Source organism: Streptomyces sp. A1136 (assembly GCF_004795055.1).
Lineage (GTDB): Bacteria > Actinomycetota > Actinomycetes > Streptomycetales > Streptomycetaceae > Streptomyces.
The window spans coordinates 224,958-280,332 of the sequence record NZ_SSBJ01000003.1 but is presented as its reverse complement, the minus strand read 5'-3'; the positions used below and the strand labels follow the sequence as shown (position 1 = coordinate 280,332).

The window sequence follows — 55,375 nt, the reverse complement described above, 5'->3', positions numbered from 1 at the left end:
GCGGCGGCGCACGCGCGGGAGGCGGCGCGCGTCTGGGGGGCCTGACAATGGTGGGGTGAACGACGAGCAGATCCCGGTGATCCGGGACGTGGGCCAGGGAACCGCCAAGCTGATGCCGGACGTGGACCGGGAGCGGGCCTGGCTGCTGACCGTCGACGGGGCGCCGCAGTCGTACGTCGACCTCGACGAGCCGGAGCACCTGGAATTCGAGTACGTACGTCGCCTCGCCCACGTACTGGACTGCGCGGCGGAGCCGGGTGCGCCGCTGGATCTGCTGCACCTGGGCGGGGGCGCGCTGACGCTCCCGCGGTACGCCGCCGCGACCCGGCCGGGGTCCCGCCAGCAGGTGGTGGAGTTCGACGCGGGGCTGGTGGAGCTGGTGGCCGAGCACCTGCCGTGGGGCCGGGACCGCGGGATCACGGTGCACGCCGCCGACGCCCGGGCCTGGCTGGAGGGCGCGCCCGGGGCGAGCGCCGATGTGCTGGTGGCGGACGTCTTCGGGGGCTCCCGGGTCCCGGCGCAGCTGACCTCGTCGGAGTACGCGCGGGAGGCGGCGCGGGTGCTGCGGCCCGGCGGCCTGTACGTGGCGAACCTGGCGGACGGGGCGCCCTTCGCGTTCCTGCGGGGGCAGTTGGCGAACTTCGGGGCGTCGTTCGCGGAGCTGGCGCTGATCGCGGAGCCGGGGGTGCTGCGGGGGCGGAGGTTCGGAAACGCGGTGCTCGTGGCCTCGGACCGGGAGATCCCGGTGGCCGCCCTGGCCCGGCGGTGCGCGGCCGACGCGTTCCCGGCGCGGGTGGAGGCGGGGGCGCCCCTCGCCCGGTTCGTACGGGGCGCGGACGTGGTGCGGGACGCCCAGGCGGTGGCCTCGCCGGAGCCTCCGGCGGGCGCGTTCAGCCTGGGGTAGCCACCGGCCGCACCCGCCCGGGGTTCAGCGGGCGACGGGCTCTGACGACGGGGCCGGCTCCGACGACGGGACGGGCTCCGGTGACGGGGCGGGTTCGGATGACGGGGCGGGTTCGGACGACGCGGACGGGGCCGGGACCCGGCCAGGGGCCGGGCGGCGGGCGAGGCGGCGGACGTCCGGGACGGCGAGGACCAGGGCGGTGGCCACGACCACGAGCGCCGCGCAGCCCCACAGCGCCCGCGTCCGCCCGAAGAGCGTCTCGGCCGGACCGGCCAGGGCGGTGGCCAGGGGGAGCATCGAAACGGAGCCGAACCAGTCGTAGGCCGATACGCGGGAGAACTTCTCCTCCGGTATCTCCTGGTGCAGGGTCGTCATCCAGCTCACGCCGAACACCTCGATGGCCACCCCGCTGACCAGCATGACCGCGCACAGCCCCCAGACCGGCAGCGGCACCGCGAGCGCCGCCGAGGGCAGGGCCATGGGGAAGACGCAGAGCGTGCCGACCAGCAGCAGCCGGCGCGGCTTCCACACCGTCATCAGGAGCGCCCCGCCGATCGTGCCCAGGCCGAAGAAGGCCAGGGCCGCGCCCCAGGGGGCGGGCCCGCCCAGCCGGTCCCGGGCGACGAGGGGCCCGTACACCGCCTCGGCCGCGCCCACGACGGCGACGACGACGGAGAACTGGAGCACGATCCCCCAGAGCCAGGAGCGGCTCCTGAACTCGTCCCAGCCCTCGCGCAGATCGGCCCGCAGGCCGCCGCCGGGTGCCCGGTCGGCGATGTGGTCGACCCGCAGGAAGGCCCGTAGCGCGCCGGCGAGGGCGAAGGCCGCGGCGTCCACCGCCAGGACCCAGCCGGGGCCGATCGCGGCGATCATGGCCCCGCCCAGGGCCGCTCCGCCGATGCCCGCGCCGTTCATCGCCATCCGGAACAGGGCGAAGGCGCGGTTGGCGTGCTCGCCCGAGACGCTCGACAGCAGCATGCCCTCGGCCGCGGGGTTGAAGAAGGCGGTGCCCGTGCCGCAGAGCGCGGTCAGCAGCATCATCTGCCACAGCTTCGGGTCACCGGCGAGGACGAGTGCGGCGAAGGCGGCCTGGGAGAGGCAGTTGAGGGCGTTGGCCGCCACCATCACCCGGTGTCGCGGCAGCCGGTCGGCCAGCGCACCGCCGATCAGCAGGAAGAGGACGAGGGGCAGGGTGCGGGCCGCCGCCACCAGGCCGACGTCCCCCGTGCTCCCGCCCGCGTCGAGGACGGCGAAGGCGGCGGCGATCAGCGCTCCGTGGCTGCCGAGGTTGGTGACGACGGCGGCGCCCGTCAGGAGGCTGTAGTTGCGGCCGGCCCACGCGGGCCGGCGGTGGGAGGGCGTGCGGGAAGGGGCGGCGGGAGGAGGACTCACCACGGGACTATCACCCGCCCGGGCCGGAGAATCCAAACGGATTGTCGGCCCGGGGGCGGTAGGCGGCAGATCAGCTTCCGGTGAGGCGGACCGAGCTCATGATCTTCTCGTAGGTCTCCTTGGAGACCTCGCCGGGGACGCCCGCGGCCGCGTAGAGCACCCAGACGGCGAAGTCACCGTTCGCGATCTTGTAGGCGAAGGCGATGCTCTTGCCGTCCGAGGAGCACTTGTTCTTCTTCGGCAGGCCGGTGGCGGTGGCGGTGGAGAAGCTGCCCTTGAGGCCGGAGAGGGTCGTGAAGTCCTTGGAGTCCGTGGACTTGACCGTCTCCTTCGGGTTCGGCGAGTCCTGGGCGTAGGCGGCGTACACCCAGTTCTCGGCGGCGATGCGCGCGGCCTCGGCGGTGTCCTTCGCGCCCTGGGCGCCCTTGGCGCCGGTTCCGGCCAGCTCGGTGGTCTCCTCCTTGCCGTCCTTGTTGGAGTCGACCTTGCACCAGTCCTGCTTGTAGAAGGCCGGCGCCGTCATCATGACGAGCGCGGAGCCGTCGCCCTTCTTGGAGTCCTCGAAGCCGCTGCTCAGGCCGGAACTGGCGACGGTCCAGTCCGCCGGTACGTCGAAGGCGGTGCCGTGCAACGGGTTGATGACGACCTTCCAGCCGGGGATCACCGGCTTGACCTCGCCGCCCGCGCGCGGGTTGGCGCCCGGGGAGGCCGGGGTCGCCGGGGAGGCCGGACCGGCGGCGGGGCTCGACGAGGCGGCGGCCGGCTTGTTGTCGGCCCGGTCGGTCTTCTTGTCCCGGGTCAGGACGAACGTCCCGGTGAGGGCCGCGGTGACGACCACCGCGGAGGCGGCGACGATGGCCACCGCCTTCGTGGAGTACGGGCTCCGGCCGCCGGCCGACGGCTGCGGCGGCGACTGGGGCACGCCCCAGGGCTGTGCGGGCGGGGGCGTCTGGTAGCCCGCCTGCGGGTATCCGTAGCCGGGCTGCGGCTCACCGAATCCCGGTTGCGGCTGCTGCTGGTACGGGTTCGGCTGTCCCGGCTGCTGCTGGTACGGGTTCTGTCGCGCGTCCTGGGGGTCGGGCTGTCCCCCGGGCGGCTGCTGCTGTCCTGGCCACATGGCCGGTAACGATAGTGGGAGGGGGGGACAGTGGCCACGGCCGCCCCCTGGTCCGGTCTGGTCAACCGGTCTTACTCGTGGGTAACATCGCGTGTCATGAGCGCAGAACAGATGAACGTGGGCGAACTGCTCGCCGCGACCGTGCCGATGGCCCGCACCCTCAACCTCCAGTTCCTGGAGACGACCCCCGAGCGCGCCGTCGTCCGGCTGCCCGACCAGCCCGACTTCCACAACCACGTCGGCGGTCCGCACGCCGGCGCCATGTTCACCCTCGCCGAGTCCGCGAGCGGCGCCATCGTCCTCGCCGCGTTCGGAGACCAGCTCTCGCGCGCCGTACCGCTCGCCGTCAAGGCCGAGATCGGCTACAAGAAGCTGGCCAAGGGAGTCGTCACCGCCACCGCCACCCTGGGCCGCCCGGCCGCCGAGGTGGTCGCGGAACTCGACGCGGGCGGGCGCCCCGAGTTCCCCGTGACCGTCGCCATCCGGCGCGAGGACGAGGCCGTGACCGGGGAGATGACCGTCGTCTGGACCCTGCGTCCCAACGCGTAGTCCCCTCCGCGCGCCCCGCGCGGGCATGGGCGCGCGGTACGGCGGCCGGCCGCCGCAGGGCTGAACCTGGCGTACCCGGTGGCGCGTCCGGGCACGGGCCGGCGGGGCGCGGGCCGACAGTGGGCGGGGGAGCGGTCCGGCGCGGGCCGCTCCCGTCCGCGCCGACGCCGCAGGGAGCCCCATGAGCGAGCCCGTGTCCAGACGCTCCGCGATGCGGATGTTGGGGGCGGCGGGCGCCGTCCTGGGCGTGGCCGGATGCGCGGGTGCGGCGCCGACCGGCGCCGCACCCCGTACCACGGCACCCTCGCCGGCCGCCGGGAAGACGGTGGGCGCGGCCGGGATCGACGCCCTCCTCGCCGCACTCACCCTCGACGAGAAGACCGCCCTCCTGCACGGCGCCCCGGACCCCGCCCCGCTCGGACAGGCCGGTTACCTGCCCGGCGTACCCCGCCTAGGGATTCCCGCACTGCGCCTCGCGGACGGACCGGCCGGCATCAGGGTCGCCCGGCCCGCCACCGCGCTGCCCGCCCCCGTCCTCCTGGCCTGTGCCTTCGACCCGGAACTGGCCCGCGAGTACGGCCGCGTCATCGGCCGCGAGGGGCGGGCGCTCGGCCAGGACGTGCTGCTCTCGCCCATGGCCAACCTGATCCGCACGCCCTACGCCGGGCGGAACTTCGAGACGTTCGCCGAGGACCCGCGGTTGACGGCCGACCTCGTGGCCGCGGTCGTACGCGGCATCCAGGACGAGGGGCTCATCGCCACCGTCAAGCACTTCGCCCTCAACAACCAGGAACAGGGACGGGAAACCGTCGACGCCATCGCGGGCGAACAGACCATGCACGAGACGGAGCTACGGGGTTTCGAGGCCGCCGTCGCCGCCGGAGCGGGCGCCGTCATGGGCGCGTACAACAAGGTCAACGGCGTCCACGCCTGCGAGAGCAAGGCGCTGCTCGACGAACTGCTGCGCGGCCGCTGGGGATTCGACGGCTGGGTGATGTCCGACTGGGATGCCACCCACAACGCCGTCGCCTCCCTCACGGCCGGCCTCGACATGGAGATGCCCGGCGGCACCCACTTCGGCCCGCCCCTGCGCGAGGCCGTACGCGCCGGCGCCGTCCCCCGCAGCGCCGTCGACCTCGCCGTACGCCGCGTCCTGACCACGATGGACCGCTTCGGGCTGTTGTCCCCGCACCCACCGGCCCGACCGGCGCGCGACCCCTTCGCCGGCGCCCGGACCGCGCGCAAGGTGGCCGCCGCGGGAGCGGTGCTGCTGCGCAACGAGCACGACACCCTGCCGCTGGCCGGCGCCTCGGCCCGCTCCCTCGCGGTGATCGGGCCGACCGGCCGGGTGCCCTTCGTCGGCGGCGGCGGCAGCGCGCACGTCCTCCCGGAGCGGGCACCCTCCCCGCTGACCGCGATCACACGGCGCGCCGGCAACGGAGCCGCCGTCCGCTACGCCCTCGGCGAGGACCTGTACGGCCGGGCCCTCCCGCCGACGCTGCTGACCCCGCCGGCGGACCTGGACGATCGGGGCGTGGACGCCGGCCGCGCCTGGAGCCACGAGGGGGAGTTCACCCTGGACGCCGACGACGAGTGGACCCTGCTCGTCCACTACACCGGCAAGCGGCCCTCCGTACGTCTGGACGGGCGGGAACTGTTCCCGGTGCGGCAGGGCGTGGCCGAGTACTTCGCGGGCGGACTGCTCGCCGCCGCTCCGGACGGACTCACCGTCCGTCGCCACACCCTGCCCCTGAAGGCCGGCCCCCACCGGCTCGCGGTGACCGCCGAGGGCGGGGAGCGGGGGCAGCGGTTCCGCCTCCGGCACACCACGCGCGCGAGCCGGGCCGCGGACGTCGCCGAAGCGGTGAAGCCGGCCAAGGAAGCCGCCGCCGTGGTGCTGTTCGCCTACGAGGACGCCACCGAGGGCAGCGACCGCCGCTCCCTCGCGCTGCCCGGCGGCCAGGAGGCCCTCATCGAGGCCGTCACCGCCGTCAACCCGCGCACCACGGTGGTGCTGAACACCTCCTCCGGTACGACCATGCCCTGGCTCGCCCGCACCGGGGCCGTGCTCCAGATGTTCTACCCGGGGCAGGAGGGCGCCGCGGCCACGGCCGACGTCCTCTTCGGCGACGTCGACCCGGGCGGCCGCCTCACCCAGACGTTCCCGGCCGACGAGCGGGCGACCCCGGTCGGCGGGGACCCGCTGCGCTACCCGGGGGTGGGCGGGCGCCAGGAGTACTCCGAGGGCGTCCACGTCGGGCACCGCTGGTACGACGCGCAGCGCGTGGAGCCGCTGTTCCCGTTCGGGCACGGGCTCTCGTACACGACGTGGGAGTACACGAAACCGGCGGTGCGGCCCCTGCGCGGCGGACTGCGCGTGGAGTTCACCGTCCGCAACACCGGCCGCCGCAAGGGCACCGACGTGGCGCAGGTGTACGTCGGCCCGTCGGGTGAGCTGAAACAGGACCAGCCCGTGCGCGCGCTCGTCGGCTACCGGAGGCTGGCCCTGGGCGCGGGGGAGGAGCGGCGGGTCACCGTGGACGTGGACGCGCGGGCGCTCTCGTCCTGGGACCCGGAGCGGCACGCCTGGGTGCGCGGCACCGGCCCCCGTGAGGTGTACATCGGCCGTTCGTCCCGCGAACTGCCGCTGCGAGGGAAGGCTGTCGTGGCGAGCGGATAGGCTGCCTGTTCGGCGTGTCACAGGGGGCGCGCCGGGGACGACTCTGGAGGACGTACCGGTGCACATCCAGGAATGGCTGGAGACGATCCCGGCGATCAGCGTCTATCTCCTGGTGGGGCTGGTCATCGGTCTGGAGAGCCTGGGCGTTCCGCTGCCCGGCGAGATCATCCTGGTCAGCGCGGCCCTGCTGGCCTCACAGCAGGGGCACATCGATCCGGTGGTGCTGGGACTGTGCGCCATCGCGGGCGCCATCGTCGGCGACTCCATCGGCTACGCGATCGGGCGCCGGGGCGGCAAGCCGCTGCTGGAGCGGCTGGGCCGGCGCTTCCCCAAGCACTTCGGGCCGCGGCACGTGGCCCTGGCGGAACGCTCCTTCGAGAAGTGGGGCATGTGGGCCGTCTTCTTCGGGCGGTTCGTGGCCCTGCTGCGGATCTTCGCCGGACCGCTGGCGGGCGTGCTGCGCATGCCGTACTGGAAGTTCCTCATCGCGAACGTGCTCGGCGGGATCATCTGGGCGGGCGGTACCACCGCCGTCATCTACACCGTCGGCATCGTCGCCGAGCCGTGGCTCAAGCGGTTCTCGTGGCTGGCGCTGGTGGCGGCTCTGCTGATCGGGCTCGCGGTGACCTTGGTGCTGCGTTACCGGATGCGCAAGGCGGCGGCCGCGGAGCGCCTCGGCGAGGACGAGCCCGCCGCCCCGGCGCCGGCGTCGATCTCGGACTGAGCGCGACGCCGGACACCGGCCGGTCCCCGGGGTCCGGTCAGTCGCGCGGGCCGACGGAGGCGCGGTGCTGCTCGGCCAGCCCCGTGTACATCAGGGCGTTGACGCGGATGCCCTCGCGCTCCTCCTCCGTGAGCTCACGCCGCACCTTGGCGGGAACGCCGGCGACCAGTGAGCCGGGCGGCACCACCATGCCCTGGGGGACCAGCGCCTGCGCCGCGACGAGCGAACCGGCGCCGATCACCGCGCCGTTGAGGACGGTGGCGCCCATGCCGATCAGGCAGTCGTCCTCGACGGTGCAGCCGTGCACGACGGCGTTGTGGCCGATGGAGACGCGCTCCCCGATGCTGACCGGGAACCCGGGGTCCACGTGGACGGTGCAGTTGTCCTGCACGTTGCTGTCGGCGCCCAGGGTGATCGGCCCGCAGTCGGCGCGCAGCACCGCCGAGTACCAGATGCTGGAGCCGGCGCCGAGCGTGACGTCGCCGACCACCACGGAGGTGGGCGCCGTGAAGGCGGACGGGTCGATGACGGGCTGCTTCCCGCCCACGGCCGCCACGAGTGCCTGGGCCGCCTGCTGTGTCATGTTCTCTTCCCTCGGTTCTCTGTGCTCCGCCGGTGCCGCGCTCACAGCACGGTAGGACACGGGGACGCGGCCGTGGGCGATGGGGTGAAGATCACGGCGCGGTACCGGCACCCGGCACGCTACGGTGGCCCGGTGCCGAAGAACCAGAACACGTTCTCATCCCTGCGCCGTCGCGTGGCCAACCGCGCCGTCCAGGCCGGGTGGCGTTGGATGCAGCGGGCCGGGGCCGTGACCGCCGAGACGCCCGGGCCGCTGCGCTTCGGCGCCATCGGCGAAGGCACGCGCCTGGCCTTCCCGCAGGGGACCGTCTTCGGCGAACAGTGGATCCGGCTCGGCGACCACTGCATCATCGCCGAGCAGGTCACCCTGACGGCCGGGATGATGCCCGATCTGGACCTCGGCCCGGACCCCGTGCTCGTGCTGGGCAACGGGGTGGTCCTCGGTCGCGGCAGCCACGTCATAGCCGACACCCGGATCAGCATCGGGGACGACACCTTCTGCGGGCCGGGCGTCTACATCACCTCCACCAACCACAGCTATGACGACCCGCACGAGCCGGTCGGCAGGCAGTGGCCGCGCAGTGAGCCGGTGGAGATCGGCCCGGGCTGCTGGCTGGGCACCGGGGCGGTGATCCTGCCGGGGGCGCGGCTGGGCCGCAACGTTGTCGTGGCGGCGGGGGCCGTCGTACGGGGCGAGGTGCCTGATCACGCGGTGGTGGCGGGGGCCCCGGCGCGCGTCGTGCGGCGCTGGGAACCCGAGACGGGCTGGCAACCGCCGCTGCGCACCCCGGCGCCGATCCCGATCGCCGACGGCATCACGTCGGAGCAACTGCGCGGGCTGGCCGCCCTGGCGGAGGCGGAGGCCGCGGCGGAGGCCCGGGAGCAGGCCGAGGGACAGGCCCGTGGGCGCGGCCCGGGCGCGGGCGAGGTCGTGTCGCCCGGCGTGGGGTAGGCCCGGGAGGCGGCCCGGCCCCGAGGAGGCCGACTAACCGGCGGCGAGCAGGACGGTGCCGGCCAGGGCGAGGCCCGCCCCGGCCGCCTGGACCGGACGCAGGCGTTCCTTGAGGACGGCGAAGGCGGCGAACGCGGTGATCACCGGGTAGAGCGAGGAGAGCACGGCGGCCACCGTGACCGGGCCGCTCTGGGCGGCGACGGAGTACGTGCCGTTCGCCGCGACGTCCGCGAGGCCGACGAAGGCCAGCGCCGGCAGGAGTCGCCACAGCAGGCGCGGGCCGTCGGCCGTCGGGAGGGCGGGCGTGCCCCGCCGCACCTGTACCGCCAGGGCCGCGCCGCCCGCGGCGACATTGGTCACGCGTTGCACGAACAGGGCCAGGAAGAGACCTGTGACGGTGTGGGAGGCCTCCGAGATGAGGGCCATCACCGCGCCGAAGCCGAACGCGGCGAGCAGGGTGAGCAGGACGGCCCGACGCTGTACCGGCGCTCCGCGCAGCTGCGGGCCGCCGGCCAGGACGATGCCGACGACGGCCACCGCGATCCCGGCGAACTGCCCCGGCCCGGGGCGCTCGCCCAGTGCCAGTCCGGCTCCGACGGGCACGACCACGCCGAGCGACCCGAGCGGGGAGACCACGCCCATGGGGCCCAGGGCCAGCGCCTTGTAGAAGCTGAGCATCGCGACCGGCCCGACGAGTCCGGCCGCGACCGCGAACCACAGGTGCGGTCCCGCCTCCCGCCAGGCGCCGGTGGCGAGCACCACGGCGCCGAGCACGGCGACGGCGACCACCTGCGAGACCACCACCACCGTGAGCGCCGGGACGCGGCGCGTCAGCAACCCGCCGCCGAAGTCGGCGAGTCCCCAGAGCAGGGCGGTCGCCAGGGCGAAGAGGACGGTCATCCGGGGGCCTCGCAGTACAGTGTGGTGAACGGTGGGGTGCAACGTCGAGTACACCACACCGTAGTTCAGTCTGCTGGACTGTGTCATCCAAAATATTGGACGCGAAGCTGGGGGAACGGTGTCGGACCTGGAACAGCTCACTCAAGCGCTCGGGCGCAACCTCAGGCGCTGGCGCGGTGAGCGCGGCTTCACCCTGGAAGCGCTGGCGGCGCGGGCGGGCGTGAGTCGCGGGATGATCATCCAGATCGAGCAGGCCCGGACGAACCCCAGCGTCGGCACCACGGTGAAGCTGGCCGACGCCCTCGGCGTCAGCATCACCACCCTGCTGGACCGCGACCGCGGCCCGCGGGTCCACCTCGTGCCGCCCGGCCAGGGAGTACGGATGTGGTCCACGGCCGGGGGCAGCGGTGCGACCATGCTGCTCGGTGACGACCGGCGCGGGCCGCTGGAGGTGTGGGCGTACCGGCTGGAGCCGGGCGAGGGCACGGCGTCGGACCCGCACCCGGCGGGAACCCTGGAGATGCTGCACGTCACGGCCGGGCGGCTCACCCTCACCGTCGACGGCGAACCGTACGAGGTGCCGCAGGGCGGGGCGGTCTCCTTCGAGGCGAACGTCCCGCACGAATACCGCAACGACGGCCCGGAGCCGATGGAGATGACCATGGCCGTCTCCATCCCGCCGGTCAGCGGGTACGAGCCGGCTCCCGCGCCCTGACGGGCCGCGTCACAGGGCGGGGATCTCGATCGCGGGGCAACGGTCCATGACCATCAGCAGGCCCGCCTCGCGCGTCCGCTCGCAGGCGGCCTCGTCGATCACACCGAGCTGGAACCAGACGGCGCGCGCGCCGATCGCCACCGCCTCGTCGGCGACCGGGCCGGCGAGGTCGCTGTTGACGAAGACGTCGACCACGTCCACCCCGAACGGGATGTCAGCCAGCGTCGCGTAGCCGGGCTCCCCGTGGACCGTCTCCGCCTTGGGGTGTACGGGAACCACCCGCTTCCCGAACCTCTGCAGCACGCGCGCCACCCCGTAGGCCGCCCGCCGCTCGTTGTTCGACAGGCCCACCACGGCCCAGGTGTCCCCGACTTCGGTGAGGATCCTGCGGATGGTCTCCTGGTCGCCGTACACGCGCACCGCCTCCTGCTCGCCCGCCGGACCGGTCCCGCCGGCCCGCACGGGGGGATCAACGGAAAGGGCGCGTATCGAATTCCCCGCCGGGGCCTAGGGGACCGGAACTCCCGTCCGCAGGAAGAAGAGGCCCACGATCTGTCCGTGCGTATTGAAGGTGACGCGGAAATCGCCGGGCCGCTTCGCCATGTGCAGCGGGACGTCGACCACATTCCCATTACCGGACGCGACCTGTTTCGGGTCCCCGTGCGACTCGAAGGGACCGAACGCCTTTTCGTAGTCGTTCCAGGACTTCGCGAGGAACTCCGCACTGGCCTGTCCGCGCAGGGCCTCGTCGAAGCGGGCGGAGACGGCGGCGAAGTCGCCCCGTGTCACCTCGTCGAGCGTGGCGACGGCGAGCCGCTCGTAATCGGGCCGAGCCGGTAGCGTCACGGCGGCGGGGACCGCGAGCCCCTCGGCGGCACGGGCCGGTGTCGCACTCGTGACGAAACCGCCTATCGGCAATACCGCCTGGGAGGCCAGTAGCGCCGCGGGCGCGACCATGAGGAGCAGCCGCATTCCGCCGCGCGCCATGTTCTTGCCGGGCAGCGAAAACATGGATTTCCCCTTCCCGCGTTCGAGAGGGCCGGATGCGTTCACCGTAGGTCGCCCCCATGGCGGGCGCATTTCGACCGGCGGGCCGGGCGCCCGCGGCGCCCGGGCGACCGGACCGTTCTCGACCACCGCTTAGGGTGGAGCGGTGAAGGCAGACCAGTACGTGACGGTGGCCCGGGAGGGCGTGCACGAGGCGGAGATCAACCGCTCGCGGTTCCTGTGCTCGCTCGCGCCCGCCGCGACGGAGCAGGAGGCGCAGGAGTTCATCGCGCGCGTCCGCAAGGAGCACCCCACCGCCACCCACAACTGCTTCGCCTACGTGATCGGCGCCGACGCCTCCGTCCAGAAGGCCAGTGACGACGGCGAGCCCGGGGGCACCGCCGGGGTGCCGATGCTGCAGATGCTGACCCGGCGCGACATCCGGTACGCGGTCGCCGTCGTCACCCGGTACTACGGCGGCGTCAAGCTCGGCGCCGGCGGGCTGATCAGGGCCTACGGAGGGGTCGTCGGAGAAGCGCTCGACGCCCTCGGCACCGTCACCCGCCGCCGGTACCGGCTGGCCACCGTCACCGTCGACCACCAGCGGGCCGGCAAGACCCAGAACGACCTGCGCTCCACCGGCCGTACCGTCGTCGACCTGCGCTACGGCTCCGCCGTGGAGATCGAGGTCGCCCTTCCCGAAGCCGACCTCCCCGCCTTCGAGGCCTGGTTGGCCGACAACACCGCGGGCAGCGCCACCCTCACCCTGGGCGGGGAGACGTACGCGTCCTGAGCGCGAGGGTCCCGAGGTGCCGAAGCGGGCCGTGGCGCCCCCGGCGACGGGTTAGCGTAGTGGGGGCAAAGGGCCGGAGGACGAGCAGGGGGACGGGCATGCGCGGCGAGGCCGGCGAGTGAAGTTTCTGCACACCTCCGACTGGCACCTCGGACGGTCCTTCCACCGCGTCAACATGCTCGGCGCCCAGGCCGCCTTCATCGACCACCTCGTCGAGACCGTCGAGGAGCACCGGGTGGACGCCGTCCTCGTCGCCGGCGACATCTACGACCGGGCCGTGCCCCCGTTGCCCGCCGTCGAGCTGTACGACCGGGCCCTGCACCGCCTCGCCGGGCTCGGCGTGCCCACGGTGATGATCTCCGGGAACCACGACTCCGCCCGCCGACTGGGCGTCGGGGCGGGGCTGATCGAGGGGGCCGGAATATACCTCAGGACCGACCCGGGCGGCTGCGCCGACCCCGTGGTGCTGGCCGACGTACACGGTGACGTGGCGTTGTACGGGCTGCCCTACCTGGAGCCCGCCCTGGTGAAGGACACCCTCGGCGCACCGAGGGTCGGCCACGAGGCGGTCCTGCGCGCGGCCATGGACCGGGTACGCGCCGACCTCGCCGGCCGGGCCCCCGGGACCCGCTCCGTCGTCCTCGCCCACGCCTTCGTCACCGGCGGACAGCCCAGCGACAGCGAGCGCGACATCACGGTCGGTGGGGTCGAGGCCGTGCCCGCCGATGTCTTCGCCGGGGTCGACTACGTGGCCCTCGGCCACCTCCACGGCTGCCAGACGATCGACGAACGGGTCCGTTACTCGGGTTCCCCGCTGGCCTACTCCTTCTCCGAGGCCGACCACCGCAAGACGATGTGGCTGATCGAACTGGGGGCGGCCGGGGAACTGGCCGGCGCCGAGCGGATCGCCACACCCGTACCGCGCGCCCTCGGCCGGCTCCGCGGGCGGCTGGAGGAGCTGTTGCGGGACCCGGCCCTCCACGCCCACGAGGACCGCTGGATCGAGGCCACCCTCACCGACGCCGTCCGCCCCGAGGACCCCATGGCCCGTCTCGCCGCCCGCTTCCCGCACGTCCTCAGCCTCGCCTTCGAGCCCGAGGGCCGCGAGGAGGACGGCGCGGCCTCCTACGCGCAGCGGCTGAAGGGTCGCACCGACCAGGAGATCGCCGAGGACTTCGTCGCTCACGTGCGCGGGGGCGGCCGGGCCGACGACGCCGAACGAGCCGTGTTGCGCGGTGCCTTCGACGACGTACGCACCCAGGCCGTGGCCGAGGAGACCCTCCGATGAGGCTGCACCGGCTCAAGGTCACCGCCTTCGGGCCGTTCGCCGAGCCCCAGGAGATCGACTTCGACGCCCTCTCCGGCGCCGGGATCTTCCTGCTCCACGGACCCACCGGCGCGGGCAAGACCTCGATCCTCGACGCGGTCTGCTTCGCGCTCTACGGGGCGGTGCCGGGCTCCCGCCTCCCCCACCTCACCAGCCTGCGCAGCGACCACGCCGCCCCCGACACCGCGACGGAGGTCACCCTCGAACTGACCGCCGGCGGGCGCCGCCTGGAGATCACGCGGCGGCCCGAACAGGACCGGCCCAAGAAGCGCGGCACCGGCACGACCAGGGACCGCGCCCAGAGCCTGTTGCGCGAACGCCTCGACGGCTCCTGGCAGGGGCTCAGCCGCTCCCACCAGGAGATCGGCGAGGAGATCGAGCAATTGCTCGGCATGAGCCGGGAACAGTTCTGCCAGGTCGTGCTGCTGCCACAGGGGGAGTTCGCCCAGTTCCTGCGGGCCGGCGCCGAAGCGCGCGGCCGGCTCCTCGGGCGGCTCTTCGACACCCGCCGCTTCGCCGCCGTCGAGACCCTGCTCGCCGAGCGGCGCCGTACGGCCGAGGCCAAGGTGCGCGCGGGCGACGAGCGGGTCCTGGGCGTCGCCCAGCGCATCGCCCAGGCCGCCGGGGACTGCGCCGACCTGCGGGCCTGGCCGCTGCCCCGCCACCAGCCCGGCGACCCCGGACTCGCCGAGGCCGTCCGCGCCTGGGCCGCGGTCGCCCGCTGCGCCGCCCGGGAGCGGCTCACCGTCGCCGAGTACGCGCTGGCCGCCGTCGAGAGCCGGTACGCGGCCGCCCGACGGGCCGCCGAGGAGGCGCGGGAACTCGACCGGCTGCAACGCCGTCACGCGCAGACCCTGCGCCGGGCCGCCCTCCTCGAAGCCGCCGGGCCCGAACGGGAGCGGGTGCGCGCCCTGCTCGACCGGGCCCGCCGCGGCGCCCTCGTCGCACCCGCCCTGGAACTGCGCGGGGCCGCCGCCGCCGCGCACCTCACCGCCGCCCACGCGCAGACGCTCGCCCTCGCCGATCTCCCGCCCGACCTCGCCGAGGCGGGAGCCGAACAGCTCGCCGCCGTGGAGCAGCGGCTGCGGGAGGAGCTCGGCGCGGTCGGGGCGGCCCGGCGGGCCGAGCAGCGCAGTGCCGAGATCGGCCGCGAGCGGGCCACGCTGGAACGGGAGTCCCGGGACGCCGAGGAGCAGCGTGAGGAGACCGCCGAGTGGCTCGCCCGCTGGGAGGACACCCGCGCCGAGCTGGCCGGGCGCGTCGAAGCCGCCCAGCAGGCCGCCACCCTCGCCGAGCAGCTCGCGGCCCGACTTGAGCCGGCCCGACTGCGCCTGAACGCCGCCCGGCGGCGCGAGGCCCTCGCGGCCGACGCAGAGGTCGCGGACGCCGCGCTGCTGCGGCTGCGCGAGGAATCCGCCGCCGCGCGCGAGAGCTGGCTGGAGCTGAAGGAGACCCGGCTGCGCGGGATCGCGGCCGAACTCGCCGCGGCCCTGGTGGTGGGGGAGCCCTGCGCGGTGTGCGGATCGGCGGAGCACCCGCTGCCCGCGCGTCCGGCGGCCGGCCACGTCGACCGGGCCGCCGAGGACGCCGCCCACGCCCTCTTCGAGCAGGCCGAGGAACGGCGCGGCGCCGCCGAGCGGAAACTGGCCGCCGTCAGGGAGGCCGAGGCCGAAGCCGCGGCCGCCGCCGGCGAGGCCACCACCGCCGAACTCCTGGAACTCACCTCCGACCTGAGCGCCCGGCACGCCGCCGCCCACGCGGCGGCGGCCGGACTGCACACCGCCCGCGAGCGCCTGGCCCGCGCCGAGCGCGAGTACGCCGCCCGCAGCGCCGACCGGCTCGACGCCGAACGCCGGGCCGCCGCCAGGGCCTCGCGACGGGAGGCCCTGGAGCGGGAACAAGGCGCGCTGGAGGCCGAGCTGGCCCTCGTACGGGGCGACGCGCCCAGTGTCGCGGCCCGCGCCCGCGTCCTGGAGGAGCGGGTCCGGATCGTCACCGGGGCCGCGGCCGCGCTGCGCCGCGCCGAGGCGACCGCCGCACGGCTCAAGGAGGCCGACGACCAACTGGCCGACGCCTCGTTCAAGGCCGGGTTCGACACGACGGCAGCGGCTGCCGACGCCGTACTGCCGGAGTACGAGCGCACCGCCCTCCAACACCGGTTGGACGCCTGGCAGGCCGAGGAGGCCATGCTGGCCGACCGGCACGCCGAGCAGGACACCGCCGCGGCGGCCGCCGTGGCGCCCGCCGACCCACAGGGCGCGGAGGAGTACGCGGCCGCGGCGGCCGCGAAGCTGCGGGCGGCCGGCTCGGCCGTCGACGCCGCCCGCGTGAGCTGCGCCGAGCTGGACCGGCTCTCGCGGCAGGCGGAGTCGGAACTGCGCGCCCTGGGCCCGTTGCGCGAGGAGTACGACCGGGTGGCCCGGATGGCCGGGCTCACCGCGGGCACCTCCGCCGACAACGAACGCAGGATGCGGTTGGAGTCGTACGTCCTCGCGGCGCGCCTGGAGCAGGTCGCGGCAGCGGCGACGGTGCGGCTGCTGCGCATGTCCGGCGGCCGCTACACGCTGGTCCACTCCGACGCGCGGGCGAGCGGGCGGGGCCGCTCCGGCCTCGGACTGCACGTCGTGGACGCGTGGACGGGCAGCGAGCGGGACACCGCCACCCTGTCCGGCGGCGAGACCTTCTTCGCCTCGCTCGCCCTGGCGCTGGGACTGGCCGACGTGGTCACCGACGAGGCGGGCGGCATGCGCCTCGACACCCTCTTCATCGACGAGGGCTTCGGCAGCCTCGACGACCAGGCACTGGACGAGGTGCTCGACGTACTGGACTCCCTGCGCGAACGCGACCGCAGCGTCGGCATCGTGAGCCACGTCGCCGACCTGCGCAGCCGGGTCCAGGCCCAGTTGGAGATCGTCAAGCAGCGCGGCGGCTCGGTGGTGCGCCACCGTGTGGCCGGGCAGGCGGGCTGACGCGGCGTCGCTCCCTCACGGGCTCAGTGGCCTGCGGGGGAGCGGCGAGGAGTAGACGACGCTGGTGGTGACCGGGCCGAGACCGGAGATCCTCCCGGCGATCTCTTCCAGGTGCGACATCGAGCGCGCCGCGACCTTGAGGACGAAGCAGTCGTCGCCCGTCACGTGGTGCGCCTCCAGGATCTCGGGGGTCGCCTCCAACAGGTCGTGGAACGGCTTGTAGTTGCCGTGCGGATAGCGCAGCCGGGTCAGCGCGAGGACGGGCTTGCCGAGCTTCTCCGGGTTCACCACGGCGGTGTAACCCGTGATGACGCCGGCCTCCTCCAGCCGCCGCACGCGTTCGGTGACGGCGCTCGCGGACATGGAGACAGTGCGGGCCAGATCGGCGAAACTGGCGCGGCCGTCATCCTGGAGGGCCTTCAGGATCCGCCAGTCCGTGGCGTCAGGGGAATAGTCGGTCATCATGCAGGTGTACCGGGGATTCCCCGGCGGGACAAGGGCAACGCCGGGGGACGCTGCTTCCGTGACGGTCCGACACCTCATAGATTTCCAGCCATGACGACGACACAGGACCGGCCCCACGCCACCGCGACCACCGTCCCCGCCACCGACAACCCCGTGCTCCGGGTGCCCCCGGCCGACCCGGCCGCGGCCGCCGCCTACTTCGCGGCGAGCCTCGCCTTCCACGCGGACGTGTCCGATGTCGCCGCCGCCTTCAAGGTCCACCGCGAGCAGGGTGGCGAACTCGGCTTCCAGCTCGTCGACTCCCGCTCCACGCCCTCCTGGGACCAGGCCCATGTGCCCGGTGCGATCCACCTGCCCACCGCCCTCGTCCCCGAGCAGGCCGAGCGGCTCCTCGACAAGAGCGTCCCCGTGGTGACGTACTGCTGGGGCCCCGGGTGCAACGGGGCGACCCGCTCCGCCCTGGCCCTCGCCCGCCTTGGCTACCAGGTCAAGGAGATGCTCGGCGGAATCGAGTACTGGATCCGCGAGGGCTTCGAGGTCGAGACCTGGCAGGGCAGCGAGCAGCGCGCCGAGGCCGACCCGCTGACCGCACCCACCGACTCCGACGACTGCGGCTGCTGAACGACCGCCGAAAACGCCGTTCGGACCGACGCGACGGGCCGCTCGTCCCTCGGGGGAGACGAGCGGCCCGTGCGCGTCGCCCGGCGGAGACGAGGGCCCGTCGCGTCGCTCGGCTCAGCTCACAGCTTCGACAGCTCGTCCACCAGGTCGTCCAGCCCCAGCGAGCCCTGGGACAGCGCCGCCATGTGCCACGCCTTCAAGTCGAAGGAGTCGCCGTGCGCGGCGCGCGCGTTGTCCCGGCCCAGCAGCCAGGCGCGCTCGCCCAGCTTGTAGCCGATCGCCTGCCCCGGCATCGACAGGTAGCGCGTCACCTCGCTCTCGATGAAGTCCGCCGGCCGGCCGCTGTGCAGGCCGAAGAATTCCTGCGCCAGCGCCACCGTCCACCGCTCGCCCGGGTGGAACGGCGAGTCCGCCGGGATCTCCAGGCCCAGGTGCATGCCGATGTCGACGATGACCCGCGCGGCGCGCATCATCTGGCAGTCCAGGTAGCCCAGCCGCTGCTCGGCGTCGCGCAGGTAGCCGAGTTCGTCCATCAGACGCTCCGCGTACAGGGCCCAGCCCTCGACGTTCGCGCTGACCATGCCGACGCCGGCCTGGTAGCGCGAGAGCCGGTCCGCGACGTGCGTCCACTGCGCGAGCTGGAGGTGGTGGCCGGGAACACCCTCGTGGTACCAGGTGGACACCAGGTCGTACAGCGGGAACCGGGTCTGGCCCATGGTCGGCAGCCAGGTGCGGCCCGGGCGGGAGAAGTCCTCGGACGGGTTGGTGTAGTACGGAGCCGCCGCGCCGCCCGCGGGCGCGATCATGGACTCCACCTTCTTGACCCGCTCGGCGAGGTCGAAGTGGGTTCCGTCGAGGTTCTCGATGGCCTCGTCCATGATGCCCTGCAGCCAGGCCCGCACCTCCTCGACGCCCTCGATGTGGGTGCCGTGCTCGTCGAGGTGCCGCAGCGCCTCCCAGGGGTCCGCACCCGGGAGGATCTTCGCGGCCTCCGTCTTCATCTCGGCCAGCAGCCGGTGGTATTCGGCCCAGCCGTACGCGTACGCCTCGTCCAGGTCCAGGTCGGTGCCGTTGTAGTAGCGCGCCCAACGGGCGTACCGCTCGCGGCCCACGGTGTCCGGGCGACCCTCGACGGCCGGGGCGTACACGTCGCGCATCCAGTCGCGCAGCTCCACGACGGAGGCGGTCGCCCCGGCCGCGGCCTTGTCCAGTTCCTCGCGCAGTGCCTCGGGCCCGGCCGCCGCGAACCCGCCGAAGAAGTCCCCGTCCGCGCCGGCGTCCTGGCCCGCCCAGGTCGTGAGCTGACCGACGAAGGTGGCGGTGGCGCGGGGGCCGGCGTGGAGCCCGCGCTCCAAGCCGAGCTCCAGGCTCTCGCGGTAACCGGCCAAGGCCTCGGGAACGGCGCGCAGCCGCCGGGCGATCGCCGCCCAGTCGTCCTCGGTCTCGGCCGGGGTGAGGGTGAAGACCTCACGGACCTCGTGCGCCGGGGAGTGGATGTTGCTCACCACGCACAGCTTCTCGTCGGCCTCGTACACGGCGAGCTCCGCCGTCAGCCGCTCGCGCAACAGGCGCGCGCAACGCCGCTCGACGTCGGTGTCCGCACCGGGCAGCCGCTCGGCGGCGTCGAGCCGCGCGAGGGTGGTGCGGGCGAGCTCGGCGATGGCGGCGCTGCCGGCCGGGGAGAAATCGGAGAGTTTGTCGGAGCAGTCGGTGACCCCGAGGTAGGTGCCCAGGATCGGGTCGAGGGCGATGAGGTCGTCGACGTAGGCGTCCGCGACCTGACGGGGGAGCCGGGAGGCGCTGTCATGGTGGAGGGTGTCTGACATGCGGCCATCTTCGTACGGGTGACCTCCCCGCGTCATCGGCGTTCGCTCTCGGCCTGCTTACGGGCTCTGCCCGCCGGGCCTGTTCACGGGCCTGCCGGCGGGTGCCGCCCCCGCGTGGGCGGGGCCTGCGCGAGGCCTGCCACTCAGGGGCGTGGGCGGACCGGCCTGACAGCCGGAGGGCGGATCGGGTTGCCCGCCCTCCGCCCTCCGCTCCTCGCGGCCCGCCGACCGGCCGGTCAGCCCCGGTGGCGCCTGGCCTCGTACGCGGGACGCCCGCGCGGGACCTCGTACGGCACCCGTGAGGTGACCGGCGTCGCGCCCAGCCGGGCCGTGATCACGAGCGTGCCCTCCTCGATCTGGTAGTCCAGGGGGAGGCCGAGGCCGCGCATGGCGGCGACCATGCCGGTGTTGGAGGCCTGGGTGACGGCGTAGACGCTGTCGCAACCGGCCTCGACGGCCATGGTGATGAGGCGGCGCAGCAGCTCGGAACCGATGCCGCGGCGCTGCCAGTCGTCCTCGATGAGCAGCGCCACCTCGGTCTCGTCGCCGTCCCACAGCAGGTGGCCGAGGGCGACGAGCTTGCCCGAGGCGGTGGTTGCGGCCAGGGTGCGGCCGAAGCGGGGGCTCAGCAGGTGCCCGAGGTAGCGGTCGGCGTCGGCGACCGGGCCGTGGTAGCGCAGGCCCAGGGTCCGCTCGGAGCAGCGGTCGTGCATGGCACGGGCGGCGGCCAGGTCGGAGCCGTCGGCGCGGCGCACGGTGATCTCGTTGCCCTCGGGCAGGGTCAGCACGTCCTGGCTGCGCGGCACGCGGGGGCCGAGGCGGGCGTCGAGCTCGACCAGGGCCCGGGCGCGGGCGAACTCGGTGGGCGTGAAGGGAAGGTAGGGGCGCTCGACGGTGATGGCACCGCCCGACGGGTCGCGCAGCCGCATGACCGTCGCCTCCAGCACCCCCTCGACCGGGGCGTCGGCCCCGGCGTTGGGGCGGCCGGAGAGGGTGGTGGCCGGGATCGAGTGGATGGTGCAGCGGCCGAGCAGTTGGCGCAGGGCCAGGGGGAGTTCGGCGGCGTCCAGGGCGGTGCGGGTGGCCAGGCCCAGGACCCGGGTCGGGGTGTCGACCAGGTCGTGGGTGTCGGCCCGCTCGATCCAGGTGCTGTGGCCGCCCGCCCCGGAGACGGCCCGGGTCAGGTCGGCGGACGGCAGCTGCTGGGGGGCGCGGAGCAGGAACTCGTCGACGGTGCCGCCCTCGGGCAGCGGGTGGGTCTGGAGGGTCAGGATATCCACACCGTTGCGGGCGAGGGCCGAGCAGAGCGCGGCCAGGCTGCCGGGTTCGTCGCGCACCGTCGTCCGCATCCGCCACAGCGCGGCGGCGGTCGGGGCGGAGGAGGCGGCCCGGCCCCCGGCGGCCGGCGCCGTGCCGGTGTCCGGGAGCGCCGGACCGGGCGGCGGCGCATGGCTGTGGCGACGTGCCCACCACGTGTGGAAGGCCGCCGTGACCAGGAGTGCGACGGCCGAGGCCACCAGGAGCACGGGCCCCCGGGGGCCGTGTGCGACGAGATTGGCGATGCCGTCGGCGACCGCGACGGCGCAGAACAGGGCAGCCAGTTCGACGAGGTCACGGCGCCAGTGGTGGCGGTGGGAACGCTGGGCGGGGGCGGGGTTACGGTCAGTCATGCACACCACTGTGACGCAGGGGTGTTGCGTGACCGCGAACGATCTGTGACCGACTGGTTAAGCCGCTAGGTGTGCTGCCCCACGCGCCCCGGCTGAAGCGTCTTGGTGAAGAGTACGCCGCCGCCCTGACGGCGCAGGCGGACGGTGAGTTCGCCGCTGTCGCCGTCGATCGACACCTCCCCGAAATACGGGGGGTTCTCCGCCGGGGACATGTTGGCGACCGGCGCCGACTGGACGTACGCCGTCCGCGGGCCGAAGGTCTCGTCGAGCCGGCCCGCCGGGAAGCCGCCCGCCCCGACGGGACCGGAGACGAACTCCCAGAACGGCGCGAAGTCGGTGAAGGCGGCCCGCTCCGGCGCGTAGTGGTTCGCGGCGGTGTAGTGGACGTCGGCGGTGAGCCACAGGGTGCCGGTGATGCGCTGGTGCTTGATGTGACGCAGAAGTCCGGCGATCTGGAGCTCGCGGCCGAGCGGCGCGCCCGGGTCGCCCTGGGCGACCGCCTCGAAGTTCGCGGCGCCGTCGGGGACGACGATGCCCAGCGGCATGTCGGCGGCGATGACCTTCCAGGTGGCGCGGGAGCGGGACAACTCGCGCCCCAGCCAGGCCGCCTGTTCGGCGCCCAGGATGCCGATCGGGTCCTCGGTCCGCGTCCCGGGGGAGTTGGCGTCCCGGTACGTCCGCATGTCCAGGACGAACACGTCGAGCAGCGGGCCGTACCGCATCACCCGGTACATCCGGCCCTCGGCACGGCCGCCGCGCAGGTCGGTGACGGGGAAGTACTCGCCGAAGGCCTGCCGGGCCCGCGCGGCGAGGGTGTCGACGTCCTTGACGGCGTAGCGGGGGTCGTCGAGGATCTGGCCCGGGTACCAGTTGTTGCGCACCTCGTGGTCGTCCCACTGGGCGAGCACCGGCACTTGGGCGTTGAAGTCCCTGAGGTTGCGATCGAGCAGGTTGTACCGGAAGTTCCCGCGGAACTCGGCCAGCGTCTCGGCGACCTTGCTCTTCTCCTCGGTGGTGACGTTGCGCCACACGCTGCCGTCGGGGCGCGCTACGGACGCCTGGATCGGGCCGTCCGCGTAGATCGTGTCGCCACTGAACAGGAAGAAGTCGGGGTCGAGCAGCCGCATCTCCTCGAACACGCGGTACCCGCCGAGGTCGGGGTTGATGCCCCAGCCCTGGCCCGCGAGGTCCCCGGACCACAGGAAGCGCACGTCCGCGCGGCGGGAGACGGGCGTGGTGCGGAAGGTGCCCTGGACCGGCTCGCCGGTGCGGCGCGGGTCGGCGGGGTCGGTGAGCACTACGCGGTAGTGGATCTGCCGTCCGGGGGGCAGGTCGCGCACGGTGGTGGTGCCGGTGAAGTCGGTGCCGGGCCCGAGGAGGGGGCCGTCGTGGCGGCGCACACCGTAGCGGAACGACTCGCTCGGGGAGGTCTCGACGTACATCCGCGCCGGGCGGTCGGAGCGCGTCCAGACAGTCGCGGAGTGGGCGGTGATCTCGCCGGACTGGGCGCCCCACGAGGCGCGGGGCCGGCCGGACAGGGCGAGGGCGGGCGCCTTGCGGGCAGCGGCGAACGGCGGTGCGGCCAGGGCGGGTGCGGCGAGCGCGCCCGACAGGGCGAGGCCGACCGGAACGGCGAGCGAACTGCCGAGCACGGACCGTCGGGTGTGCGGCGTGGGTGCCATCGGGTGTCTCCAGGGGCCGGCGGGGGCGGGCCGGACCAGTGTGCCGCCGCACACCGGCCCAGCCGCGTCGTCCACGCGAACCGCGGGTGAACACCCGTCAGCTGATTACGCCGACGCCGACGCCGACGCCGACGCGGGCGCCGACGCCGACGCGGGCGAGGCCGTGCGCGCCGTGTCGAGGATGACTCGGGCGACCAGGGCCGGGTCGTCGTTCATCGGGACGTGACCGCACCCCGGCAGTCGCACCAGACGGGCCCCGGGGATGGTCTGCTTCGCGCGTACGCCCTGACGGCGCGGGAGCAGCCGGTCGCGGTCCCCCCAGGCGATGGTGACGGGCAGTCCGGGCAGGTCGGCGGTGAACCGTACGGAACTCCCCGCGGCCAGCGTCTGGTCGAAGCCGGTGGCTCCGCGCAGGGCCAGCGTTTCGGCGACCACGGCCGCGGGCGAACGACGCGTCGGACGGGCGTAGATGGTCCCGGTGAGCGCCGCCCGGCCCGAGGCGGTGAGGGAAAGCCGCTCCAGCGCGGGGTGGGGCAGCGCACGGGCTCCGGCGCGCATGGCGCGCAGGGCGGTGAAGGCGTAGCGGCGCTCGCCCTGCGACCAGAAACCCGCGGGGGACAGGGCGGTGACGGAGCGGACGAGGCCACCGCGGGCCATTTCGAGCGCGAGCAGCCCCCCGAGCGAGTTCCCCGCGATGTGCGGGCGCTCCACGCCGAGGGCGGAGCACAGGGCGCCCAGCGCCGGGGCGACCGTGGCCAGGTCGTAGGGGACGCCGTGCGGCAGCGGGCCGGAGAGGCCGAAGCCGGGCAGATCCACGGCTATGACGTCGTGTTCGACGGCCAGGATGTCGGTCACGGGATGCCAGGCCTGGCGGTGGTGGCCGATGCCGTGCAGGAGGAGGAGCGGCTCGCCGGCGCCCTTGCGTTCGTAGGCGACGGTGGCGGTGCGCGGGCCGTGCGGTGAGGCGATGGGGAAAGAGACCGTGGCGGTCATGCTGCTCCTCGTCGGGTGGACGCGCGTGAGACAGGCTGTCAGTAATGACTACCGCTCAGTAGGCGCCGACGGCAAGGCCCGGCGGCGCGGGATCCGGGTGCGGGGCCGAGGGTCCGCGAGGGCGGGGCGCGGTCGAAGGGGGGTCCTCCCGTGCGCGCGAACATCCTGTGAACGGCTTGCTACATATGCCCGATCTGCCCGGCAAAGCGGCGAGCATTGGTCTTGACCAAGGTGGAGCGCCGTCCTATCGTCGCAGGGATAGTGCAGGAACCTTTAATAAACAAGGGCGCGGAACTGCGGTGCGGAACTGCCGCTGGAACACGGCGTTGCGGCGATTGCAGGAGGAGTCAGGGTGGGGACCACGCAGCTCGAATCGGTGCCGGAGCCGAAGTACTGGCACCTGAAGACCGTGCTCAGCGAGGCGCTGGACCAGGACTTCGCCGTGGGTGAGGTGCTGCCGAACGAGCGCGAGCTCGCCGCGCGTTTCGGAGTCGCCCGTGCCACCCTGCGCCAGGCGCTGGAGCAACTGGAGCTGGAGGGCCGACTGCAGCGGCGTCGGGGTGTCGGCACCACCGTCGCCCCGCCACGGGTGGGCGTCGCCGTCGGCAGCACGGGCCACAGCTGGCCGGGGGAGAGCGTGGACGGCTGGGAGTGCGTGGACGCGGTCGAGGCCGTGGTGCCCGCCGCCGTCCGGACGCTGCTGGCCACCGGGTCGGGCTTCACCGCCGAGCAGCCGGTGCACACGGTACGCCGGACCCGCGTCACGCAGGGCCAGGCCGTCGCCGCCGAGCTCCTGTACGTTCCCGCCGGGTCCGTGCCCGGGCTCTCCGCCATCGACGCCCCGACCGGCCCCGCCCGGGCCCGGGCGGTCCTACGCGAACTCCAGCGGCTCACGCTCGACGGGCAGGACCGCTCCGTGGAACTCGGCTCGGCCCGCGCCGACGACGCCAAGGAACTCGACCGGCTGCCCGGCGCGCCCGTGCTGCTGGTCACCACCCGTTACTTCACCGCCGAGGGGACGGCGGCCGTCTCGGTGGCGACCTACCGGGCGGACACCTGCCGCCTGACCTTCGGCGACTCCGGCGTCGAGATCACGGACACCACCCGCGCCGCTTCCTGAGGCGGGGCGGGCACTCCTGCCACTCCCGGACGCGGACGGCGTGCGACCGCAGGCGCAGGGCGCCCGGGGCGCCCACCGGGCGGCGTCGGCAGCGGGCCCGGGGGACGGCCACCGAGGGCGATCGGTGGCTTCGTCTTAGCGCCGTGGGGTCGTAGCGCCCCGGGACCGTAGAGCCATAGGGTCCCAGCCGGCAGCGGCGGGGCGTCGGTCCCCCCCCGCCGGACCCACGGCGCGGGAGCCGCCGGCCGCGCGGCGCCGGGACGAATCGCGGGCCGCTACCAGCGGCGGCGGGCCGTCACCGTCTTCTCCACCGCGAACAGCTCTTCCTCCACGTGGTCCAGCGCGAGCCGCAGCGCTCCCGTGGCCACCGCCGCCTCACCGAGCAGCGACAACTCCACCTTCGGAGGCCGCAGGCAGTACCGCTCCAGTTCGCGGCGCAGCGGGTCGAGCACCCCGTCCAGGCCGGCCGCCCAGCCGCCGACCACCACCAGCTCGGGGTCCATCGCCAGGACCAACGCCGCCACGTCGTGGACCAGCCGTTGCAGGAAGCGCTCCACTGCCGCCACCGCACGCGCGTCCCCGCGCCGGGCCATCGCGAAGACCTCCGCGACCGCCGGCTCGTCCAGCGGGTGCAGTGGCTCACCGGTGGTGGACAGCAGCCTCTCCGGGGTGGCCTCGCGTCCCAGCAGGTGAAGGGCGCCGATCTCGCCCGCCGCTCCGCCGAACCCTCGGTGCAGCCGGCCGCCGATGAGCGAGCCCGCCCCCGGGCTCAGGCCCGCCATCACGAAGACCATGTCGTCGGTGTCGCGCGCCGCGCCCTTCCAGTGCTCGGCGACCGCTGCCGCGTTGGCGTCGTTCTCCACCAGCACCGGACAGCGGAACGAGCGCCGCAGCCGGTCGCCGAGCGGCAGCCCCGTCCAGCCCGGCAGCGCCGTCCCGAGGCGGACCGTGCCGTCCGCCTCCACGATGCCCGGGCTGCCCACGCCCACGGCCCGCAGCGAGTCCCGGGGTATGCCGGCACGCCTCAGCAGGTCGGCCACCGCCGCGCGGACCCGCTCCAACCGCTCGTCGGCCGAAGCCGTCTCGGCGACGTCCTTGGTGCCGGCGCCGATCACCCGCCCGTCCAGCCCGGACAGCAGGACGGCGACCCTGTGGGAGCCGATCTCGATGCCCAGCAGATGACCCGCCTCGGCCCTGAAACGGAACCTCCTGGCCGGTCGGCCCTGGCGCCGCGCACCTTCCTCGGCGTCCGCCGCGACGACGAGCCCGGCCCCGATCAGCCCTTCGACGACTCCCTCCACGGTCGGCCGCGACAGGCCGGTGACCCGGGTGAGGTCGGTGAGGGTCGGAGATCCGGCCGCCCGCAGGGCGCGCAGCACCACGGCCGAATTGATGCGCCGGAGCAGAGAGGGATCCCCGCCGGTCAGCTGCCCCAACGTGTGTCCTCCCAGCTAGCGGCCCTGTCAGCCGGATCGTACTGCGCGCGCGGAGCTGCGGCGAGAAGCGGCCCCCCCTCGGCCGGATCCACACGGTCGTCTCAGGCCGGGGATGCGGAACAGGCCTGCCTCGAACTCACGGTGCGAAAGGCCCGGTTGCCGCCTGATGTCCCCGATCCCGACTCCGCCGCCCCTGCAGTTCATCGCCGCAGCGCTCGACGCGGGGGCGGTGCGCCGGCGGGCGGCGTGAGGTCGGGCCAATTGTCAGTGGCCGCCGGGATACTGACGACATGACCACGGCAGAGCATCTCGACACGATCGACCGGCTCCGGGCGCAGGTGTTCCCCTCGGAGCCCGTCTGGTCCGGCCGGCACGGCAGTGGGCCGGGATACCACCTGGTCCAGCTCGCGGAGACCCGGGACTTCTGGGAGGACGACGGCTCGGGGCGGATCGAGGCGGCCGACCAGATCAGTGCCGAGTACGGGGCACTGGAGCAGGCGCTCACCGATCGGTGGGGAGAACCGCAGGTCTTCAGTCTCGAAGGAACGCTGCACCGGGCGCTCGACGGGGAGGAGATGCCGGAGCCGTGGGGGGAGCTCAGCAACAGCACCGACCATGTGCACCTGTGGCGGGCCGAGGACCGGTGGCTCGTGGCCTGCGTGGCCCACTGGGAGGCGGAGGACCCGTACCGGCTGATGGTCGCGGTCACCGTGATCGACCCGCCGTAGCCCCACCGAGGGTCGTGGTCCTTGCCGTCGCCGTCCTTGCCCCCGTCGTTGTCCGTGCCCGGCCGGGCACCGAGGTCTACGGTGCCTGATCGGTCTCCTCGGCGGCGACGCGGAGGCGGGCGTACTCCTCGGCCATGGACGCTGCCGTCCAGTGGGCGTTCAGGCCACTGGGGTTGGGGAGGACCCAGACGCGGGTGGAACCGATGGTGCGCTCCTGGGGACCGATCTTGGCCTTGGGCTCCTGGAACGCGACGCGGTACGCGGTGACACCGACCACGGCCAGCCACCGTGGGCGCAGGAGTTCCACCTTGGCCGTGAGGAGCCGGCCGCCCTCCCGGTATTCCTCGGTGCTCAGCTCGTCGGCGCGCGCCGAGGCGCGGGCCACGACGTTGGTGATCCCGAGGCCGTAGGAGAGCAACTCTTCCTGCTCGGCCGGGGCCAGCCGGCGCGGGGTGAAACCGGACAGGTGCAGGACCGGCCAGAAACGGTTGCCGGGGCGGGCGAAATGGTGGCCCGTCGCGGCGGAGAGCAGCCCCGGGTTGATGCCGCAGAAGAGCACGCGCAGGCCGCCCGCGACCACGTCGGGGACGACGCGGTCGCGGGCGGCGTTCAGCTCGTCGGGGGTCAGAGGATCGACCCCGGCGCGTACCCGGCGGCCTCCGGGTGCTGCTTGGCGATGTCCTCGATGCGGGAGATCACCGTGGCGACCTGGTCGCCGGCGGCGCCCGTGAAGGACAGCTTGTCGGCCATCAGGGCGTCGAGCTGGGCCCGGTCCAGCGGCATCCGCTCGTCGGCGGCCAGCTTGTCGAGGAGTTCGTTGCGCTCGGCGCCCTGCTCGCGCATGGCGAGAGCGGAGGCCACGGCGTGCTCCTTGATGACCTCGTGGGCGGCCTCCCGGCCGACCCCGGCCCGCACCGCGCCCATCAGCACCTTGGTGGTGGCGAGGAAGGGCAGGTAGCGGTCCAGCTCGCGCGCGACGACCGCCGGGAAGGCGCCGAACTCGTCGAGGACGGTCAGGAAGGTCTCCAGCAGACCGTCGAAGGCGAAGAACGCGTCGGGCAGGGCCACGCGACGGACCACGGAGCAGGAGACGTCACCCTCGTTCCACTGGTCGCCGGCCAGCTCGCCGGTCATCGAGGCGTAGCCGCGCAGGATGACCATGAGGCCGTTCACACGCTCGCAGGAGCGGGTGTTCATCTTGTGCGGCATCGCGGACGAACCGACCTGGCCGGGCTTGAACCCCTCGGTGACCAGCTCGTGGCCGGCCATCAGGCGGATCGTCTTGGCGATCGAGGACGGGGCGGCGGCCAGTTGCACCAGAGCGGTGACCACGTCGTAGTCGAGCGACCGCGGGTAGACCTGGCCGACGGAGGTGAAGGCCTGGGCGAAGCCGAGGTGGGCCGCGATCCGCTGCTCCAGGTCGGCGAGCTTCGCGGCGTCGCCGCCCAGCAGGTCGAGCATGTCCTGGGCGGTGCCGACCGGGCCCTTGATACCGCGCAGCGGGTAACGCGCCAGCAGGTTCTCCAGGCGGTCGTAGGCGACCAGGAGCTCGTCGGCGGCGGTGGCGAAGCGCTTGCCCAGGGTGGTGGCCTGCGCGGCGACGTTGTGGGAGCGGCCGGCCATGACCAGCTCGGCGTGCTCGCCGGCCAGCTTGCCGAGACGGGCGAGGACGGCGACCGTGCGGTCCCGCGCCAGCTCCAGGGAGAGCCGGATCTGGAGCTGCTCGACGTTCTCGGTCAGGTCGCGCGAGGTCATGCCCTTGTGGACGTGCTCGTGGCCGGCGAGGGCGTTGAACTCCTCGATGCGGGCCTTCACGTCGTGCCGGGTGACCTTCTCGCGCTCGGCGATGGAAGCGAGGTCGACGGTCTCCAGGACGCGCTCGTAGTCGGCGAGGGCGGCGTCCGGGACCTCGATGCCGAGGTCCTTCTGGGCGCGCAGCACGGCGAGCCACAGCCGCCGCTCCAGCGTCACCTTGTACTCGGGGGACCACAGGACGGCGAGCTCCGCGGAGGCGTAGCGGCCGGCCAGGACATTGGGGATGCGGGACTTGGCTGTCACGTGTAGGGATTCTACTTGGGCCGCCGCTGTGCGTTTACGCAGGTGGGCGACCCGCCCCGGATTGTGCCTTGCTACGAGAGCCGGTCGGGCTCGCGGGCCTCGTACGGCAGCAGCTCCGAGCGCTTCGCCGCGCGGCCGTCGCCGGAGGAACGCCCCGTGAGCCGGCGCCCGATCCAGGGCAGCAGATGCTGCCGGGCGAAGCGGAGGTCCTCGGTCCGGCGCACGGACCAGCCGGGGGCCACTCCGGGGGGCAGCGGGGCCCGCCAGTCCTCCTCGGCGGGCAGGCCCAGGGCCTGCCAGACCGCCTCCGCCACGCGCCGGTGGCCCTCGGCGGTCAGGTGCAGCCGGTCCACGTCCCACAGCCGAGGGTCCCCGAGCACCGGTGCCCCGTACAGGTCCACGAGGAGCGCGCCGTGCCGGTCGGCCAGGTCCTCCAGGATCGCGAAGAGCTCCTCCATGCGCGGGCGGAAACGTTCCATCACCGGCCCGTCGCGGCCGGGGGAGCGCATCAGGACCAGCGTCCCGCAGGTCGGGGCCAAAAGGCCCACGGCCTCCTCCAAGTGCCCGCGCACCCGACCCATGTCGACCTTCGGCCGCAGCGCGTCGTTCAAGCCGCCCACCAGGGTCACCACATCGGCGCCCATCCCCGCGGCGACGGGCGCCTGGTCCCGCGCTATCTGGCCGATCAGCTTCCCCCGCACCGCGAGGTTCGCGTAGCGGAAGCCCGGCTCCCGCGCCGCGAGGCGCGCGGCCAGCAGATCCGCCCAGCCCCGGTAGGAGCCGTCCGGGAGCAGATCGGACATGCCCTCGGTAAAGGAGTCGCCGATCGCGACGAGACTGGTGTAGGACGCATTCATCTCCATGGCGCAGCGATGCTACCGCGCGGTACACCCCACGCGCACCGCCGCGAACCGCAGCGCACGGCCGCGCATGGCCGCGCACGAGGGTCGGCCCCGCACGACCGCCCGAAGGCGGCGGCTAGGTGGTGGCCGGTCTGCCGAAGAGTTCGCGCAGGACGTCCTCCATCGTCACCAGCCCCGTCATCGCACCGTCCGCCCCCTGTACCGCGGCCAGGTGTGTCCGGCTGCGCCGCATGGCGGTCAGCACGTCGTCCAGCGGCGTGTCCGCCCGCACCTGGGCGATCGGGCGCAGCGCGGAGGCGGGGAACGGCCGGTCTCGCTGGGTCACGTCCGCGTCGAGCGCGTCCTTGACGTGCAGGTAGCCGCGGATCCGGTGCTGCGCGTCGATCACCGGGAACCGGGAGTACCCGGACGTGGCGGCGAGTCGCTCCAGCCCCGCCGGGGTGATGTCCTCACGCGCCGGGACCACCCGGTCCGCGGGCAGCACCACATCGGTGACCGGCCGTCGGCCCAGTTCCAGGGCGTCGTGCAGCCGCGCGCTCGCCCGGTTGTCGATGAGGCCGGCGGCACTGGAGTCCTTGACCATCCGGGCCAGCTCGTCGTCCGAGAAAGTCGCCGCGACCTCGTCCTTGGCGTCCACGCCCAGCAGGCGCAGGAGCAGGCCCGCGAACGCGTTGATGGCGAAGATCGCCGGCTTCAACGCCCGGGTCAGGGTCACCAGTGGCGGCCCCAGCAACAGCGCCGTCCGGACCGGCTCCGACAGCGCCACGTTCTTCGGCAACATCTCCCCGAAGAGCATGTGCATGTACGTCGCCAGGGCCAGCGCGATCACGAACGAGATGAGGTGAGTCAGCCCGCCCGGCACGCCGAGGAAGTCGAACACCGGCGCGAGCAGGTGGGCGATGGCGGGTTCCGCGACCACGCCCAGCACCAGGGTGCACAGGGTGATGCCCAACTGCGCCGCCGCCATCAACGCCGACACGTGCTCAAGGCCCCACAGCACCGCGCGGCCGCGCCGGTCGCCCTGTTCGGCGTACGGCTCGATCTGGCTGCGTCGGACGGAGATCAACGCGAACTCCGCGCCGACGAAGAAGCCGTTGACGACCAGGGTCGCCAGGCCGATCAGCAACTGGACCACGGTCATCGCGCGTCCCCCGCACCTTCGTCGTCGGCGGGCCGGCGCAGCAGTACGCGGGCCGCCCTGCGTCCACTCGCGTCCACCACGTCCAGCTGCCAGCCGTCCAGCTCCAGGCGGTCCCCGACCTCCGGGATACGGCCCAGCTCTGTCGCCATCAACCCCGCCAGCGTCTCGTAGGGGCCGTCCGGCACCCGCAGGCCGATCCTGCGCAGCTGATCGGTGCGTGCGGCGCCGTCGGCCGAGTAGAGCGGACGGCCCTGATCGTCGGAACCGGCCGGGGCCAGGTCCGGGGTCTCGTGCGGGTCGTGCTCGTCGCGGACCTCGCCCACGACCTCCTCGACGATGTCCTCCAGCGTGGCCACACCGGCCGTGCCGCCGTACTCGTCGATCACGACGGCCATCGTCTGCTTGCCGGAGAGCCGGTCCAGCAGTCGGTCCACCGTGAGCGACTCGGGCACCAGCAGGGGCGCGCGCAGCAACTGCGACACGGGATAGCCGTGTCGCTCCTCGGCGGGGAGCGCGAGGACGTCCTTGATGTGCACCGTGCCCACGACGCTGTCGAGGTTGCCCCGGTAGACGGGGAAACGGGACAGGCCGGTCGCCAGCGTCGCGTTCGCCACGTCCTCCGCGGTGGTCTGCACGTCCAGGGCGGTGACCTGGACCCGCGGCGTCATGACGTTCTCGGCGGTCAGATCGGCCAGGTTCAGGGTCCGCACGAACAGCTCCGCGGTGTCCTTCTCCAGGGCTCCCGCCTTCGCGGAGTGCCGGGCGAGGGCGACCAGCTCCTGGGGACTGCGCGCCGAGGCCAGTTCCTCCGCCGGCTCCATGCCGAACCGGCGCACCATGTGGTTCGCCGTCCTGTTGAGCTGGCTGATCAGGGGCCTGAACGCACGGCTGAACACCCGCTGCGGGGTGGCCACCCGCTTGGCGATGGCGAGGGGGGAGGAGATCGCCCAGTTCTTGGGGACCAGCTCGCCGACCACCATCAGGACCACGGTGGAAAGGACGGTGGCGACCACCAGGGCGGTGGAGGAGGCGGCGCCGGCCGACAGGCCCGCGGCCTGGAACGGGCCCTTGAGCAGCGCGGCGATCGAGGGCTTGGAGATCATGCCGATGACCAGGCCCGTCACGGTGATGCCGAGCTGTGCGCCGGACAGCTGGAACGTCAGACTGCGGACGGCGGCCAGGGCGCTCTCGGCCCCCCGCTCACCGCGCTCGACGGCGTCTTCGAGTTCGCCGCGCTCGATGGTCGTCAGCGAGAACTCGGCCGCGACGAACACCCCACAGGCGAGGCAGAGCAGCACCGCCAGGACGAGCAGGAGCACTTCGGTCATCGGTCGCTCACCTCCGTCCCATGATCGGTCAGGAGGGGGGGTATCGCGCGACGTCGCGCCGGCGCGAATCGGCTACGGGTACTGGGAGGCTCGCCCATGGGCGGACGCTCACACCTTTCGGTCGGGAGGACGTTCCCGACATGGTAAAGGATGGGCAAAGGGGAAGGGGTGTGCTTTTCGACCGGAACCGCCGGGTGCTGGGATCGCCGTATGAGTGATCTTCAAATCGCCGCCGCGTCGGCCGCGGATCTCGGCGCCGTACTGGCCTTCTGGAAGACCGCCGCCGAGGGCGCGAGCATCAGTGACGACCTGCCGGGCGTCGGGCAATTGCACGCCCGCGACCCGCACGCCCTGCTCCTCGCCCGCCGGGACGGTGAACTCGTCGGCACGGTGATAGCCGGGTTCGACGGTTGGCGCTGCCACCTCTACCGGCTCGCGGTGCACCCGGAGCACCGCAGGCAGGGCATCGGGGCGGCGCTCCTGGCCGCCGCGGAGGAGCGTTTCTCCGAGCTCGGAGGTCGGCGGGCCGACGCGATGGTGCTCGACCGCAACACGCCGGCGCACGCGGCCTGGCGGGCGGGCGGGTACCACCCGGAGGACCACTGGACGCGCTGGGTCAAGCCGCTGGAGGGCTGACGCCGACGGAAAGGCCCGACGGCCCCACGGTCGGACCGGCCCCACGGTCGGGCGGCCCGGCGGACCGGCAGCGCGCCCCGCGGTCCCCGGGCAGGCCGGTCGGTCGCCCCGTCCCGGCAGCGGGGACGGCTCAGTCGACGCCCCGGCGGGCCGTGCCCAGGACGCAGTACGAGGTCGGCAGCGCCGGTCCCCGCTCGGGCAGGCGGAACGTTCTTTGCGAGACGATCCGGAACCCGGCGGCCTCGATCGAGGCCAGCGGGTCGCGCGCGGTGTGGCAGTTGCCGAACAGGCGGGGCCAGACGGTCCGGTCCAGGGCGCGCTGGACGCCGGCCATGCCCGGCCCCGGCGCCAGACCGTGCTCGAAGAAGCGCAGCTCGCCGTCCGGGCGCAGTACGCGGTAGAGCTCGGACAGCGCCCGCGGAAGGCTCCGTACGGTGCACAGCACGAGCGAAGCGACGGCGGCGTCGAAGGCTTCGCTCTTGACCGGGAGGGCCTCCGCGACACCGGGCACCAGATCCACCGGGATCTCGGCGCGCAGCGCCGCCGCGGCCGCGCGCCGGCGCAGGACGCGCTCCGGTTCGACGGCGACGACCTCGGAGACGGCGCGGGGGTAGTGGGCGAAGTTCAGTCCGTTGCCCGCCCCGATCTCGATGACGCGGCCGGAGATCCCTTGCAGGAGCTCGTGCCGGACGGCGGCGATACCGCCCCGCGTGTCGGCGGTGGTGCTGACGCGGGCGTAGAACCGGGCGAAGAGGGGGTGGTGGACGGGATTCGAACCGAGAGGTGAAGCGGGCATGACGGGCCTCCGGGCGGGTTCGACGGGTGCGGTTGCCCTGCCGGGCTGTTCCCCGTCCGGGCGGCCGGCGAAACCGGTGGGACCGCCGGTGGCGTGTGCTACGGGCCGCCGCAGCGGGGGAGTTGGGACCGCGGGAGTGAGTACGCGTACTCAGGAACCCCGGTCGAACCGTGCGGATAATCGGATGACTCGGCCCTTGTGTGTAGGGCCGCCACAGGACCTGGAGACGCCGTGACGTTCCGCACCGACCCGGCCCGTACCGTGCTGCTCACGGCGGGACTGCTCGCGCTGACCGCCTGTGGGACCACAGTAGCCCCGGGCGCCGGGCCGGCGGCAGCGTCGGCCGCCCCTTCCGCGGCCCCTTCCGCGGCGCCGAGCATCGATTACGCGGCCCGGGCCGCGGCCGCCGTGGAGCGCCACGACAAGCTCTTCCCGGAGGTCGCCGCGCGGTGCGCGGGCAAGGCCGAGACACTCCCGACCGCGGCGAGCACCCCGGCCGAACTGCCGACGGACCCGGCGGCGCGCAAGTACGTCGAAAACCACGGGTACAAGACCCAGGCCCCGCTCACCCCCGCCGCCCGGTGCCGGGGCGACGCGCACGCCGCGCGGATCGAGGCGGGGCTGGGCGGTTCCGACGGCAAGGGGACGCCCCGCACCACGGAGGAGCTCCGCGTTCGGCTGACGGGGCTGGGCTACCGGGTCGAGAGCGGCGACGTGTACGGGTCGGGGCCGGAGAACCTGACCTTCGTGCTGTCGGTCCCGGAGAGCGGGCCGTGTGTGACGGGGTACCTGGGGCCGCCGGTGAAGATCGAGGTCCACGGGGTGTACCTGGAGGGCGGCTGCCACGAGCCCCGCGGCGGCCACTGAGCGGGCAGGCGGCCACCGAGCCGGCAGACGGGCACCGAGCCGGCAGGCGGCGCGCGCCGCCGCGCCGACAACGGCCGTAACGCCCCCCGTCGCGCCCTGCCGCGCCCGCCCCCACGGCGCCCCGGCCGGTCCGCGCCCCCAGCACAGGCGCGTCCGGGCCGGGCGCCGGGCTCAGGCCGGCCAGGTGGCCGTGAAGGAGGACGCCGACCAGTCGCCGTGCAGGGGCGGGGCGAGCCAGGTCGGGGCCGCCGCCCGGAACGCGGCGGGCGCCAGCGCGCCGCTGCCCTGCGGGACCGCGCCGAGCAGCGGCAGGCCCGACACCCTCGGGAGGTCGGCCAGATTGCAGCGCATCGCCAGGTCGGGGGAGGCCGGCCAACTGCCGATCACCACGCCCGGCGAGGTCAGCTCCCGCGCCGCCAGCGCCTCCGCAGTCAGGGCCGCGGAGTTGAGCGTACCCAGGGCCGCCGGGGCGACGATCAGGACCGGCGCGTCCAGCAGCCGCGCCGCGTCGGCGAGCGTGTGTCCCGCCTCGTCGAAGCGGACCAGCAAACCGCCGGCGCCTTCCACGAGGACGAGGTCGTGCGAGGCCGCCAGCTTCCGGGCCGCCTGCGCGACGTCGGCCGGGGAAAGGGTCGGCAGGCCGGAACGGCGGGCCGCCGTGTCCGGGGCCAACGGCTCCGGGTAGCGCGCCAGTTCCCGCGCCGTGACGGACGGTCCCGCGAGCCTGGCGACCTCGGCCGCGTCACCCGGCTCGTCCGGCCCGACGCCCGTCTGGGCGGGTTTGAGCACCGCGACCGACCGGCCGGCGGCGACCGCCGCGGCGGCGACCGCGGAGGTCACCACCGTCTTGCCGATCTCCGTGCCCGTACCGGATACGAAGAGGATCGTCATGTCACCCCTCCTGGGCGGCCGCGCGGACGGCACGACAGATGCGGGCCACGTCCTCGTCACCCGTCACGAACGGCGGCATCGTGTAGATCAGATCGCGGAACGGGCGCAGCCAGACGCCCTCGCGCACCGCCGCCCGCGTCGCGGCGGCCACGTCGACCTCGTGGTCGAGCTGGACGACGCCGATCGCGCCCAGCACCCGTACGTCCTTCACCCCGGGCAGGGCCGCGGCGGGGGCCAGCCCCTCCCGCAGTCCGGCCTCGATCCGCTTGACCTCCACCGCCCAGTCCTGGCCCAGCAACAGTTCGACGGACGCCAGCGCGACCGCCGTGGCCAGCGGGTTGCCCATGAAGGTCGGCCCGTGGGCCAGGACCGGCACCTCCCCGCGCGAGATCCCGTCGGCCACCCGCGCCGTGCACAGCGTCGCCGCCAGGGTGAGGTAGCCGCCGGTCAGCGCCTTCCCCAGGCACATCACGTCGGGAGTGATCCCCGCGTGGTCGGCGGCGAACAGGGCGCCGGTGCGGCCGAAGCCCGTGGCGATCTCGTCGAGGATCAGCAGGACGTCGTACTCGTCGCACAGCTCCCGCAGCACGCGCAGGTATCCGGGGTTGTGGAAGCGCATCCCGCCCGCGCCCTGGACCACCGGTTCCACGATCACGGCGGCCAGTTCGTGCGCGTGCGTGGCGACCAGGGAGCGCAGGTGCGCGGTGTAGGCGGGGTCCGGCGGGGAGTCGAAGCCGCCGGGCGGCGCGTCGGCGAACACCTGTCGGGGCAACTGCCCCGACCACAGCTCGTGCATCCCGCCCTCGGGGTCGCAGACCGCCATCGGCTGCCAGGTGTCCCCGTGGTAGCCGCCGCGCCAGGTCAGCAGCCGGGTCTTGCCGGGACGGCCGAGGGAGCGCCAGTACTGGAGGCACATCTTGACCGCGACCTCGACCGAGACCGAACCCGAGTCGGCGAGGAAGACGTGCTCCAGACCGGCGGGGGTGATCTGGACCAGCTTCGCGGCCAGCCGGACGGCGGGCTCGTGGGTGAGCCCGCCGAACATCACGTGCGACATCCGGCCCAGTTGGGCGGTGACGGCCTCGTTCAGCACCGGGTGGTTGTAGCCGTGGATGGCCGCCCACCAGGAGGACATGCCGTCGACCAACTCCTCCCGACCACCGGCCGGGGCGCCCAGCCGCAGCCGGACACCCCCGGCGGAGGAGACGACCAAAGGCTCCTGCCGCCCGGGCATCGGGCCGTACGGGTGCCAGACGTGCTGCCGGTCCAGCGCCAGCAGAGCGCCGGCCGACACGTCGTGCTGATCAGGCATTGGGGGCGAGATCCGTCCCCGCGCCGCGGCGGCGTACCGCCACCAGGTCCGAGCGCACCTCTCCGGCTTCCGCCTGGGCGCGCACGGGAGCCTCCTGGGGGGCCGGGTGCGCGGAGGGCTCCGGGTGACCCGAGCAGCCGCCGCACGCGGAACCGCATCCCGGGGCGTCGGCGGAGTCGCCCGGGGCGGCCGAGCCGCAGACGGAACCGGCCGCGCCGTGCGAGCCGCAGCCGCCGGCCGCCGCCCGCTCCGAGCGGTGTGCGGGAAGGGTCGTCGAACCGGCGCCCTCCACCTCGAAACCGGCGTCGGCGATCATGTCGAGGTCGGCCTGGCCGGCCTGGCCCTCACTCGTCAGGTAGTCGCCCAGGAAGATCGAGTTCACCAGGTGCAGGGCGAGCGGCTGCATGCTGCGCAGGTGCACCTCACGGCCGCCCGCGAGGCGGACCTCGACGTCGGGGCAGACGAAGCGCGTCATCGCCAGGATGCGCAGGCAGCGCTGCGGGGTGAGGTTCCACTCCTTGGCCAGCGGGGTGCCCTCGAAGGGGATCAGGAAGTTGACGGGCACCGAGTCCGGGTCCAGTTCGCGCAGCGAGTAGACGACGTCGACCAGGTCCTCGTCGCTCTCGCCCATGCCCGCGATCAGACCGGAGCACGCGGACAGACCCGCCGCGTGCGCCTTTTGTACGGTGTCGACCCGGTCCGCGTAGGTGTGCGTCTTGGTGATCTGACCGTACGTCGCCTCGGACGTGTTGAGGTTGTGGTTGTAGGCGTCGGCGCCCGCGTCCTTGAGGCGTTCCGCCTGGCCCTCGGAGAGCAGGCCGAGGCAGGCGCAGACCTCGACGCCCTCGTTCTGCTCCTTGATCGCCTCGATCGTCTTGCCGACCCGCTCCACGTCACGGTCCGTCGGACCGCGTCCGCTCGCCACGAGGCAGACGCGCTTCGCGCCGCCCGCGACACCGGCGGCGGCGGCCTGGGAGGCCTCCTCGGGCTTCAACCAGGTGTACTTGAGGATCTCGGCCTTCGATCCCAGGCGCTGGGAACAGTAGGAGCAGTCCTCCGGGCACAGTCCCGACTTCAGGTTGACCAAGTAGTTCAGCTTGACTCGCCGGCCGAACCACTGGCGGCGCACCTTGCCGGCCGCGGCCACCACGTCGAGCAGTTCGTCGTCGGAAGTCGCCAGTACGGCGAGTGCCTCTTCGCGGGTCGGCAGCTCGCGCCGCAGCCCCTTTTCCACCAGGGTGTTCAGCAGGTCCATGACGCCGATCCTGGACCACGCGACCGCTCACGGCCAAGGAGTTATCCTACAACATCGCTTGAGCGCAGTGTGTGTATCGCCACACCCGGCGCTGGCGTCCCGGCGGGCTAAGGTCTAGCAGGCCTGTGGACAGCCGACAAAACGCGAGGACCCCACCGATGCTCCAGCACCCCCCAGAGCCCCCGGACGTCTTCGCCTGGATCGACGAGGCGCACCTGGCGCGCGAGCGGGCCGGGCTCGTCCGGACGCTGCGTCCGCGCCCGGCCTCCTCACCGCTGCTGGACCTCGCGAGCAACGACTACCTCGGACTGTCCCGGCACCCCGAGGTGGTCGCCGGCGCCCAGCGCGCGGCCGAGCGCTGGGGCGGCGGAGCCACCGGCTCCCGCCTGGTCACCGGCACGACCGAGCTGCACGCCACGCTGGAGCGCGAACTCGCGGCGTTCTGCGGCTTCGAGGCCGCTTTGGTCCTTTCGTCCGGGTACGCGGCCAATCTCGCCGCCGTCACCGCGTTGAGCGACCGCGGCACGCTCGTCGTGTCGGACGCGGGGAACCACGCCTCGATCGTCGACGGCTGTCGGCTCGCGCGCGCGGACGTCGCCGTGATCCCGCACGGCGACGCGGACGCGGCGCGCAAGACGCTCGCCGGGCACCAGGGCCGGTCCCTGTTGGTCAGCGACTCGGTGTTCTCCGTCGACGGGGACGCCGCCCCGCTCGCCGGCTACGCCGCCGCCTGCCGGGAGGAGGGGGCCGCCCTGGTGGTGGACGACGCCCACGGGCTCGGCGTCCTGGGTGAGGGCGGCCGGGGAGCGCTGCACGCGGCCGGGCTCGCGGGCGCGCCCGGAGTGGTCGCGACGATGACCCTGTCGAAGTCCTTGGGCAGTCAGGGCGGCGCCGTGCTCGGGCCGGCCAAGGTGATCCGGCATCTCGTCAACACGGCCCGCACGTTCATCTTCGACACGGGGCTGGCCCCGGCCGCCGCGGGGGCGGCGCTCGCCGGTGTGCGCCTGCTGGGACGGGAACCGGAACGCGCCGCGCGGGCTCGGGAGGTGGCCGCCCTGCTCTACGGGCGGCTCACCGCGTCCGGCCTGACCTCGGCCCGGCCGGACGCGGCCGTGGTGTCGGTACGGGCCCCGTCGGCTTCGGCGGCACTGCGCTGGGCCGCCGACTGCCGCGAGGCAGGTCTGTCCGTGGGGTGCTTCCGGCCGCCGTCGGTCCCGGACGGCATTTCCCGGTTGCGGCTGACCGCCCGGGCCGATCTCACGGGGGACGAGATCAGTCGGGCCGTCGCGGTGATCCTGCGGACCGCTCCCGCCGGAGCCACGGACGGCTGAACGTCAGGCCGGGGCGTCCGCCCGGACCGAGGCGAGGAAGCCGTCCCAGGCGGGTCCGGTGAAGAGCACGGCCGGGCCCTCCGTCCGCTTGGAGTCGCGAACGGCCAGGAGACCACCACTGAGGACGGCGGCTTCCACGCAATTGTTCATTCCGGTGCTGCGGCTGCTCCGCCGCCACCGCGCGCTGATCAGAAGTCCGCGGGTGGATAAGGGGGTTGCGGACACGGGGGTGCCTCCTTACACGTCGTCAGCGATAGAGCTGATCAGGTCCGACGAGTCATGGGGCGGGAGGGCGTGCGCCTGGATGGTGCGGAACGCGGCGCTGTACGCCTCAAGGTCTTCCTTCCGCTCCAGGTAGAGGCTACTCGTCAAATGGTCGAGGACCACCACGTCCAGATCGGCGATGTTCGGAAATGAGAAAATTACGAACGGTCCGGTCAGGCCGAGATGACCCCCCACACTGAACGGCAGTACCTGTAGCCGCACTTGGGGCAGTCGCGCCACCTCCACCAGGTGTCGCAACTGTTCCCGCATGACCCCGTCCCCTCCGATCTGCCGGCGCAGGACCGCCTCGTCCAGCACCGCGCTGAGTTCGAGCGGGGGGTCGGCCCGCAGCACCGACTGGCGTGCCAGGCGCACCTCGACCAGGGCGTCCACCTTGGGCTCCGGCAGCCCGCCCAGCGCGGCCCGGGTCACGGCCCGCGCGTATCCGGGCGTCTGCAGCAGGCCCGGGACCACCGAGAGTTCGACGGTCCGGGCGGAGCGGGCCCCCGCCTCCAGGCTGATGAAGTCGCGGTACTCCTGGGGCAGCAGCCCACGGTAGTCGTGCCACCACTGGCGGCCGGGCGCACGGTCGCCGCCCCCGGCCCCGGGGCCCGCGGCCGAGGCGCCCAGCGCCTCCAGCAGGGCCCGCTGTTGGGGGCTCACCAGGTCTCCGTAGGCATCGAGCAGGAGCCGGATGTCCTCCGTTTTCACGCCACTTCGACCCGTTTCGATGCGGCTGATTTTCGACTGGTGCCATCCCACCAACCGGGCGGCCTCACCACTGGTGAGGCCGGTACGGTCACGGAGCGCACGCAATTCCTCGCCCAGCTTGCGGCGGCGTACCGCGGGACCGTGCTGCATACCCGCTCTCCTTCCACCGGCACACCTCGCACCAGTCTGTCGTCCAAATACGCTCTTCCGTAGCAGAGTTCACCGCATTGAGCGACAGATATATGCATATCTTGGGGGAACGAAGGAAACGACGGCACGATGGGTGCACTCTGACGCTCAGCGTAGATCCGGGGCGGCTGCGCCCCGGTGGGAAAGGGACGTCGCCATGGCAGACCACCAGGAAGCATCCGTCACTCTGCCGAGCGACCCGGCCGCGGTCGCCGCGGCCCGCCGGTACGTCGCGGAGGTGCTCGGTGAATGGGGACTGCCCGAGGAGTCGGAGACGGCCGACACCGTCCGGCTGATCGTCTCCGAGCTGGCGACCAACGCGGTGCAGCACACCTTCGGGCAGTCGCCCACCTTCACCGTGGACGTCCGGTTGGAGCGCGGCGAGTGGTTGCGGGTCGGGGTGACGGACAGTCACCCGCGCCGTCCCCGACGACTGCCGGCCGCCGTCCAGCAGGACAACGGGCGGGGGATGGTCATCATCCGCTGGCTCGCCGCCGAGGCGGGCGGCCGTCTGTCGGTCACGCCGACCGAGGACGGCGGCAAGACGGTGTGGATCGCCCTTCCCTGGAGGGCCGGGGCCCCGGCGAGGACCGTCACCGGCTGCTGAGGGCGCGGGCGGGAGGAGCCGCTCGACCGTCCCGTCGAGCCGCCCGAGCCCCATGTCGCGCCGGCTGCCGCGTCGAGGTCGACCCGATTCACCACTTCCGGGGGTGAACCGGGTGCCTCTCGGAAACGTGGGTTAACTCGGCGGAAAAGTGCGGGTCCTACTCTGGCGCCCGTGTGCTTCGACCAATGATCACCCATGGGCTGGTAAAGCACTGGTGTGCGGGACGGAAAGCCTGTCCCCGCGTTGGGCAAGACATGCTTGGCACGGATATGTGCAGGTCAACAAAGTGTTGAAGGCGATTAGGGTCTTCTTGGCGCGAAGTTGATCTTGTCCCGGAAACTTGGTGATACGTGTGCAACTGACACCGCACGAGCAGGAAAGACTGCTCATCCACGTCGCGGCCGACGTGGCCGAGAAGCGTAGGGCGCGGGGGGTGCGCCTCAACCACCCCGAGGCAGTGGCCCTGATCACCTCGCACATCCTCGAAGGCGCCCGCGACGGGCGGACCGTGGCCGAGCTCATGGCCTCCGGTCGCACCGTGCTGCGCCGCGAAGAGGTGATGGAGGGGATCCCCGAGATGATCCACGACGTCCAGGTCGAGGCGACCTTCCCGGACGGCACCAAGCTCGTCACTGTCCACGACCCCATCGTCTGAACGGGAGCACCCACATGATCCCCGGCGAAATCGCCTTCGGGGACGGTCCGGTGCGCCTGAACGAAGGTCGCGCCATCACCCGTCTCACCGTGCTCAACGCCGCCGACCGCCCCGTGCAGGTCGGCTCGCACTACCACTTCGCCGAAGTCAACCCGGGCCTCGACTTCGACCGCGCCGCCGCCCACGGGCTCCGGCTCAACATCGCCGCCGGTACCGCCGTCCGCTTCGAGCCGGGCATCCCCGTCTCCGTCGAACTCGTCCCGCTGGGCGGCCTGCGCACCGTGCCGGGCCTGCGCGGGGAAACCGGAGGGCCGCTCGATGGCTGAGATCTCGCGCCGGACGTACGCGGACCTCTTCGGACCGACCACGGGCGACCGCATCCGGCTCGCCGACACCGACCTCTTCGTGGAGATCGAGCAGGACCTCAGCGGCGGCCCCGGACGATCCGGCGACGAAGCCGTCTTCGGCGGCGGCAAGGTCATCCGCGAGTCCATGGGCCAAGCCCGAACCACCCGCGCCGAAGGCGCCCCCGACACGGTGATCACCGGGGTCGTGATCCTCGACCACTGGGGCATCGTCAAGGCGGACCTCGGTATCCGCGACGGCCGGATCTGCGGCATCGGCAAGGCCGGCAACCCCGACACCATGGACGGGGTCGACCCCTCCCTGGTCATCGGGCCCGAGACCGAGATCATCGCCGGCAACGGCAAGATCGTCACCGCCGGCGCCATCGACGCCCACGTGCACTTCATCGCCCCCACCGTGATCGACGAGGCCCTCGCCTCCGGCATCACCACCCTCGTCGGCGGCGGCACCGGACCCGCCGAGGGCTCCAAGGCCACCACCGTCACGCCCGGCCCCTGGCACCTGGCCAGGATGTTCGCGGCGCTGGAGGCCTACCCCGTCAACATCGGCCTGCTCGGCAAGGGCAACACGATGTCCCGCGAGGGCATGTACTCCCAGCTGCGCGGCGGCGCCCTCGGGTTCAAGATCCACGAGGACTGGGGGGCCACTCCGGCCGCCATCGACGCCTGTCTGAGCGTCGCCGAGGAGACCGGCGCCCAGGTCGCCATCCACACCGACACCCTCAACGAGGCCGGATTCGTCGCCGACACCCTCGCGGCCATCGCCGGGCGGACCATCCACTCGTACCACACCGAGGGCGCGGGCGGCGGCCACGCACCCGACATCATCACCGTGGTCTCCGAGCCGAACATCCTGCCCAGCTCGACGAACCCCACCCGGCCGCACACCGTCAACACCATCGAGGAACACCTCGACATGCTGATGGTCTGCCACCACCTCAACCCGGCCGTCCCCGAGGACCTGGCCTTCGCCGAGTCCCGTATCCGGCCCTCCACCATCGCCGCCGAGGACGTCCTGCACGACCTCGGGGCCATCTCGATCATCTCCTCCGACTCCCAGGCCATGGGCCGCGTCGGCGAGGTCGTGCTGCGCACCTGGCAGACCGCGCACGTGATGAAGAAGCGGCGCGGCTTCCTGCCCGGCGACGGCCCGGCGGACAACCACCGGGCGCGGCGCTACGTCGCCAAGTACACGATCAACCCGGCCGTCGCGCAGGGCCTGGCCCGGGAGATCGGCTCGGTCGAGGTCGGCAAGCTCGCCGACCTGGTGCTGTGGACCCCCGCCTTCTTCGGGGTCAAGCCGGAGGTCGTCGTCAAGGGCGGCCAGATCGCCTACGCCCAGATGGGTGATGCGAACGCCTCCATCCCCACCCCGCAGCCCATCCTGCCCCGCCCCATGTACGGGGCCATGGGACGCGCGCCGGCCCTCAACTCGCTCAACTTCACGGCGCAGGCCGCCCTCGACGACGATCTGCCCGAACGCCTCGGCCTCGACAAGCGGTTCGTGGCCATCGAGAGCACCCGCAAGGTGAGCAAGACGGACATGCGCAACAACGACGCCATGCCCAGGGTCGAGGTCGACGCGGACACCTTCACCGTCACCATCGACGGCGAGGTCGTGGAGCCCGCGCCGGCGGCGGAACTGCCCATGGCACAGAGATACTTCCTGTTCTGATGGGCGCCCGTTCCGCCCAGGGGACCGTTCCCCCGAGAGGCGTCCGCCGATGAGCCTCGCCGCGCTGCTCGTCCTCGCGGACGGCCGCTTCCCCGCCGGAGGGCACGCCCACTCCGGCGGGGCGGAGGCGGCCTGCAAGGCGGGTCGGATCCACGACGCCGCCACGCTCGCGGAGTTCTGCCGGGGCCGGCTGCACACCTCCGGCCTCGTCGCCGCCGGCCTCGCCGCGGCCGCCGCCCACGGCCTCGACCCGGCGGATCTCGACGCCGCCGCCGACGCCCGGACCCCCTCACCCGCGTTGCGGATGGCCGCGCGCCGGCTCGGCCGACAGTTGCTGCGGGCGGCCCGGGCCACCTGGCCGGCCGCCGAACTCGACGCCTTGGCCGCCGCCTTCCCGCGCGGCGCCCACCAGCCGGTGGTGCTCGGCGTCACGGCGCGGGCCGCCGGGCTCGGGCCGCTGGACGCCGCGCACGTGGCGGCGTACGAGAGCGTCAGCGGTCCCGCGACCGCGACCGTCCGACTGCTGGGCCTCGATCCCTTCGAGGCGAGCGCGGTCCTGGCCGGCCTCGCCCCCGAACTCGACGCCGTGTCCGGTCGGGCCGCGAGCGCCGCCCTGCTGGCCCGGCACGAAGGCCTGGAAGCACTGCCGGCCGCCTCCTCGCCGCTGCTGGACATCGCGGCGCAGGTCCATGCCGACTGGCCGGTCCGGCTCTTCGCCTCCTGACCACCGCCGCCCCCACCCAAGGAGAAACATGCACCTCGACCACGGCGGGAGCTACCCCCACCGCCACACCCACAGCGCCGAGCCCGTACGCGCCGACGGCACGCGCCGCGCCCTGCGCGTCGGCCTCGGCGGACCCGTTGGTTCCGGCAAGACCGCCACCGTCGCGGCGCTCTGCCGGGCCCTGCGCGCGGAACTGTCCATGGCCGTCGTCACCAACGACATCTACACGCGCGAGGACGCCGAGTTCCTGCTCCGCGAGGCGGTCCTGCCGCCGGAGCGGATCAGCGCCGTCGAGACGGGGGCCTGCCCGCACACCGCCATCCGCGACGACATCTCCGCCAACCTGGAGGCGGTCGAGGAACTGGAGGAAGCACACCGGGACACCGCGCCCCTGGACCTGATCCTGGTCGAGTCCGGCGGCGACAACCTGACCGCCACCTTCTCCCGGGGCCTGGTCGACGCCCAGATCTTCGTCATCGACGTGGCCGGGGGAGACGACATCCCGCGCAAGGGCGGCCCCGGCGTCACCACCGCCGACCTGCTCATCGTCAACAAGACCGACCTCGCCCCCTACGTCGGCTCCGACCTGGACCGAATGGCCCGCGACGCGGCCGAGCAGCGCGGCGACCTGCCCGTGGCGTTCCAGTCCCTGCGCGGACCCGAGGGCGTCACCCCGGTGGCCGACTGGGTGCGCGGGCGGATCGCCGCCTGGTCCGTACGGTGACCAGCGCGCCCCTCCTCGCACCGCAGGCCACCGCGGCGGCGGGGTTGACGGCCACCGCCCGGATCGCCGCCGTCGCCGACGGCCGGGGCGGCACCGCCCTGCCACTGCTGGTCGGGGACGGCCCGCTCGCCCTGCGCCGCACCAGGGGCGAGGCCGGCGAGGCCGGGGTCATGCTGGTCGGCGCGATGAGCGCGCCGCTCGGCGGCGACCACCTGAGCGTCGAGGCCGACGCCGGACCGGGGGCCCGACTGGGGCTCCGCTCGGCGGCGGCCACCCTCGCGCTGCCCGGCCGGGGCGGGGCGCCCGCACGGTACGACGTACGGCTGACGCTGGCGCAGGAGGCGGCGGTGCGCTGGCTGCCGGAACCGCTGGTCTCCGTACGCGGCAGCGACCTGCGCGTGCGCACCCGGGTGGAACTCGCCCCCACCGCCCGGCTCCTGCTGCGCGAGGAGCAGGTGCTCGGCCGCGTCGGGGAGGCCCCCGGGCTGCTCCGAAGCCGGATCACCGTCTCCCGCGACGGCCGCCCGCTGCTGGACCAGGAGCTGGCCTGCGGACCCGGGGCCCCCGGTGGCTGGGACGGCCCGGCGGGACTCGCGGGCCACCGGGCGCTCGGCCAACTCCTGGTGGTGGATTCGGCGTTCGCGGACAGCCCCCCGACGGCGGCGGTACTGGGCGAGTTCGCGGCGGTGACCCCGCTGGCCGGACCGGCCGTGCTGGTGACGGCTCTCGCCCCGGACGCGCTGCGCCTGCGGGAACTGCTCGACACCGCCTGCGCGACGTACGGCTGGTGACGGCGGGGCGGACAAGGGGCGAACCGGACACCGCTCAGCGGTACACCCCCGTCCGCATATCGGGTTGGCAAAGAACCGGACCGTGCTCTGTCGCCCGGTCCCGGTCAGGCGCAAAGATCCCCCTGCAACGTCGATGACCGGATACGACCAATACGGCTGCCCGCTACGGCAGATGACGCAGGGGGAACAACCACGTGATACGCACCGCGGCGCTGGGGAGCGCCGCTACTTTGATCACCGGCGCACTGGCGGCGAGCCTGCTGCTCGCCCCGACCGCCGAGGCCGCTCCGGCCTCCGGCGGCGACAACGGCTACAACGAGGCGATCGGCGTCCAGGTCGCCGCCGCCCGCGCGGCCCGCGCCGGGATCGACTGGAAGGACTGCCCCGCCGACTGGGGCTTCGAGAAGCCGATCCAGTGCGGCTGGGTGAAGGTCCCGCTCGACTACGCCAAGCCGAACGGCAAGACCATCGAGCTCGCCGTCGACCGCGCGACGAGCACCGGTACCAAGGAGGAGCGCCAGGGCGCCCTCGTCTACAACCCCGGTGGCCCGGGCGGTTCGGGCATGCGCTTCCCGCGCCGGACCACCACCAAGTCGCCGCTGTGGGTCAACACCGCCAAGGCGTACGACTTCGTGGGCTTCGACCCCCGCGGCGTCGGCCACTCGGCGCCCATCTCCTGCGTCGACCCGCAGGAGTACGTCAAGGTCCCGAAGGCGGACCCGGTCCCGTCCAACGAGGCCGACAAGCGCGCCCAGCGCAAGCTCGCCGCGGAGTACGCGGACGGCTGCAAGGAGCGCAGCGGCGAGATGCTGCCGTTCATGACCACGCCGAACACCGCGCGTGACCTGGACGTCATCCGGGCCGCGCTCGGCGAGAAGAAGCTGAACTACCTCGGCGTCTCCTACGGCACCTACCTCGGCGGGGTCTACGCGACCCTGTTCCCGGGCCACGTGCGCCGCATGATCGTCGACAGCGTGGTCAACCCGGAGCAGGACAACATCTGGTACCAGGCCAACCTGGAGCAGGACGTCGCCTTCCAGATGCGCTGGAACGACTGGGAGGACTGGGTCGCCAAGAACGACGGCGTCTTCCACATCGGCGACACCCGCGCCAAGGTCGAGGCCAAGTGGCTGGAACTGCGCGCCAAGGCCAAGGCCAACCCGCTCGGCGGCGTGGCCGGTCCGGCGGAGCTCATCGGCTTCTTCCAGAGCGCCCCGTACTACGACTCCTCCTGGGTTCCCACCGCCCAGGCCCTGAGCGCGTACGTCGCCGGTGACGAGAAGCCGCTGATCGACGCCGTCACCCCGGACCTCTCCGACATCAAGGGCAACATCGCCACGGAGAACGGCAACGCCGTCTACACCGCGGTCGAGTGCGCCGACGCCAAGTGGCCCACCAGCTGGGCCAAGTGGGACCGGGACAACACCGCGCTCAACAAGAAGTACCCCTTCCTGACCTGGTCCAACGCGTGGATGAACCTGCCCTGCGCGACCTGGAAGTCCAAGCAGGGCACCCCGATCGAGGTCGGCGCGAGCGCCAAGCGCGGTCTGCCGCCGGTCCTCGTCGTCCAGAGCGAGCGCGACGCGGCCACCCCGTACGCGGGCGGCGTCGAGATGCACCGCCGCCTCGGCGGCTCCCGCCTGATCACCGAGCAGGGCGCGGGCTCGCACGGTGTCACCAGCCTGGTGAACCCCTGCATCAACACCCGCGTCGAGGGCTACCTGCTGACCGGCAAGGTCGACGACCAGGACGTGACGTGCGGACCGCACGCCGCCCCGGTCGCCCCGGCCCCCACCGCCGCCAAGTCGGCGGCCCGGTCCCAGGGCGCCGAGCTCGCCCCGCGCGAGGAGCTCCCGGCCGTCCGCTAGGACCCCGGCAGCACCGAGCGCGGCGGCCGCCGCGGTATCACGCGGCGGCCGCACGGAGCACGGAGTACGGAAGAAGGCTCAGCGCGTCCTGCGCCGGGCCTTCTTCCGTGCCTGCTCCTCCTCCGCCTTCACCTCGGTCGCGTACCGGTCGACGTACTCCTGGCCGGACAGCTCCAGGACCGCGTACATGATCTCGTCGGTGACGGCCCGCAGGATCGCCCGCTCGCCCTCCAGCCCCGCGTACCGGGAGAACTCCAGCGGCCTGCCGAAACGGATCGTGACCCGCCGGATGTTGGGGATCTTCTGCCCGGGCGGCTGGATCTCGAAGGTGCCGACCATCGCGCAGGGCACGACCGGCACACCCGCGCCCAGCGCCATCGCCGCCACCCCGACCTTGCCCTTGTACAGCCGGCCGTCGTGCGAGCGGGTGCCCTCCGGGTAGATGCCGAGCAGCTCGCCCTTGGCCAGCACCCCGAGCCCCTCGCGCAGCGCCGCCCGTCCGGCGTCCTTGCCGGAACGGTCCACCGGGATCTGCCCGGCGCTGCGGAAGAAGGCGGCCGTCAGCCGCCCCTTGACCCCTGGGCCGGTGAAGTACTCGGCCTTCGCCAGGAAGGTGATCCTGCGTTTCAGGATCGCGGGCATCAGGAAATGGTCGGAGAACGACAGGTGATTGCCGGCGATGATCGCCGCGCCTTCCGGCGGGATGTTCTCCAGGCCCTCGATCCGCGGCCGGAACAGCAACCGCAGCAGCGGGCCGAGCAGCACGTGCTTGAGCAGGTGGTAGAACACCGGCCGTTTCCCTTCACCCGGCGGACAGGTCAGTGCGGCGCGCCGGGTGCCTGGGGGCACGGCGGACGCCGACACCGGGAGCCTGCCCGCGAGGGGGGAGTGTCACGTGCGCCGCGTGGCGGCCAGCCCGGCGGTCAGCATGCCGAGCAGCACCCACACGAACCACAGCCAGCCGTTGCTGCCGAGCACCACGGAGTACGCGGCGACGGCCACCAAGGAGCCGAAGGTCAGCACGGCCATCGCCTTAACGGATCCGCTCATGCCCCATGGTGGCGCGGCGAGGGGCCGCAGCGCTACCGGCCACGCCCCTGGAGGGAGGCGAGATACGAGTTGTACGCCTCCAGCTCCTGGTCCCCGTCGCGCTCCGCCGCCCGGTCCGAGCGCTTCGCGGCCCGCTGTTCCGAGCGGTACCACTGATAGACCAGCGCGATCAGCACCAGCACCGAGGGGATCTCGCTGAAGGCCCACGCGATGCCGCCGCCCCACTGCTGGTCGAGCAGCGCGTCGACGCCCAGCGAGGCCGGCGGGTCCTTGTAGGTCTTGATCATCGGCTCGGTCGCCATCATCAGCGCGATGCCGAAGAACGCGTGGAAGGGCATGCCCGCGAACAGCTCCAGCATCCGCATCACGTAACCGGGACGGTGCGGACCCGGGTCCACGCCCATGATCGGCCAGAAGAAGATCAGGCCGACGGCCAGGAAGTGCACCATCATCGCGATGTGCCCGGCCCGGCTCTGCATCAGGAAGTCGAACAACGGGGTGAAGTAAAGGCCGTACAGGCTGGCGATGAACAACGGGATCGTGAAGGCCGGGTGCGTGATCACCTTCAGGTAGCGGCTGTGCAGCAGCATCAACAACAGCTCGCGCGGTCCCTTGACGCCCCGGGCGGCCGGCGCGAGCGCGCGCAGGGTCAGCGTCACCGGGGCGCCGAGCAGCAGCAGGATCGGGGACAGCATGCTGATCACCATGTGCTGCACCATGTGCACGCTGAACATGACCATGCCGTAGTCGTTCAGCTTGGTGCACGTCACCAGGGCCACGGTCAGCACGCCGACGGTGAAGGAGACGGTCCGGCCCACCGGCCACGCGTCACCGCGCCGGCGCAGCCGCGTCACGCCCCACAGGTACAGGGCCAGGCCCAGCACCGAGCCGATCAGGAAGAAGGCGTCGAAGGAGAACTCCAGCCCGCGCCCCAGGGTGAACGGCGGCAGGTCCATGTCCATGTCCATGTTCATGTCCATGCCGTGACCGCTGTGATCCATCTGTTCACTCCCTTGACTGTGGCGCTCCACCACAGTAGTGCCGCCCCCGGACGCCGAAGCGTCCGGGGGCGGCATCACAAGGGGGGAAACATCACAGAACGGTCTCCGCCTCGTCGTACCGCTCGACCGGCACCGTCTTGAGGGTCCGCACCGCGTCGGCGAGCGGCGCCATCACGATGTCGGTGCCGCGCAGCGCGGTCAGCATGCCGAACTCGCCCCGGTGCGCGGCCTCCACCGCGTGCCAGCCGAAGCGGGTGGCCAGGACCCGGTCGTACGCGGTCGGCGTGCCGCCGCGCTGCACGTGGCCGAGGATCACCGGACGGGCCTCCTTGCCTAGGCGGGCTTCCAGCTCGACGGCGAGCCGGTTGCCGATGCCGGCGAACCGCTCGTGGCCGTACATGTCGGTGCCGCCGGCCTCCAGGGCCATCGAGCTGCCCGCGGCGGGCTTGGCGCCCTCGGCGACCACGACGATCGCGAACCGCTTGCCGGCCGAGAACCGCTCGCCGACGATCGCGGTCAGTTCCTCGATGTCGAAGGGTCGCTCGGGGACGACGATGGCGTGCGCGCCGGCCGCCATGCCCGAGTGGAGCGCGATCCAGCCGGTGTGCCGGCCCATGACCTCGACGACCATCACCCGCTGGTGGGATTCGGCGGTGGTCTTCAGTCGGTCCAGGGCCTCGGTGGCGACCCCGACGGCGGTGTCGAAGCCGAAGGTCACGTCGGTCGAGGCGATGTCGTTGTCGATGGTCTTGGGGACGCCGACGATGGGCAGGCCGCCCTCGGACAGCAGGTTCGCCGCCTTGAGGGTGCCCTCGCCGCCGATCGGGATGATCGCGTCGAGACCGAGGTCCGCGAGGTGCCCGCGGGCCCGCTCCACGCCGTCGCGCAGATGCGCGGGCTGGACGCGGGAGGAGCCGAGGATGGTGCCACCGCGGGCCAGGATGCCGCTGACGGCGTCCAGGTCGAGCTTGCGGTAGTCGCACTCCAGCAGACCCCGCCAGCCGTCGTGGAAGCCGATCACCTCGTCGCCGTGGTCGACGACGGCGCGGTGCACGACGGAGCGGATGACGGCATTGAGGCCGGGGCAGTCGCCTCCGGAAGTGAGCACACCAATGCGCATGGCAGGAAGAACCTTTGCAACGTGGGCCGACGACCGGACCACGTCGTCCGGTTGGTACTGACCGCCAGCCTACAAGCGGATTCCCACTGGACTGAACCATCCTCCACATGCTGGTCACATCCGTCGTGGGAACGCACGTCGGCCCGGACCCCCCAAGGGGAATCCGGGCCGAACGGGGCGTGACGGACGCGTTACGCGGGCTGTGTGGCCGCCGCGATGCGCTCGTCGCGCAGCGCCTCGTACCAGCGGTCGTCGAGGCCCGGCAGCGCGTTCACGTCGAGGGCCAGCTTCAGCAGGAGGTCCGCGATCTGCGGGTTGCGGGCCATCACGGGACCGTGCATGTAGGTGCCGAACACGGTGTCGTTGTACGCGCCTTCGGTGCCGTCGCCGGTGCCGTTGCCCCGGCCCAGCCGGGTGCGGGCGAACGGCTTGGCCGTCGGGCCGAGGTGGGTGACGCCCTGGTGGTTCTCGAAGCCCGTCAGCGGGGGCAGGTTCAGGCGCGGGTCGATGTCGGCGAGGACGTCGCCGACGCACCGCTCGCCCTCGCCGCGGACCGTGACCACGTCCAGCAGGCCCAGGCCCTGCTGGCGCTCGCCCACGTCGTTGACGAACTCGTTGCCGAGGATCTGGTACCCGGCGCACACCGAGAAGACGATCGCCCCGTTCGAGACGGCCCGCTCCAGGCCGCCGTCGCGCAGCAGGCGCTCGGCCGCCAGGCGCTGCGGCCGGTCCTCGCCGCCGCCGATCAGGTAGATGTCGCCCGAGGTGGGGATGGGCTGGTCGCTGCGCACGTCCACGCGCTGCACGTCCAGGCCGCGCTGGCGCGCCCGGCGCTCCACCACGAGGGCGTTGCCCTGGTCTCCGTACGTGCTGAGCAGGTCCGGGTAGACCCACACCAGACGCAGGCTGTTGTCGCTCATGCTCTTGTGTCCTCTGGAGGTATGAGTACTAGTTGCCGACGCGGCGGCGCACGTCCTGGAAGGCGGTGTAGTTCGCGATGAGCTCGATCTGTCCGGGCGGGGCGAGCTGCACGGCCTCGTCCAGGGTCTCGCAGACCCGGAAGTCCAGGCCCGCGACCTCCAGGCGGACCGCGAGGTCCAGCTTGCGGTCGCCGATCACGAAGATGGGGTGCCCGGCCAGGCGCGGGTAGTCCACGTCCCAGAGCCAGGAGGTGTCCGTGCCGTCGGCGCCGCGCGCGTTGACCGAAAGGATCACCGGCGTCGGCGGCGGGTCGATCAGCGAGAACGTCTCCAGCCAGCCCGCCGGGTTCTTGGCGAGCAGCAGCCGCAGCTCACGGCCCTGGAAGGAGACCACGTCGTAGCGGCCGGCGACGGCCTGCACCTGGTACATCCGCTCCAGCGCGACCTGCGGCGGGACGCCGAACACGGCGGCCACGGCGGCCGAGGTGGCGGCGTTGGCCTTGTTGGCGCGGCCGGGCAGCTGGAGATGGATCGGCCAGGCGCTGCCGTGCGGGTCCAGTACGTGGTCACCGGAGAGCACCCAGCTGGGGGTGGGACGGCGGAAGCCGCACTCGCCGCAGAACCAGTCGTCGCCCGGGCGCTGCATGACACCGCCGCAGGAGGGGCACGACCAGGCGTCGTCCTTCCACTCCTGGCCGGCCGCGACCCAGACCACGTTCTGCGAGGAGGACGCGGACCACACGATCAGCGGGTCGTCGCAGTTGGCCACGATGACGGCCTTGGAGCCCTGGAGCCCCTCGCGCCACTTCTCGGCGAGCATGCGGGTCTCGGCGGCGCGGTCCAACTGGTCGCGGGAGAGGTTGAGCAGGGCGATCACCTTGGGGGTGACGTCCCGGGCCACTCCGGCCAGGTACTTCTCGTCGACCTCGATGACGCCGTACTTGGCGTCCGAGCCTCCCGCCAGGGCGGAGGTGATGCCGGCCGGCATGTTCGCGCCGAGTGCGTTGGAGACCACCGGACCGCTGGCCCGCAGGGCCTCGGCGATCAGCCGGGTGGTCGTGGTCTTGCCGTTCGTCGCGGAGACGAGGACGACGTCGAGATGCTGCGCCAGCGCGCCGAGGAGATCGGGGTCCAGCCTGAGTGCGACCTTGCCACCGATCACCGATCCGCTTCCGCGTCCCGCGGCCCGCGACACCGCCGCCGCGGCCTTGCCCGCCGTCACGGCCAGCTTGGCCCGCGGCGAAAGCGGCTCCGTGTTGCCTGCCATCGTCCCTTGTCCTCCTTGCGTCGGTCGGCCCCAGCCTATCCAGTACCGGCCGGGGCCCTGACCGCGGCGCCCCAGGGGCGGCGCGGATCTGCTCATATCTTCGCCCGTCGTACGCTTACGGCCATGCGACAGCGCCTCATCCCTGGTACCACCGGACTCGTCCGCACCATGAGCCTGCTGGGCGATCCGGTGCTCCACTCGCCGTGCGCCGAGGTCACCGAGTTCGGACCGGCTCTCGACCGGCTCGTCGAGGACATGTTCGCGACGATGTACGCGGCCGACGGCGTCGGCCTCGCCGCCAACCAGATCGGGGTGGGCCGGCGGGTGTTCGTCTACGACTGCCCCGACGACGAGGACGTCCGCCACGTCGGACACGTGGTCAACCCCCGTCTGGTGAGCGCCGACGGAGAGGAGTTCCTCGGTCCCGAGGGCTGCCTGTCGCTGCCCGGTCTGGAGGCCGGCACGGTCCGCTTCGACCACGCGGTGGTCGAGGGGGTCACCTCCGACGGAGCGCCGGTGCGGATCTCGGGCACCGGGTTCTTCGCGCGCTGCCTCCAGCACGAGTGCGACCACCTGGACGGCACCGTCTACGCGGACCGGGTCACCGGGCTGCGGGCGCGCCGGCTGCGACGTGCGATCGGCAAGACGGCGTGGGGTGCGCGGGGGCTCGCCGAAGCCGGTCGCGAGGCCTGACGGGAGCCGGTCCGGGGCCGTACGCCGGCCGCGCCCGGTCGCGGGCGAGGCGCGTCCGGGCCGCTCCCGTACCCGGGCCGTGCTCAGAAGCCGGGTCCGCCCACGCGGTTGCCGGCGGTGGCCAGGCGCCCCCACAGCAGGTCGGTGAGGCCCGCCACCAACTCGGCGCGCTCGCAGGGGCGTTCCCCGAGCCACCAGTCGCCCGCCGCGTGCATCATCCCGACGATGCCGTGACCCCACACCCGGGCCAGGCGTTCGCCGCCCGGTCCGAGGTCGACGCGTTCGCCGATGACCTGGGCCAGTTCCTCGCCGAGACGGCGCAGCAGCGGGGCCGAGTGCAGGCCGACGTCGAAACCGCGCTCGGCGGACTGCGAGTCCTCGGCCGGGTGCATCAGGAACCGGTACACCTGCGGTCGCGCCTCGATGGCCGCGAGGTAGGTGTCGAGGGTGGACTCGACCCGGCTGCGACGCTCGGCGGGTGCGTCCAGCGCGGCGCGCAGCGAGTCGAGCAGGGCGTCGGTGTGGCGGACGGCGAGCGCCTGGTAGAGGCCGGCCTTGTCGCCGAAGTGCCGGTAGAGGATGGGCTTGGTGATGCCCGCCTCCGCCGCGATGGCGTTCATCGAGGCCTTGGGGCCGTCCCTGAGCACGACGCGGTCGGCCGCTTCGAGCAGCTCCCGCCGTCGGCGCTCGGCCGATCCCGGTTCGCCGGCCTGCTGCGTGGTCTCCATGACGTGTTTCTCTCCCCGCCCTTGCGATGTGCGTGCCGCCCACGCAACGTAACACCCCGCACACCCTGACGATCGACCCGGCGGCGCCCGCTGGGCGGTCGGTGCTCGGCTTGACAGTGCTTACTCGCCGGTAACAGACTGGGGCGCCGTGGCTGGTTACCGCAGGTAACGGCCTGCCGGTGGCGGCACGGGTACGCGAGACAGCTGGAGGGGACATGGCGGAGTTCACCATGGAGCTCAACGACGACCAGAAGCAGGTGCGTGACTGGATCCACGGTTTCGCCGCCGATGTGATCCGGCCCGCGGCCGCCGAGTGGGACGAACGCGAAGAGACCCCGTGGCCCGTCATCCAGGAAGCGGCCAAGGTCGGCATCTACTCCCTCGACTTCTACGCCCAGCAGTTCTTCGACCCG

Annotated in this window: 56 protein-coding genes (2 of these 56 only partly in view); 26 read left to right on the top strand and 30 right to left on the bottom strand. The window is 73.2% G+C overall.

Annotated elements, in window-relative coordinates; all coding sequences use genetic code 11:
• A protein-coding gene (locus E6R62_RS04675; protein WP_136211612.1) for a patatin-like phospholipase family protein crosses the window boundary here: on the top strand, positions 1 to 45 show its 3' end. The gene continues 801 nt to the left of window position 1, outside the view; the window shows 45 of its 846 coding nt (coding positions 802-846); its start codon lies off the left edge, out of view; it ends in the stop codon at positions 43 to 45.
• Between the two features lie 67 nt (positions 46 to 112).
• Entirely contained in the window at positions 113 to 904 is a 792-nt protein-coding gene (locus tag E6R62_RS04670) for a spermidine synthase (protein WP_136211698.1), read from the top strand.
• 24 nt (positions 905 to 928) lie between these two features.
• On the opposite strand, the gene E6R62_RS04665 is transcribed toward E6R62_RS04670, so the two are convergent.
• Positions 929 to 2,296, bottom strand: a complete 1,368-nt coding sequence (locus E6R62_RS04665; protein WP_136211610.1) for an MFS transporter — start codon at positions 2,294 to 2,296, stop codon at positions 929 to 931.
• Between the two features lie 70 nt (positions 2,297 to 2,366).
• On the bottom strand, positions 2,367 to 3,413 hold the full coding sequence (locus tag E6R62_RS04660; RefSeq protein WP_136211608.1) for a hypothetical protein: 1,047 nt from the start codon (positions 3,411 to 3,413) through the stop codon (positions 2,367 to 2,369).
• Between the two features lie 96 nt (positions 3,414 to 3,509).
• On the opposite strand from E6R62_RS04660, the gene E6R62_RS04655 reads away from it, so the two are divergent.
• The 3 genes from E6R62_RS04655 (at position 3,510) to E6R62_RS04645 (ending at position 7,366) form a co-directional block, all read left to right on the top strand.
• Positions 3,510 to 3,962: a DUF4442 domain-containing protein gene (locus E6R62_RS04655; RefSeq protein ID WP_206308643.1), complete on the top strand. Its 453-nt coding sequence runs from the start codon at positions 3,510 to 3,512 to the stop codon at positions 3,960 to 3,962.
• Positions 3,963 to 4,143: 181 nt separating this feature from the next.
• Positions 4,144 to 6,642, top strand: a complete 2,499-nt coding sequence (locus E6R62_RS04650) for a beta-glucosidase (protein WP_136211606.1) — start codon at positions 4,144 to 4,146, stop codon at positions 6,640 to 6,642.
• Positions 6,643 to 6,700: 58 nt separating this feature from the next.
• Positions 6,701 to 7,366, top strand: a complete 666-nt coding sequence (locus E6R62_RS04645; protein ID WP_136211604.1) for a DedA family protein — start codon at positions 6,701 to 6,703, stop codon at positions 7,364 to 7,366.
• Between the two features lie 37 nt (positions 7,367 to 7,403).
• On the opposite strand, the gene E6R62_RS04640 is transcribed toward E6R62_RS04645, so the two are convergent.
• A complete protein-coding gene (locus E6R62_RS04640; protein ID WP_136211602.1) occupies positions 7,404 to 7,949 on the bottom strand; it encodes a gamma carbonic anhydrase family protein in 546 nt (181 codons plus the stop codon).
• A gap of 132 nt (positions 7,950 to 8,081) precedes the next feature.
• Between E6R62_RS04640 and E6R62_RS04635 the strand changes: the two genes are divergently transcribed.
• Positions 8,082 to 8,900: a DapH/DapD/GlmU-related protein gene (locus E6R62_RS04635; protein WP_136211600.1), complete on the top strand. Its 819-nt coding sequence runs from the start codon at positions 8,082 to 8,084 to the stop codon at positions 8,898 to 8,900.
• Positions 8,901 to 8,933: 33 nt separating this feature from the next.
• Here E6R62_RS04635 and E6R62_RS04630 read toward each other — a convergent pair whose 3' ends face one another.
• The gene (locus tag E6R62_RS04630) at positions 8,934 to 9,800 is read right to left on the bottom strand and encodes a DMT family transporter (protein ID WP_136211694.1); all 867 of its coding nucleotides are present in this window, start codon (positions 9,798 to 9,800) and stop codon (positions 8,934 to 8,936) included.
• Positions 9,801 to 9,918: 118 nt separating this feature from the next.
• Between E6R62_RS04630 and E6R62_RS04625 the strand changes: the two genes are divergently transcribed.
• Positions 9,919 to 10,515: a helix-turn-helix domain-containing protein gene (locus E6R62_RS04625; protein ID WP_136211598.1), complete on the top strand. Its 597-nt coding sequence runs from the start codon at positions 9,919 to 9,921 to the stop codon at positions 10,513 to 10,515.
• Positions 10,516 to 10,524: 9 nt separating this feature from the next.
• On the opposite strand, the gene E6R62_RS04620 is transcribed toward E6R62_RS04625, so the two are convergent.
• Positions 10,525 to 10,929, bottom strand: a complete 405-nt coding sequence (locus tag E6R62_RS04620) for a CoA-binding protein (RefSeq protein ID WP_136211692.1) — start codon at positions 10,927 to 10,929, stop codon at positions 10,525 to 10,527.
• Positions 10,930 to 11,022: 93 nt separating this feature from the next.
• Complete coding sequence (locus tag E6R62_RS04615) at positions 11,023 to 11,526, bottom strand: DUF3887 domain-containing protein (RefSeq protein WP_168713958.1); 504 nt, start codon at positions 11,524 to 11,526, stop codon at positions 11,023 to 11,025.
• A gap of 142 nt (positions 11,527 to 11,668) precedes the next feature.
• Here E6R62_RS04615 and E6R62_RS04610 point away from each other — a divergent pair, with 142 nt between their 5' ends.
• The 3 genes from E6R62_RS04610 to E6R62_RS04600 all read left to right on the top strand — a co-directional run bounded on the left by E6R62_RS04610 (position 11,669) and on the right by E6R62_RS04600 (position 16,591).
• A complete protein-coding gene (locus E6R62_RS04610) occupies positions 11,669 to 12,295 on the top strand; it encodes a YigZ family protein (RefSeq protein WP_136211594.1) in 627 nt (208 codons plus the stop codon).
• Between the two features lie 118 nt (positions 12,296 to 12,413).
• Complete coding sequence (locus tag E6R62_RS04605) at positions 12,414 to 13,583, top strand: exonuclease SbcCD subunit D (RefSeq protein ID WP_136211592.1); 1,170 nt, start codon at positions 12,414 to 12,416, stop codon at positions 13,581 to 13,583.
• The gene (locus tag E6R62_RS04600; RefSeq protein ID WP_136211590.1) at positions 13,580 to 16,591 is read left to right on the top strand and encodes an AAA family ATPase; all 3,012 of its coding nucleotides are present in this window, start codon (positions 13,580 to 13,582) and stop codon (positions 16,589 to 16,591) included. The genes E6R62_RS04605 and E6R62_RS04600 overlap by 4 nt, the downstream gene beginning before the upstream one ends.
• 15 nt (positions 16,592 to 16,606) lie before the next feature.
• Here the strand turns inward: E6R62_RS04600 and E6R62_RS04595 are convergent, their stop codons facing one another.
• Positions 16,607 to 17,053: an Lrp/AsnC family transcriptional regulator gene (locus E6R62_RS04595; protein ID WP_136211588.1), complete on the bottom strand. Its 447-nt coding sequence runs from the start codon at positions 17,051 to 17,053 to the stop codon at positions 16,607 to 16,609.
• Between the two features lie 93 nt (positions 17,054 to 17,146).
• Between E6R62_RS04595 and E6R62_RS04590 the strand changes: the two genes are divergently transcribed.
• The gene (locus E6R62_RS04590) at positions 17,147 to 17,677 is read left to right on the top strand and encodes a rhodanese-like domain-containing protein (protein ID WP_136211586.1); all 531 of its coding nucleotides are present in this window, start codon (positions 17,147 to 17,149) and stop codon (positions 17,675 to 17,677) included.
• A gap of 119 nt (positions 17,678 to 17,796) precedes the next feature.
• Here E6R62_RS04590 and E6R62_RS04585 read toward each other — a convergent pair whose 3' ends face one another.
• From E6R62_RS04585 to E6R62_RS04570, 4 genes are all read right to left on the bottom strand, one after another.
• A complete protein-coding gene (locus E6R62_RS04585) occupies positions 17,797 to 19,503 on the bottom strand; it encodes a DUF885 domain-containing protein (RefSeq protein ID WP_136211584.1) in 1,707 nt (568 codons plus the stop codon).
• Between the two features lie 236 nt (positions 19,504 to 19,739).
• The gene (locus E6R62_RS04580; protein WP_136211582.1) at positions 19,740 to 21,173 is read right to left on the bottom strand and encodes a GNAT family N-acetyltransferase; all 1,434 of its coding nucleotides are present in this window, start codon (positions 21,171 to 21,173) and stop codon (positions 19,740 to 19,742) included.
• A 65-nt stretch (positions 21,174 to 21,238) separates the two neighbouring features.
• Positions 21,239 to 22,855 (bottom strand): alkaline phosphatase, encoded by a 1,617-nt coding sequence (locus E6R62_RS04575; protein ID WP_136211580.1) that lies wholly within the window; start codon positions 22,853 to 22,855, stop codon positions 21,239 to 21,241.
• A 105-nt stretch (positions 22,856 to 22,960) separates the two neighbouring features.
• The gene (locus E6R62_RS04570) at positions 22,961 to 23,848 is read right to left on the bottom strand and encodes an alpha/beta fold hydrolase (RefSeq protein WP_136211578.1); all 888 of its coding nucleotides are present in this window, start codon (positions 23,846 to 23,848) and stop codon (positions 22,961 to 22,963) included.
• Between the two features lie 352 nt (positions 23,849 to 24,200).
• Here E6R62_RS04570 and E6R62_RS04565 point away from each other — a divergent pair, with 352 nt between their 5' ends.
• A complete protein-coding gene (locus E6R62_RS04565; protein ID WP_136211576.1) occupies positions 24,201 to 24,968 on the top strand; it encodes a GntR family transcriptional regulator in 768 nt (255 codons plus the stop codon).
• A 275-nt stretch (positions 24,969 to 25,243) separates the two neighbouring features.
• On the opposite strand, the gene E6R62_RS04560 is transcribed toward E6R62_RS04565, so the two are convergent.
• Entirely contained in the window at positions 25,244 to 26,404 is a 1,161-nt protein-coding gene (locus E6R62_RS04560; protein WP_136211574.1) for an ROK family transcriptional regulator, read from the bottom strand.
• Between the two features lie 290 nt (positions 26,405 to 26,694).
• Between E6R62_RS04560 and E6R62_RS04555 the strand changes: the two genes are divergently transcribed.
• On the top strand, positions 26,695 to 27,132 hold the full coding sequence (locus E6R62_RS04555) for a hypothetical protein (RefSeq protein WP_136211572.1): 438 nt from the start codon (positions 26,695 to 26,697) through the stop codon (positions 27,130 to 27,132).
• A 76-nt stretch (positions 27,133 to 27,208) separates the two neighbouring features.
• Here the strand turns inward: E6R62_RS04555 and mug are convergent, their stop codons facing one another.
• From mug to E6R62_RS04530, 5 genes are all read right to left on the bottom strand, one after another.
• A complete protein-coding gene (gene mug / locus E6R62_RS04550; protein WP_136211570.1) occupies positions 27,209 to 27,760 on the bottom strand; it encodes a G/U mismatch-specific DNA glycosylase in 552 nt (183 codons plus the stop codon).
• The gene (gene purB, locus E6R62_RS04545) at positions 27,757 to 29,190 is read right to left on the bottom strand and encodes an adenylosuccinate lyase (RefSeq protein ID WP_136211568.1); all 1,434 of its coding nucleotides are present in this window, start codon (positions 29,188 to 29,190) and stop codon (positions 27,757 to 27,759) included. Before purB ends, mug begins: the two co-directional genes overlap by 4 nt.
• A gap of 71 nt (positions 29,191 to 29,261) precedes the next feature.
• The gene (locus E6R62_RS04540; RefSeq protein ID WP_136211566.1) at positions 29,262 to 30,053 is read right to left on the bottom strand and encodes an SGNH/GDSL hydrolase family protein; all 792 of its coding nucleotides are present in this window, start codon (positions 30,051 to 30,053) and stop codon (positions 29,262 to 29,264) included.
• Positions 30,054 to 30,168: 115 nt separating this feature from the next.
• A complete protein-coding gene (locus tag E6R62_RS04535) occupies positions 30,169 to 31,194 on the bottom strand; it encodes a hemolysin family protein (protein WP_136211564.1) in 1,026 nt (341 codons plus the stop codon).
• Complete coding sequence (locus tag E6R62_RS04530) at positions 31,191 to 32,522, bottom strand: hemolysin family protein (protein WP_136211562.1); 1,332 nt, start codon at positions 32,520 to 32,522, stop codon at positions 31,191 to 31,193. Before E6R62_RS04530 ends, E6R62_RS04535 begins: the two co-directional genes overlap by 4 nt.
• A 210-nt stretch (positions 32,523 to 32,732) precedes the next feature.
• Between E6R62_RS04530 and E6R62_RS04525 the strand changes: the two genes are divergently transcribed.
• Positions 32,733 to 33,158 carry a GNAT family N-acetyltransferase gene (locus E6R62_RS04525; protein WP_136211560.1) on the top strand — a complete coding sequence of 142 codons (426 nt, stop codon included), beginning with the start codon at positions 32,733 to 32,735 and terminating at the stop codon, positions 33,156 to 33,158.
• A 130-nt stretch (positions 33,159 to 33,288) separates the two neighbouring features.
• Here the strand turns inward: E6R62_RS04525 and E6R62_RS04520 are convergent, their stop codons facing one another.
• The gene (locus E6R62_RS04520; RefSeq protein ID WP_136211558.1) at positions 33,289 to 33,954 is read right to left on the bottom strand and encodes a class I SAM-dependent methyltransferase; all 666 of its coding nucleotides are present in this window, start codon (positions 33,952 to 33,954) and stop codon (positions 33,289 to 33,291) included.
• A 231-nt stretch (positions 33,955 to 34,185) separates the two neighbouring features.
• Between E6R62_RS04520 and E6R62_RS04510 the strand changes: the two genes are divergently transcribed.
• Positions 34,186 to 34,821: a hypothetical protein gene (locus E6R62_RS04510; protein ID WP_168713957.1), complete on the top strand. Its 636-nt coding sequence runs from the start codon at positions 34,186 to 34,188 to the stop codon at positions 34,819 to 34,821.
• A 171-nt stretch (positions 34,822 to 34,992) separates the two neighbouring features.
• Here the strand turns inward: E6R62_RS04510 and bioD are convergent, their stop codons facing one another.
• From bioD to bioB, 3 genes are read right to left on the bottom strand one after another with little or no spacing between them, the layout of a single operon-like run.
• A complete protein-coding gene (gene bioD, locus E6R62_RS04505; protein ID WP_136211552.1) occupies positions 34,993 to 35,712 on the bottom strand; it encodes a dethiobiotin synthase in 720 nt (239 codons plus the stop codon).
• Position 35,713: 1 nt separating this feature from the next.
• A complete protein-coding gene (locus tag E6R62_RS04500; protein ID WP_136211550.1) occupies positions 35,714 to 37,024 on the bottom strand; it encodes an adenosylmethionine--8-amino-7-oxononanoate transaminase in 1,311 nt (436 codons plus the stop codon).
• Positions 37,017 to 38,279: a biotin synthase BioB gene (gene bioB / locus E6R62_RS04495; protein ID WP_136211548.1), complete on the bottom strand. Its 1,263-nt coding sequence runs from the start codon at positions 38,277 to 38,279 to the stop codon at positions 37,017 to 37,019. The genes E6R62_RS04500 and bioB overlap by 8 nt, the downstream gene beginning before the upstream one ends.
• A gap of 158 nt (positions 38,280 to 38,437) precedes the next feature.
• On the opposite strand from bioB, the gene E6R62_RS04490 reads away from it, so the two are divergent.
• Complete coding sequence (locus tag E6R62_RS04490) at positions 38,438 to 39,610, top strand: 8-amino-7-oxononanoate synthase (RefSeq protein WP_136211546.1); 1,173 nt, start codon at positions 38,438 to 38,440, stop codon at positions 39,608 to 39,610.
• A 3-nt stretch (positions 39,611 to 39,613) separates the two neighbouring features.
• Here E6R62_RS04490 and E6R62_RS04485 read toward each other — a convergent pair whose 3' ends face one another.
• Together E6R62_RS04485 and E6R62_RS04480 are read right to left on the bottom strand one after the other, a co-directional pair.
• Entirely contained in the window at positions 39,614 to 39,835 is a 222-nt protein-coding gene (locus E6R62_RS04485) for a DUF397 domain-containing protein (protein WP_136211544.1), read from the bottom strand.
• A gap of 12 nt (positions 39,836 to 39,847) precedes the next feature.
• A complete protein-coding gene (locus tag E6R62_RS04480) occupies positions 39,848 to 40,735 on the bottom strand; it encodes a helix-turn-helix transcriptional regulator (RefSeq protein WP_136211542.1) in 888 nt (295 codons plus the stop codon).
• Positions 40,736 to 40,931: 196 nt separating this feature from the next.
• On the opposite strand from E6R62_RS04480, the gene E6R62_RS04475 reads away from it, so the two are divergent.
• The 8 genes from E6R62_RS04475 (at position 40,932) to E6R62_RS04440 (ending at position 48,183) form a co-directional block, all read left to right on the top strand.
• Complete coding sequence (locus tag E6R62_RS04475) at positions 40,932 to 41,381, top strand: ATP-binding protein (RefSeq protein WP_136211540.1); 450 nt, start codon at positions 40,932 to 40,934, stop codon at positions 41,379 to 41,381.
• 352 nt (positions 41,382 to 41,733) lie between these two features.
• The gene (locus E6R62_RS04470) at positions 41,734 to 42,036 is read left to right on the top strand and encodes an urease subunit gamma (RefSeq protein WP_136211538.1); all 303 of its coding nucleotides are present in this window, start codon (positions 41,734 to 41,736) and stop codon (positions 42,034 to 42,036) included.
• 14 nt (positions 42,037 to 42,050) lie between these two features.
• Positions 42,051 to 42,362, top strand: coding sequence for an urease subunit beta (locus tag E6R62_RS04465; RefSeq protein ID WP_136211536.1), 312 nt, complete (start codon positions 42,051 to 42,053; stop codon positions 42,360 to 42,362).
• Complete coding sequence (locus tag E6R62_RS04460) at positions 42,355 to 44,076, top strand: urease subunit alpha (RefSeq protein ID WP_136211534.1); 1,722 nt, start codon at positions 42,355 to 42,357, stop codon at positions 44,074 to 44,076. Before E6R62_RS04465 ends, E6R62_RS04460 begins: the two co-directional genes overlap by 8 nt.
• Positions 44,077 to 44,125: 49 nt before the next feature.
• A complete protein-coding gene (locus tag E6R62_RS04455) occupies positions 44,126 to 44,800 on the top strand; it encodes an urease accessory protein UreF (RefSeq protein ID WP_136211532.1) in 675 nt (224 codons plus the stop codon).
• A 28-nt stretch (positions 44,801 to 44,828) separates the two neighbouring features.
• Positions 44,829 to 45,524: an urease accessory protein UreG gene (ureG, locus tag E6R62_RS04450; protein WP_136211530.1), complete on the top strand. Its 696-nt coding sequence runs from the start codon at positions 44,829 to 44,831 to the stop codon at positions 45,522 to 45,524.
• The gene (locus E6R62_RS04445) at positions 45,521 to 46,315 is read left to right on the top strand and encodes an urease accessory protein UreD (RefSeq protein ID WP_240801463.1); all 795 of its coding nucleotides are present in this window, start codon (positions 45,521 to 45,523) and stop codon (positions 46,313 to 46,315) included. Before ureG ends, E6R62_RS04445 begins: the two co-directional genes overlap by 4 nt.
• Positions 46,316 to 46,509: 194 nt before the next feature.
• Complete coding sequence (locus E6R62_RS04440) at positions 46,510 to 48,183, top strand: alpha/beta hydrolase (protein ID WP_136211526.1); 1,674 nt, start codon at positions 46,510 to 46,512, stop codon at positions 48,181 to 48,183.
• A gap of 78 nt (positions 48,184 to 48,261) precedes the next feature.
• On the opposite strand, the gene E6R62_RS04435 is transcribed toward E6R62_RS04440, so the two are convergent.
• The 6 genes from E6R62_RS04435 to E6R62_RS04415 form a co-directional block, all read right to left on the bottom strand.
• The gene (locus tag E6R62_RS04435; protein ID WP_136211524.1) at positions 48,262 to 48,972 is read right to left on the bottom strand and encodes a 1-acyl-sn-glycerol-3-phosphate acyltransferase; all 711 of its coding nucleotides are present in this window, start codon (positions 48,970 to 48,972) and stop codon (positions 48,262 to 48,264) included.
• A gap of 102 nt (positions 48,973 to 49,074) precedes the next feature.
• Positions 49,075 to 49,233, bottom strand: a complete 159-nt coding sequence (locus E6R62_RS39355) for a hypothetical protein (protein WP_168713956.1) — start codon at positions 49,231 to 49,233, stop codon at positions 49,075 to 49,077.
• Between the two features lie 32 nt (positions 49,234 to 49,265).
• The gene (locus tag E6R62_RS04430) at positions 49,266 to 50,234 is read right to left on the bottom strand and encodes a cytochrome c oxidase assembly protein (protein WP_136211522.1); all 969 of its coding nucleotides are present in this window, start codon (positions 50,232 to 50,234) and stop codon (positions 49,266 to 49,268) included.
• A gap of 91 nt (positions 50,235 to 50,325) precedes the next feature.
• Positions 50,326 to 51,354 carry a 6-phosphofructokinase gene (locus E6R62_RS04425; RefSeq protein ID WP_136211520.1) on the bottom strand — a complete coding sequence of 343 codons (1,029 nt, stop codon included), beginning with the start codon at positions 51,352 to 51,354 and terminating at the stop codon, positions 50,326 to 50,328.
• A 191-nt stretch (positions 51,355 to 51,545) separates the two neighbouring features.
• Positions 51,546 to 52,274: a type 1 glutamine amidotransferase gene (locus tag E6R62_RS04420; RefSeq protein WP_136211518.1), complete on the bottom strand. Its 729-nt coding sequence runs from the start codon at positions 52,272 to 52,274 to the stop codon at positions 51,546 to 51,548.
• A 28-nt stretch (positions 52,275 to 52,302) separates the two neighbouring features.
• Positions 52,303 to 53,541, bottom strand: coding sequence for a MurT ligase domain-containing protein (locus E6R62_RS04415; RefSeq protein WP_136211516.1), 1,239 nt, complete (start codon positions 53,539 to 53,541; stop codon positions 52,303 to 52,305).
• A 123-nt stretch (positions 53,542 to 53,664) separates the two neighbouring features.
• Between E6R62_RS04415 and def the strand changes: the two genes are divergently transcribed.
• Entirely contained in the window at positions 53,665 to 54,234 is a 570-nt protein-coding gene (gene def / locus E6R62_RS04410) for a peptide deformylase (protein ID WP_136211515.1), read from the top strand.
• Between the two features lie 83 nt (positions 54,235 to 54,317).
• On the opposite strand, the gene E6R62_RS04405 is transcribed toward def, so the two are convergent.
• Positions 54,318 to 54,962 (bottom strand): TetR family transcriptional regulator, encoded by a 645-nt coding sequence (locus E6R62_RS04405; protein WP_136211513.1) that lies wholly within the window; start codon positions 54,960 to 54,962, stop codon positions 54,318 to 54,320.
• Positions 54,963 to 55,177: 215 nt separating this feature from the next.
• Between E6R62_RS04405 and E6R62_RS04400 the strand changes: the two genes are divergently transcribed.
• A protein-coding gene (locus E6R62_RS04400) for an acyl-CoA dehydrogenase family protein (protein WP_136211511.1) crosses the window boundary here: on the top strand, positions 55,178 to 55,375 show its 5' portion. 1,029 nt of this gene lie beyond the right edge of the window; only the first 198 of its 1,227 coding nucleotides appear in the window; it begins with the start codon at positions 55,178 to 55,180; its stop codon lies beyond the right edge, outside the window.

Bases quoted from the DNA above. Each gene is read 5' to 3' on its own strand.
- E6R62_RS04670 (WP_136211698.1), top strand. From the start codon at position 113: ATGCCGGACGTGGACCGGGAGCGGGCCTGGCTGCTGACCGTCGACGGG.
- E6R62_RS04660 (WP_136211608.1), bottom strand. From the start codon at position 3,413: ATGTGGCCAGGACAGCAGCAGCCGCCCGGGGGACAGCCCGACCCCCAG.
- E6R62_RS04655 (WP_206308643.1), top strand. From the start codon at position 3,510: ATGAGCGCAGAACAGATGAACGTGGGCGAACTGCTCGCCGCGACCGTG.
- E6R62_RS04650 (WP_136211606.1), top strand. From the start codon at position 4,144: ATGAGCGAGCCCGTGTCCAGACGCTCCGCGATGCGGATGTTGGGGGCG.
- E6R62_RS04640 (WP_136211602.1), bottom strand. From the start codon at position 7,949: ATGACACAGCAGGCGGCCCAGGCACTCGTGGCGGCCGTGGGCGGGAAG.
- E6R62_RS04630 (WP_136211694.1), bottom strand. From the start codon at position 9,800: ATGACCGTCCTCTTCGCCCTGGCGACCGCCCTGCTCTGGGGACTCGCC.
- E6R62_RS04615 (WP_168713958.1), bottom strand. From the start codon at position 11,526: ATGTTTTCGCTGCCCGGCAAGAACATGGCGCGCGGCGGAATGCGGCTG.
- E6R62_RS04600 (WP_136211590.1), top strand. From the start codon at position 13,580: ATGAGGCTGCACCGGCTCAAGGTCACCGCCTTCGGGCCGTTCGCCGAG.
- E6R62_RS04595 (WP_136211588.1), bottom strand. From the start codon at position 17,053: ATGACCGACTATTCCCCTGACGCCACGGACTGGCGGATCCTGAAGGCC.
- E6R62_RS04590 (WP_136211586.1), top strand. From the start codon at position 17,147: ATGACGACGACACAGGACCGGCCCCACGCCACCGCGACCACCGTCCCC.
- E6R62_RS04585 (WP_136211584.1), bottom strand. From the start codon at position 19,503: ATGTCAGACACCCTCCACCATGACAGCGCCTCCCGGCTCCCCCGTCAG.
- E6R62_RS04580 (WP_136211582.1), bottom strand. From the start codon at position 21,173: ATGACTGACCGTAACCCCGCCCCCGCCCAGCGTTCCCACCGCCACCAC.
- E6R62_RS04575 (WP_136211580.1), bottom strand. From the start codon at position 22,855: ATGGCACCCACGCCGCACACCCGACGGTCCGTGCTCGGCAGTTCGCTC.
- E6R62_RS04570 (WP_136211578.1), bottom strand. From the start codon at position 23,848: ATGACCGCCACGGTCTCTTTCCCCATCGCCTCACCGCACGGCCCGCGC.
- E6R62_RS04555 (WP_136211572.1), top strand. From the start codon at position 26,695: ATGACCACGGCAGAGCATCTCGACACGATCGACCGGCTCCGGGCGCAG.
- E6R62_RS04540 (WP_136211566.1), bottom strand. From the start codon at position 30,053: ATGGAGATGAATGCGTCCTACACCAGTCTCGTCGCGATCGGCGACTCC.
- E6R62_RS04535 (WP_136211564.1), bottom strand. From the start codon at position 31,194: ATGACCGTGGTCCAGTTGCTGATCGGCCTGGCGACCCTGGTCGTCAAC.
- E6R62_RS04530 (WP_136211562.1), bottom strand. From the start codon at position 32,522: ATGACCGAAGTGCTCCTGCTCGTCCTGGCGGTGCTGCTCTGCCTCGCC.
- E6R62_RS04525 (WP_136211560.1), top strand. From the start codon at position 32,733: ATGAGTGATCTTCAAATCGCCGCCGCGTCGGCCGCGGATCTCGGCGCC.
- E6R62_RS04520 (WP_136211558.1), bottom strand. From the start codon at position 33,954: ATGCCCGCTTCACCTCTCGGTTCGAATCCCGTCCACCACCCCCTCTTC.
- bioD (WP_136211552.1), bottom strand. From the start codon at position 35,712: ATGACGATCCTCTTCGTATCCGGTACGGGCACGGAGATCGGCAAGACG.
- E6R62_RS04500 (WP_136211550.1), bottom strand. From the start codon at position 37,024: ATGCCTGATCAGCACGACGTGTCGGCCGGCGCTCTGCTGGCGCTGGAC.
- bioB (WP_136211548.1), bottom strand. From the start codon at position 38,279: ATGGACCTGCTGAACACCCTGGTGGAAAAGGGGCTGCGGCGCGAGCTG.
- E6R62_RS04490 (WP_136211546.1), top strand. From the start codon at position 38,438: ATGCTCCAGCACCCCCCAGAGCCCCCGGACGTCTTCGCCTGGATCGAC.
- E6R62_RS04480 (WP_136211542.1), bottom strand. From the start codon at position 40,735: ATGCAGCACGGTCCCGCGGTACGCCGCCGCAAGCTGGGCGAGGAATTG.
- E6R62_RS04475 (WP_136211540.1), top strand. From the start codon at position 40,932: ATGGCAGACCACCAGGAAGCATCCGTCACTCTGCCGAGCGACCCGGCC.
- E6R62_RS04465 (WP_136211536.1), top strand. From the start codon at position 42,051: ATGATCCCCGGCGAAATCGCCTTCGGGGACGGTCCGGTGCGCCTGAAC.
- E6R62_RS04460 (WP_136211534.1), top strand. From the start codon at position 42,355: ATGGCTGAGATCTCGCGCCGGACGTACGCGGACCTCTTCGGACCGACC.
- E6R62_RS04455 (WP_136211532.1), top strand. From the start codon at position 44,126: ATGAGCCTCGCCGCGCTGCTCGTCCTCGCGGACGGCCGCTTCCCCGCC.
- ureG (WP_136211530.1), top strand. From the start codon at position 44,829: ATGCACCTCGACCACGGCGGGAGCTACCCCCACCGCCACACCCACAGC.
- E6R62_RS39355 (WP_168713956.1), bottom strand. From the start codon at position 49,233: ATGAGCGGATCCGTTAAGGCGATGGCCGTGCTGACCTTCGGCTCCTTG.
- E6R62_RS04430 (WP_136211522.1), bottom strand. From the start codon at position 50,234: ATGGATCACAGCGGTCACGGCATGGACATGAACATGGACATGGACATG.
- E6R62_RS04425 (WP_136211520.1), bottom strand. From the start codon at position 51,354: ATGCGCATTGGTGTGCTCACTTCCGGAGGCGACTGCCCCGGCCTCAAT.
- E6R62_RS04420 (WP_136211518.1), bottom strand. From the start codon at position 52,274: ATGAGCGACAACAGCCTGCGTCTGGTGTGGGTCTACCCGGACCTGCTC.
- E6R62_RS04415 (WP_136211516.1), bottom strand. From the start codon at position 53,541: ATGGCAGGCAACACGGAGCCGCTTTCGCCGCGGGCCAAGCTGGCCGTG.
- def (WP_136211515.1), top strand. From the start codon at position 53,665: ATGCGACAGCGCCTCATCCCTGGTACCACCGGACTCGTCCGCACCATG.
- E6R62_RS04405 (WP_136211513.1), bottom strand. From the start codon at position 54,962: ATGGAGACCACGCAGCAGGCCGGCGAACCGGGATCGGCCGAGCGCCGA.